We start from the raw sequence: 57,671 nt of genomic DNA on the forward strand, positions 1-57,671 counted from the left end.
TTTGATCGGCTTAATGATGACATAGTTTGCACCAGCGGATAAGAAAGCTTGTTGGGTATCTTGCATACCATCCGCTGTACAAGCATAGATAGGAACATCGAGCTTAAGTTCTTGCCGAATCGTTTGAGTTGCCTCTACACCACCTAAGTTAGGCAGCTGGTTATCCATTAATACCAAATCGACCTTGTTTGAGTGTTCTAAAAACTCTATTGCTGCAACACCATCTTTGACCCATTCCACATCCATACCATATTTTTTACAAAACGCTTGAGCTATAAAGGCATTGGTGTGATTGTCCTCTACCAAAAGCACCAATAGTTTTCGATTAAATAGTTCTGACGGGGGAACTTTTAGCGAAGTCGCCCGTTTACTTCCTTGCTGTTGGCGAACCTCGATTGGCAAAGAAACGTGAAAGCTTGAGCCTTGGTCAACTTCACTTTTTACTTCAATGTTACCACTTAACAAATCAACCAAGCTCTTGACTATGGCCAACCCTAGACCACTGCCCCCATACTCTCGCGTGGTCGTCGACTCGGCTTGGACAAAAGGATCAAAGATATGGGGCAAACGATCTTTCTCGATGCCGATACCGGTATCTTGTGATGTAATGGTAAGTATGAACTTTTGCTGTACATCTTGAATAAGATTAACTGAGACCTTAACCTCTCCTCGATGGGTAAATTTCACCGCGTTACTCACCAGATTAAACAAAATCTGATTCAGGCGCACTTGGTCACTAAACACGATACAATTCTCGTCCACATTCGATTCAACGACCAATCGTATGCCTTTATCTTCACATAAAGGGTGAAAGATTTTGCTTACTGCATTTAGCAGCTCTTGTAAGCGAAACTCTGAAGCCTGGATATGAAACTTACCCTGCTCTATTTTTGAAAAGTCTAAGATATCATCGAGCACTGCGAGCAAATGTTCACCACTACTACACAGCACTTCGACGTGTTCAATATTTGATTGGTCTTTTAGCACACCTTTAAGCAATTGAGACACACCTAAAATACCATTTAGTGGAGTCCTAAGTTCATGGCTCATTCTCGCGAGAAAGTCAGCCCTCACCTGCGCAGATTCTTCTGCCGCCTCTTTTGCCGCTTGGCTTTGTTTCTCTGCCTCAATAAAGCTAGTGATGTCTTGCGCCTGAGCGATCACACTCTGCACCTTATCATTCACCAAAATCGGGGATATGTTCCAACGATATATCTTGTCTCCAACAAGCACGTTGACGCCTGTTAGCGTAGCCCCCTGCGCCGACATATGAATTTGCGGTAAAATACTCCTCAATAACAGATGGCACCCTTTGGCATTAATGTCGGTGATATTAAAATGTTTCTGAGCCGAAGGGTTCATATTCAATAACGTGCCATCTTTTCCCCACAACATGATAGGTGATAGGGAAAAGTTAAACAGATCTTGAAATTGCCTTTCTTGTTCGTTCAATCTCTTAAAGGTCAACTCTAGGTTCCTTCCAATCTGATCAAACTCAGCAATCGATGAACCTTTATATTCGGTAATTCGCTTGCTCTCGACTACCTCACTGGTGTAATTCATCAAATTGTTTAAGTCGCTAGACACACGTCGTTTTAGCCAAATGCGGCTGATAATAGCGACTAAGAATACGGCCAGCAGTACAACACCTAGCCAGATATAGTGACTCCGTGCTAGCTGTGCAACCCGTTCGTTATTTTGCACGGTATAGACAGAAAGAAAGGTCTTTTTTCCGTCAATATTCAAGTTTGTTTTAGCGATAACAAATGGGCTGCGTTCATGATTGTCCCGGTAGTTTTCAAGCAACGATTGGCCTGAATATGCCCTAGTGTTATCAACAGTGGAAGCGATAATCGTAGGGCCTGCAGCAAGCACAACATCATCAACGTTACTGCCACTTTTTAACGCATTAACCAAAGTGAAATTGTGGTTGATTACGATGCCTACATACATCATTCCAACGATTCTTCCTGTTTGCATATCGACGACTGGCGTATGTCTCATTAATACATACTGCATACCTAAAAGGCTGTCGACTTTTACCATTCGCCAGGTATTCACCAGCGAAGAATCGTTGGCTAGATTGGAAATATCCGCCAATGTAATCCCATAAAATTTGGAGTGGCGATCATGCCAAATGATTTTGTGCACTTGAGTAATAAATCGAAAATCCGGGGCAAGGCTGGGATCCATCTTATCAATACCAGAAAACAGCGTATCTAACTTTTCCAAATGTTTTTGAGTTATAGCAGACACTAATAATCCGCTTCTGGTATCGCTATCTTGCTGAATTTCTAGTGACGTCAATTTGAAGTTAAAAATCGACTGTAAAAGGCTGGCGGTTTGTTTTGTCGAACGCGCAACTTCTAATGAAACAATCTGTTTGCTGACCTGATAATTTTGAAACAGCAACATCAAAGTTAAGACAAATACAATAATAAAGACTGATCTTGTAATCAGCGTCGCGAGGTTTTTTCTCTGGGTATTACCTGCTAGTTTCAACTCCTCATCCATAACTAATTCACATACCTAAGGGGCAGTTGAATAAATAACTCTATCGATAAACTGGAAAGCGTTTGTTTGTGTACCCTAGCTGCCGGACAGGCGCTCACTGTGTTGACGTTTGACATCATACCTCTATAGAAAGGCCGATTGACTATGAATGGGATTAGTATGGCAAGCGCGTAAAACAGATAAAAGCGAAAGTTTCACTTTTATCAATAGCACTAGATAAAGAGCACGAAAATCAGTGCTATTTGCTCAATCCCTACCCAACCTTATCTTGCTTTAAAAAGTAAACTCTAAGTTTGCTGACAGCCCAAACTCATGCTCACCTGCGTAACTACCGGCAATATCGATGCTGACAAGATCACCCGGGCTCAACCCAACACCTGCTGTTACAGAGTTATCCAAGGTGTCTTCCATATCAATCTGATAACCAGCGCGAAGCTGAACCCAGTCCCACGCATTTCCTTCTACACCAAATCTTAAAAATTTTGTGTCGTCGTTGACATCAGTAAATCGAGATTGTTTAGTCAAATCGAGATCCACAGTGGCAGTAAGCAGCCTAGCCGCAAACGCTCCGGAAACCGTGACTTGTGTATCCAACTTGTAGGTGCTGACGCCGCTTACATCTTGAGTATCGATTTTCTGAGAAAACAAATCTTTCACGGCCACACCCGCTCTAAATTGTTCATGCATCCATACTGCACCTAAATCAAGGTTGGCCGAGTTTTTCGTCGTTTCCGTTTTGTCGTAGTCGCTGACATCAAAATCGTTCACATTGATATTTTGCTTATAAGTCCGCAAACGCTGTATTTTAGGTGTGATACCAAAAGACATATCTTGGCCATAAACTGTCATTCTTTTCGCCAACGCTACACCAAACTCCAAATACCCAAACGCGACAAGGTCAATATCTGAATTTTGATACCGGGTTGTAACCGCTACCTGAGAGTTACCAGTGTTAGCCGCAATATTTGGGGTACCAATAATTTCGGCATATCCGCGAGCAAACACATTGGAAGAGACAGCTTCATGGGGAATAGCGAAAGCAGCGCTCACTCCCGCGGACACATTTAGAGGTTTATTACCCGACAAATCATCAAGGTAACCGTTTAGTTTATCAAGATTGCTTTGGCTATTGTCACCATTTTCGAGCGCTTTAATACTGTCTTGTAAATCATCAATCGTATTCAATGAATTATCATTGTCTCTAAGCTCTGCGCCAATCGCAGGCAGTAACAATCCAAAATTATCTTTGTCTCGATATATCGCAACGAGCGCCGGATTATAAAAGGGCGCCATAATGTAGTTGGCTGTCGTAACCCCGGTGTTTCCCATCCCATTACCGCGTCCATCAGCAACTGTTGTTGCTGCCTCCGCAGTAAAAGACATTAAGCTCGCCGCTCCAATAGCCGACATGATTCTTACGCTGTTCATATCCCTATAAGCCTATTTATTATCATTCCCATAGTAAATAGTAATACATAATCAATCATTCACAATGATGATTGTATTGTATAGAGTGAACAGGTGCCAAGGTTTGAGTGTATAGAGCGAGTAAGTAGGGATAAAGAAGAAAAGTACAGACGAAACAAGGTGGCAAGTGTTTACTTAAGGAAGCTAACCAACTCGTTAATCAGATGTGGCTCGTTGATTAAGTGTTCCTTTTGCTTTTTGGTTAGCTTTTTAATGGCGTACTCTATTTTTTGCGCATGACTTCGGCTTGAACCAGACCGATAGCTCCAAACAAGAGCTAACGGCCCCTTACCACGTAATGCCTTGGCTCCCTTACCTTCTTTATGCTGGCTAACTCGGCGCGTTAAGTCTGTGGTAATTCCACAATAAAGCGCGTCATTTTTAGTTCGGATAAGATAAATGATCCAGCAATTCGTGTCTGTCATGGACAAAACGTACAACGTTTAATTAGAGCAAAGTGTTAACTAATGCCCGTAGTTCAGCTAACTCTTGCTTAAGTTCACTGACTTCTGACTCTAGAGTCGCTACCCTGTCACCTTCTGCGCTTGTTGTGACATGATGTGTTGCAGGAGCGGCCAGTTGTTCCACATCAACCTCACCACTAAATAAATGCTGATAACGTGATTCTCTTTTTCCAGCCTCGCGTGGAAGCTTAACAACGAGGGCTCCCTCTTCACGTGACGCCATTTTATCAAGCACGGCTTCTACTTCTTTAACATCGCTAAAACTCGCGAGACGATTCGTTCTAGTGCGAAGCTCGCCTGGTGTTTGTGCACCTCGAAGCAGCAAACAACAAACAATCCCTTTTTCTTGAGCGGTGAGCTGAAGATCACCAAACTCAGTATTACAAAAGCGATGCACAAATTTGCTTGTACGGCTGTTAAAGCTACTTTCATCACTAACAAGATGTTTGGCGGTCAAACTATCAACGGCTTGCTGGACATCAGTTTCGGAAAGTGACAACACTGGCTCTCGATTACTTTTCTGGTTACATGCCGCTGTTAAGCTATTCAAGGTCAAAGGATAGTAGTCCGGCGTCGCGACTTCTTTTTCAATAAGGCACCCAATGACTCTTGCTTCATTTAGTGTCAGTTCCACATTCATGTTCGTTCCTTTTGCACACAGAGATCTATACCCAAGTAACCTAAAGGTAATCTTAAAAGGTAACTTGGGTATGAGAGCTAATGATCTAAAAAAATGGGAAGACGGCTCACATTGCCCTCTTCATCTAATACAATCACTTTCGCACGAGAGAGTTCAACTTCAGTATATTCCAACTGATTTCTCTCATGAAGGTATGCGGTGGCGACTTTTGATGTTTCATCCTGCTTTGGTTCATCGGCTTCATTTTTCGCCACAATAATCTGTGAAGTCTTCATCACATTTGCTCCACGTATATAATGAGTAAGCGCATAATACAGTGTATCTTGACAGTAATACAAATGTTCCAAAGCATTTACCCATATATGGGTATAAGTGGTTACTATTACATCAAAGTACCGTCAGTATTGATCTAAAGTCTGTTATCTAAACAGTCATTATGATTTAATCGTGACCAGTAGTCATTTGTATTAAGGATCAATCGATATGAGCAGTGTATTTGAAATCGTGAATCAAGCACGCCGTAAAAACAAACTTAAACGAGAGCTTATTGATAACGAAAAGAAAGTTCGTGATAACCGTAAGCGCGTAGATTTACTTGATAACCTTCTGGACTATATCAAGCCCGAGATGTCTACCGATGAAATCTTCATAATTATCAAAAATATGAAAGCAGACTACGAAGATCGCGTTGATGATCACATCATCAAAAGCGCTGAAATATCTAAAGCTCGAAGAGATATTAGCCGTCGAATTCGTGAATTAACTGAAGAAGATAAACAAACGGTGAAAGGTAAAAAGTAATTCGCCGCATTGGAAAGTCACCATCTTGCGGTGGCTTTTTCTCACCTATCAATCCCATTTCCGCCACAAGCGACCAAAAATCACACTAAGCTGCATGCCCCATAGCCGCTAGTGCTATATTTGTTATTAGTAATTTTGAGCAGATGTTGGACTTAACTGCCTAGCAGATATTGCTCGCTTCTCTCTAAAAATCAATTCACGCTAGTAACAAGTGACGACATATTATGGAAACAATTGAAGCAATCGGTTATGCCGCGTCTATTATGGTCGCGATATCTCTCACGATGAAAGACATTATTAAACTACGAATACTCAACTTTATTGGCTGCGGTTTATTTGTCACCTATGGCATTGCGATTGAAGCCTGGCCTGTTGTTCTGACGAATGGGTTTATCGCTGTGGTTAACGTGTATTACCTCATAAAACTCCAGCAATCTAAACAGGCCTCGTGAGTGGTGGTATAGCAAAAATAAAAAAAGACAGCCAACAAAGGAGCACAAAGTTAGCCATCTTCAAAAATTCACGGTTATCGTGAAGCGTATTTTAACTAGTCAGTCGGCAGAAGATCATTCCTCTTCTTCATGCATCGACGACCAGACTTGGGCACATTTTACAGCTCGCTTCCAGCCTTTATAACGGCGTTGGCGTTTCTCTTCATCTGTATGTGGAATAAACGATTTTTCCACTTCGTCTTTGCCAGATAACTCATCCAAGCTCCCCCAGAAGCCGACAGCAATACCGGCAAGGTAAGCTGCACCCAATGCCGTCACCTCGGTGACTTTTGGACGATGCACTTCCGTATCAAGTACATCAGACTGGAATTGCATTAAGAAGTTGTTTGCCACAGCCCCGCCATCCACTCGCAAAGCAGATAAATTGATCCCCGAGTCTGCCTGCATAGCATCAAGCACGTCTCTCGTTTGATAGGCAATACTTTCAAGCGTTGCTCTAACTATGTGATTTGAGCTAGTACCGCGCGTTAAACCTACGATGGTTCCCCTCGCGTATGGGTCCCAGTAAGGTGCGCCTAAGCCCGTAAATGCAGGGACTACATAAACGCCATTCGAGCTATCAACTTTGGTTGCGAAGTATTCTGAGTCTTTGGCATCTGCGATTAACTTTAACTCATCCCTCAACCATTGAATCGAAGCGCCTCCCATAAACACCGCGCCTTCTAACGCATAGACGGGTTCGCCCTTAGCACCACAGGCTAAGGTGGTGAGAAGCCCATGAGTAGAGTTTACTTTTTCCGTACCCGTATTCATGAGTAAGAAACAACCTGTCCCGTAAGTATTCTTCGCTTGCCCTGCATCCACACACATGTGGCCATATAGCGCAGCTTGCTGGTCTCCGGCGATACCAGCGATTGGGATACGTGTGCCTCCCTTACCGCCTAAGTTGGCTTGACCGTAAACTTCAGAAGAGTTACGTACGTCTGGCATCATAGAAAGAGGGATATCGAATTCCTTGAGCAGTTTCTCATCCCATTGCTTGGTATTAATGTTAAACAACATCGTACGTGACGCATTGGTATAGTCAGTTACGTGAACACGCCCCTGTGTCATTTTCCACACTAACCAAGTATCAACCGTACCAAACAGTAGTTTACCTTTTTGCGCATCTTCTCTAGCGCCTTCTACATTATCTAAAATCCATTTAAGCTTGGTTCCCGAGAAATATGGATCCAGAACTAGGCCAGTATTTTCACGAATATAGCTTTCTAAACCTTGTTGTTTTAGCTCATCGCAAATGTCAGCAGTACGACGACATTGCCAAACAATAGCGTTATAGACAGGTTTACCTGTTTCTTTGTTCCAAACAATAGTGGTTTCGCGTTGGTTGGTGATACCGATACCAGCGATTTCATCGGTACGAATACCTTTTTTGGTTAACGCCTCGACTAGAGTTGAACTTTGAGTTGCGTAGATTTCTAACGGATCATGTTCTACCCAGCCTGCTTGAGGGTAGATTTGGGTAAATTCACGCTGAGATACACTAACAATATTGGCATCATGATCTAAGACGACAGTCCTAGAGCTTGTGGTACCTTGGTCAAGCGCGACCATATATTTTTTCTCAGTCATAGGAATAATCCTTCCTTTTGTATGCGTTACTTAAATTTTAGAATATTTGTTGTTATTACTTAGTGAAGAGCATTGTACTAAACGTTGGAGCTTTCTAACTCACGTTGAGTGGTAGGTTCTTGGGGCTCTTGCTCTGCATTTGGTAGATATTGAGCAATAAATTTAGGGTATGCCCAAGCTCCGAAACAGGCTCCAAGTATTGGCGCAACAATTGGCACGATAAAGTATGGAATCTCGCGTCCACCTGATAGAGCGTAACTCCACCCAGCAAAGTATGAGAACAATTTAGGGCCGAAATCACGTGCAGGGTTCATTGCAAAACCGGTCAACGGACCTAAGGATGAACCAATAACGGCGATCAATATACCAATTAATAGGGGGTTTAGCGCGCCTCGAACCGCACCATTGTTTTCATCCCCTAGCGCTAAAATTGCAAACATAAGAATTGCTGTGATAGTAAATTCTACGCCCATTGCGCCAGCAAAAGTAATATGAGGGTTAGGGAAAGTTGAGAATATACCTGCTGTTGCAAGCGCGGCCTCACTGTTTCTCGCAATATGGTGAACCGTTTCCCAGTTAGTAAATAGGTTACTATACAAGCTATAAACTAGCGCTGCTGAACAAAATGCACCTAGAAACTGCGCGACTATGTAAGGTAAAACTTTTCTCTTATCAAACCCATGAAAAAGGGATAAAGCAATAGTCACTGCTGGGTTGATATGAGCGCCAGAAACACCAGCGGTACAATAAATCGCAATAGAAACACCAAACCCCCAAACGATACTGATTTCCCATTGCCCGTAGCTGGCACCTGTTAACACGAGTGCTGCAACGCAGCCCACCCCGAAAAATATCAGTATACCCGTACCAATAAATTCAGCGATACATTCGCCTAACAATGTAGGTTTACGATGACTCCCCATTTACGCTCTCCTCATTTACTCTTTATTTTTGTATGTATTTATTTATTCATCTTATGAGAAGCGCTATTTTGCACGATTTGTTACATAGTCAAACCTATACGAACACTAAATGAGCGTTCGAACACAATTTAGCAAAGTTAGTGCAACTCAAGTGTTAGCTAGATCATCATTTTGCGATTTCATTTTCTAACGAAACATCGTGCTATTAACGTCACCAATTCGTTATAACAAACATTGTTCTCTACATGCTGCCAAGCATAGAGCCACATATCGTTTATTAATGCGCTGTTGGAGAAAAGTTAACCTATACATATTGATGCAAAGGATCGATAAGAAGTGAATTTCTACAGCCAAACAAAAAATGTTCGTACGAACATTCAAAAAATGGAAGCCTTTAAAGCTTTGTTGTAAATCATGCTGATGGTCATTTTGGGGAGATCGTAGACAGATAACGTGATTGAAACTCTTGAAATGAAAGAGGGTTTTCAAATAGTTTGCCTTGTAGAACCTGACAACCAAGTTTCACAAGCATGCTTTTTTGCATAATATTTTCAACGCCTTCCGCAGACACCCGAATGTTATTCGACACTCCTATCATAGCGATGGTTTTCACCAAGCTATCATTTTGTGGGTTGATATGCAGATCGGCGACAAATTCTCGATCAATTTTGATCTCGTTGATGGGTAGGATATTCAGATAGCGGAGCGAAGAATAGCCTTTGCCTAAATCTCGAAGCGAAATTTCAAATCCTAACTGATGAAGGCTATCTAGAACTGGCTTGAGCTTATTCATTCCTTCAGCAAACACTTCCTCACTTATTTCCAGAATCACCCTATTCGCGTCTATGCCTATCTCAACAACCAGCTCATGTAGCGTCAGAGCAAATTTGGCTGACATTAGCTGCTTTGCAGATACATTAAATGTGATGGACAACGATTCTTGGTGGTTAGGAGAAAACTGCAAAATCTCGCTACAAGCTTTTTTAATCGAGAAGTAGCCGATACTTGTTATCATGCCCGTCGTTTCAGCTACGGGAATAAATTCTTCCTGTGGTACATGCCCAAGCGTCGCTGAGCACCAACGCGTCACTATCTCTACACCAACAACTTTGCCACACTTAGCATCTACCCTGGGCTCATACCAAACTTCAAACTCCTTAACTTGTACGGCATTTCTTATCGCATCCTCCAGAGCAAAGTTGTGCTGCACTTGTTCATTTATTTGTTTATCGTAAAACATCACGGCACCTTTGGACTGCTCTTTTGAGCGGTACAACACAATATCAGCCTTAGAAAGTAACTCTCTGGGGGTCGTGCCATCCCCAGGGAACATTGCCACCCCAATACTACAAGAGGTGTTGATCACCGTACCAAGCAATATAAACTCATCTGACATGACATCACATAAAGCCTGGGCTTTTTGTCGTGCTTGTTCAATACTCTCCAGCAGTGGAAAGCACAGAATAAATTCGTCACCTCCAAACCGTATTAAAATATCTTTGTCACCGAGTATTTTTTCAAATTTTCGACTAATGGCTTTAAGAAGTTCATCGCCTATATGATGCCCGTGTTGATCATTGACCTTTTTGAAATCATCTAAATCAACGAATAGCACGGCTAACTGCTTATCTCTGGCTTGGCTATCCTCAATGCCAGACAAAATTTTATCTTCAAGCATAAGCCTATTCGGCAGTTTGGTAAGAGAGTCTAACGTGGCGATTTCTTCTAGTTGTTGTCTGCTGTTTTGAAGTTCAAAAAAGTCCTCATCTATCTTATCTTGGTATTTCACAAATCTATATTGTACATAACGACTGACATAAACAGACACAGCGGCAAGTACAAGGGCTAGCAACACACATATCAAGAGTATCTGCGTAACTTGCTCTAAGTTTTGACTTTTTATTTCATCAATTTGTAGATTAACCAATTTATCGATATCAGATAAATACAAATCAGACGCGATGATCCACCCCCAAGCGGGAATGCTCTTCACGAAGGTAATTTTATCCATTGTCCGAAGTTCGGCTGGGAGTCGTATATCATCATACTTAACAAATGCACCTCCCTTGCCCTTATTTAGCATCAAGCCTTGGGAAAAAAGCGCATACAGCTTAATGCTTGTTTCGCCAATCTTCATCTTATCGCGATGTGCTAACAGTTTGCCTGTGGGCCCTATGACATAAACGAAACTACTTTGCCCAACACCGTACTCAGAAATCCTAGACAACATTCGCCGGACAATCGTTGGATCAACAGGTGTAATGTATTCTTCGGTACCGATAAACCAATCGAGCGGCTCAAAATACTTACCATAACGTATTTTTTCTACGCCATAATCTGAGGCTTGTGGTTTACGGTGCCACCAACGAAAGTACGCACCTCCGTTGGGAGAGTTTTGTATCAACTCAATATGCTCTCGAATATCATATCGCCCAGTCTCAGTTCTAGAGTTCCAAAGTGAGGTACCTTGAAGTTCAGGTAACATAGGGTGTAAAACGTTTACTCCATCCATTTTAAAAATATAAAAGTAGCCACTCCCTTGATTAAAATACAAACCATCCAGTGCATTGACGATTAAGGCACCTATTTCTTCCTTAGAAAGGTTCTGATTATCTTCATATATATCCGTTGCAATAGAATGAGCAATCTGAACATGCTCTTTGACATCATCTTTTAAAATGTCGACCGTTAAGCTTTTATCAAATTCCAAATTTTGAGCGATATTCTCAATTTGCCTTTTCAATGATTTCTTTTGAGAGTCCAATAGATCTTGGCGTAGGCTGGAAGATAGGTGCTCGGTATTGGTGTGATTCTCACTTACAATAACAATGAGAATGACCAACATAAAAACAAGCGTGACAGCAACAGGCAAAAATCTTATCGTCCTTAGCAATTTCTTGTCTGTAATCGAAGGCACACCGTTTTCTCTTTATTTTGAGCTTAATGAATTGAATTCATAAAACTTTTGGCTCTATAAGCATTAATCTAAGTTTTTGAGAATTCACTCAATAATAGTGTAGAGCAAAAAAAGAGAAGGCGCCGTTGCTTTAAGTAGCAATGAGAAGCGCCCAAATAAGGGAAGAAAAACAAAAAAGGAGATGGGGCTGGTCACTATCATTGTGACCAGAGAAATAATATAAAGAGTCTAGGAACTGCTATCTAAGCTTTAGCTCGAGTAAGACCGAATTTTTCTGCCAGTTTGCTAAACGGTAGTTTGGTCAACAAAATCCCAGCCAATAGTGGAATCAGCATCAACATAGATTGCTGTGACATAACTTGATGAGTCACCACATCTGACAAAAGCAGAGCAATTAACGGGAAAATCAAGAAACAGATAGATGCGGTGAAAGGCGTCGATACCTGACCAAGTTTAAAGTAAGCCACGATTCCTCCCACACTTGCGACAACACCTAAATAAGCAACCGCCAAGACAGAAGGCAATGTGAAGCTTGCAAAGTGAATTTGCTCGGTGAAGAATGCCGTGACGAACAATAACATTGAAGCGATATAACAAGGCAACGCATTGTACGTAATCACCTTAATATCTTTACAATGCTTTTGCACGAACACGTACATAACCGAGTGTATTACGACTGCTAGAATCAGTGCGCCAGCACCTAGAAGCAAATTATCGCCACTTATACCAAGCTCGTTCGATAAAATAATGAACAAACTAAACACGGCCATCAATATGCCTACATACTGATGAAAAGCGAGCCTTAATCCTAAGAAAAGCATCGACATGATCATCACAGCAATCGGCATATTGGCGAATATAACGGAAGCCAAGCCAGACGAGATGTATTTTTCACCAGCTATCATCAGCGTAAATGGGATGGCAAAATAAAACACCGCGATGATGAACATCCACTTTTGCTTGCCTTTGGGAAACATCAAAGGTTGTTTAAAGACTTTAGACAAAATAATCAGGATCGGTGATGCGATAAAAAATCGAAGAGCGGTAGCAAATATAGGTGGAATACTCGTTACTGCCACTTCCATAGCTAGCCAGGTTGTGCCCCATATAACACATACGGAGACGAACAGGAGAAGCATCATTTTGTTGTTATTCATTGAATTACCTGCACAATATTGATTCAACGCACCACCATTGAGCGTTGTTTATAGTGGAGTAATATACGTGCTAGTCTTTAGAATTGCTTTGCCAAATTATGCCTTTTTAAAGCATGAAATAGAATTTATTTCTCCACAAAAAGCCACACCAACCATAATAATTCCTTATAGTGACAGATTTGTAGGCAAAACCATGCACCAGGGCAACTAGTGGAAATAGCCACACTACTTTCCACACTTCCATACAGCTATCCACCACAAGCACGCCTACTACGCACTCACAGGTATTGAAAAGATAAAAAACAAAGCTAATATATGACCCTTCTTTGACAACAGTTACACCTGGTCAACCGAGCTCGCTAGGGCTGAGGTTGCTCAAGTATAGAAAAGCAGATTAAATTATCATGAAAAAATTACTCACGGCAGCTTTACTCTTTAGCGCGATGTCGGCTCCTGCTATAGCAGGCTGGCATGACTACTGGTATACCAATTCGAATAATTTGTCTTTTTCTTATGATATTAGTAACTTAGGTGGAGCAGCAATGTATACACCTAGTGACGATAGCGTGACTTTCACCACGGGTAATATCGCGACTTGTCAATCAGCCGATGTGAAGAACAAGGTCGACGGACGCACTATTGCATTTAAACGGTTTGTCTCAGGAAGATTATGTGTCTACAAACCACAAAGCAAAAGTGACGAAGATTACATCGTTAATCAATTTAAATCGAAGCAAGTAGTTACCTGGCAAAGCTATAATATTCCAGCTAAAGGTTTTGACTATATTCTCAAAAAAAACAACAGTAAAAAAATCTAAGCATTCTGTTATATACCCAAGTAACTTGGGTATATAACATACCTCCTATCCATTATTACCCCCTTCTCTGCTAGCTATTCCTATCTACAAACATTGCGATAAAGCTCAGTTGTCCTATCTTTATTTAGTATTCTATCAGTGAATAATTGAGGGCAGGATGAGCAAATGTATCAACCCCGGTAGACGAACATTCATTAAACAGTGTGTAATCGGTGGTGTGACGGTCTACAGTGCACCTATGCTGTTCAATGTTAGTGAAGCCGCCCAATTAAACATTAACGACGCTATAAAAAGTAATTGGAAACTGGATGGTGAGCCTCAATACCGTACTGATGCCATTGAAAAAGTCACCGGGCAAAAAATATATGGCCGCGACTATCGCGCAAAAGATATTGACGGATGGCCCGATGAACAGCACTACGGCTATATTCTTCGTACACCTCAAGCGGATCACGTATATGAAGGGTTTGACCTCAGTGTTTTACCGCAAGACATTCAGCCATATAAAGTCGTTACACAGAAAGACTTGGTCGATAATGGCCTAAAGCTACCTGATTTTTACGGCGATCATATGTTGTTAAAAGAGGGTACTCCACCCGATTACCTTGGGCATGAGCTAGCCATATTGTTATTCGACAATTTTGCAAAATTCAAAAAAGCCAAAAACCGCCTTCAGTTTAACAACTCCGTTATTAAATTTGGCAATAAAGTCCCGCTTGTCATGGCCAACAAAGACCCCTATGCCACATGGCGAATTGTAAGAGAGCAAAATACTCTGGGCAGCCAAGACAAAGATCAGTTCTCCGTGCTACAAGATGGGCTTATTTTTCCCAATATCGTCGATCATAAACCAGTTTGGCCATCAGCCAATAAAAGTAGCTCGAATAACGTAAAGCGGGCCATGTATTACGCTGATAAAATCGATTCAGATTTAAAGGCTGATAATAGCGACTGGTTTGTTTTAGACCGTCATTTTCAAACCCAGTCCATTGAGCCCATGATGTTTGAAGCAGAAGCATTTAATGGCTACTTAAACACTAAGACCAACACGCTGCACGTTGTTATTACCACCCAATCTCCTCAAGACTTCCATGAGATGTCAGCCAAGATTTTATCTGAAAGTCCCTTAACCAAACACGTTAAAAAGCTCGTCGTACACTCACCATATATTGGTGGTGGGTTTGGTGCTAAAGATCATACGATTTTCCCTTATTACGGCATCATTGCTAGTGCTTTCGCTAACGCCCCCGTTCGCATTGCTAATGATAGATTCGAACAGTTTCAATCAGGCATTAAGCGTCACCCATTTTCCATGGCGAACAAAGTCGCATTTAACAAGAAGACAAAAAAAATCGAAGCTGTTCAATCAGATATGCTCATTGATGGTGGCGGCCGGTTGAACTTTTCTTCTTCCGTCACCATGGTTGGCGCAAGTGCATTACAAGGCATTTACTATTTTCCTCGCAATGATATTTCAGCCGTCTGCTATCCCTCACAAACCCCTCATTGCGGATCAATGCGTGGTTATGGAACATTGCAAGCCATGCCAACTATCGAGCTGATGTTAAACGAAGCGGCAGAAAGCTTAGATGTAGATCCGATTGAAATTCGCAAAATCAACGCTATTCAATCCGGGCAGAAAAATACACAGGGCGCAATCCCAATCGGTGCGTTACGTTACGAAGAAATTCTTGACTCCGCCAAGCAGCACCCCATCTGGGTTAATCGGGTTTCCAAAAAGGAAAAGTTTGAAAAAGACAACCCCGCTCAACTCTATGGCGTGGGTTTTAGCATAGTGACAAAAGATTACGGAACAGGCGCAGCAGCCCCTTCTGGCTGTATTGAAATTACCCCCGAAGGTAAAGTCATTGTTAAATCGTGCTTTGTCGAAATGGGAACGGGTACCGACACCGCTCAAGGTGTGATACCCAAAAAATATCTTGGCGTTCTCGCAGATGAAGTGATCGGTGGTGTCATCGAAGACTTTGAAGCCATGGAGCTGTTTGACACTCAAAGTCCATATACCATGTCTCAGCAACATCAAGACAAAATGCAAAAAAATCCTAAATGGACGCCAGTTGTCCCTATGGCCTCCTCTGCCAGTATGTCAGCCTTCTATCAATCGCATGTGACTGAGCAAGCCGCTCGCATCCTATTTGAGCAGTCTCTTTTCCCTGTGGCGATTGAGATATGGAAAAACAACTACTTTAACAGCGAATATGCTTCAATAGACTTCAACAATATCCTTGATGCTCGTTGGGTTGATGGAAAATTAACCTTACAAGGTTATCCGGATATTCCGTTTAAGACTTTAGCAATGAAAGCTCACGCTAAAGGATTAATCACGACCGTCATGGTACATGGTTTTAATCGCTGGGCATGGGCGACATCAGACTTTACCTTAAATGGTCAAACTCACAATTACCCCATCGACGCGTTAGCCGTCCAATATGGTATCGGTGCGAAACCATATAAGAAAAACAAACAGGGTTATCAGGTGATCAAACGCCAATCCGTTAGCTACCCCGCAACCCAACTTAACAATGCGATGGTCACTTACTATGCGCCTGCCGCTACCTTGGTAGAAATTGCCGTTGAGAAAGCGACAGGACACGTCAATATTCTTGAAAGCCATACATGGCTAGAAACAGGAAAGGTCATCGTCCCGGAGTTAGTTGAGGGGCAAATCGAAGGGGGGCTAGCAATGGGCGTCGGACACGCTTTATACGAGTACCTTCCTTCAGATGAAACGGGGGCAGGAAACGGCACTTGGAACCTCAACCGATACCAAGTTCCACTCGCCAAGCATGTCCCTGTATGGAATATGAAACATACCATCTTACCGCCACTGTCAGAGGCAGATAACCCGAAAGGTATCGCCGAAGTCGTGATGATTCCCGTGGTCTCAGCACTAGTAGAAGCCATCTATCAAGCAACAAACAAGCGCTTCTACCACCTTCCTGTCACCTCACAAGATATTATGAAGGCGCTCGAACTATGACAATGATTACTGTAACTATCAATAATGAGGTGCATGGACCGCTGGATATTGACCCAGAAGTGACCATGTTAGAGTTTCTTCACGAATATCTGAATTTAACGGGCACTAAGTTTGGTTGTGGGCAAGGAATTTGCTCAGCATGTGTCATCATTCAGGACAATGAAGATGGGACATCTGAAGTTCACAAAACCTGTATTACCAATGCCGTTGGTTTTAATGGTAAAAAACTGCGCACGATTGAAGGTCACGCGGAGCTGGATAAAAAGGGAGAGATCATCGCTCTACACCCTGTCCAAGAGTCTTTCATCAAACATTTTTCATTTCAATGTGGTTGGTGTACGTCAGGTTTTACTAACCACACAATTGCGCTAATTGAAGAGTTAAAAAGAAACCCTATCCCAGTTGACCAAGTCGAAGCAAAAATCGAGGCCACACTTGGTGAGCATGTATGCCGATGTACAGGATACGTAAAATATTATGCGGCCGTTAAAGATGCCATCTTGAAAACGGAAGGGGCAACGTTATGAAAAGGATCAGTGTAGCGATGCTCACGATCGCCAGTTTTTTTTCTTATGCCGCAGACTCCAACCAAAGCTTAATCGAAAAAGGCAAATATCTTGCTGAAATGGGAGACTGCTACGCGTGCCATACCATTGATGGTGGAGAACCATATGCTGGTGGTGCCCCGTTTGCGACGCCATTCGGCACTGTCTACTCCACCAATATTACTCCGGACAAAAAAGAAGGCATTGGCCGTTATAGCTATCAAGACTTTTATGATGCACTGCACAACGGCGACGCGCCTGGAGGTCAACTGTATCCCGCCATGCCCTATACCTCCTACGCGGGAATAACCAGTGACGATACCAAAGCTTTGTTCGCTTACTTTCAAAGCATCAAACCGTCTGCACAGAAAAACAAAGACAACGACATGATATTCCCTACCAATATTCGATTTGGGATGAAATTTTGGAATATGTTGAATCTGAAAAAAGGAGAATTCACCCCGACTCCGGGTAAAAGCGCACAATGGAATCGAGGCAATTATATCGTCAACACTTTCGGCCACTGTGGTGAGTGTCATACACCACGTAACTCGACAATGGGTATGGATCTTGAGCGTCATTTCCGTGGTGCAATGATAGGCGAGGTTTATGCGCCCAATATCACCCCGCAATTACTGAAAGATCGCGGATGGGGAACAACCGATGTCGAAGCAATGCTTGCCCATGGCTATTCGCGCAAAGGCACTGTGGTTGGCGAAATGTACACCGCTATTTTCCATAGTTTAAGCAAGTTCAACACCGACGACTTACGGGCCGCCACCATTTACCTGCTCGATAGCGACAACACTATCCAGGGTAAAACACTTACCTATCACACCAAGGGCCTCGGCAGCAAAGGCCATGAGTTGTATCAAGCCTACTGCGCAAACTGTCATGGCTATGAAGGCGAAGGGAAACCAAATTATGCGCCAGGCATGCAAGGAAATGGCACCCTAGCTCAGCGAAACCATTACAACACCGCTCACGCCATCATGTATGGGATTAAGCCCCAATATTATTCACAGACCAATGCCTTCTTTACAATGCCTGCATTTAACGCCCGTCTAAGCGACGAAGATCTGATGCACTTACTAAATTATCTCACTCAAGCCTACACCAACAACCCGAAACAGCTCAGCCTTTCGGAAGTACAAAGTTTGAGAAAGAAAGTTGAGGAAAGCCAGAGTAATGCAACTCACTGATCTGCAAATGCTCAATGAAGTGCAAGCTTGGGTCGCAAAGGGAGAGTCGTTTTGGTTATGTACCATACTGGGCACTTATGGCTCTGCTCCCAGACCTGTCGGTTCGCTATTTGCTTGGAACGGAAAACAACGATTGGGTTCAATATCTGGCGGTTGTTTAGAAGATGCCTTTATTCAAAGGCTCGATAACCAAGAGCTGGATGTATTTCCCCAAGTCATAAGCTATGGCAAAGATCTCGTCGATGAGCACGTTAGCATTGAGCTCCCATGTGGAGGCAGTATCAGGCTGTTGGTCGAATATTATACTCCAGAATCTTACCCGTACTTTAACAATTTCCTCGCAAAGGCAAACAAAAAGCAGCCATTTATTAAAGTATTAGACATGTGTTCGAACACTGTAAGCTTTCAATCTGATCGGTTAACACAAGATGAAAATACGCTAACCCCAAGTGAAGATTTTATCTTTATTCGCTATCAACAGGTTACTCAACTTTTGATACTGGGTATTAGCCAAGTCAGTGAATGGGTCGCGAAATTGGGTTTAATGGCCGGATTTAAAGTAAAAGTATGCGATATGCGTGAGGAACTTGCACAAAGTTGGCCATTATCAGGCGCTGATACACGGTATAACGTTAACATAATATGGCGCAGTCCCGACCTGTTTATTGATGAGAATATGACTCAGAAAACGGCTGTATTAGCGCTCGCTCATGACCCTAGGATAGACGACTTAGGCCTGATGGCCGCACTAGAGTCTGATGCGTTTTATATTGGCGCTATGGGTTCAAAAATCACGTCTGATAATCGCTTAGAGCGGCTAGAACGTATAGGTGGCTTTAGCCAAAAAGAAATAAACAGGCTAAAAGCACCAATAGGCCTTCCAATTGGTAGCAAAACACCGTTTGAAATTGCCGTTTCCATCATCGCTGATGTCATTGCGAGCCAAAATGGAAAGTCACAGTGACCAAGTTTTGCGCATTATTACTCGCCGCTGGAGATTCCACACGATTTGGTAAAGACAAACGCTTTATTGGCTCCCCTCCTCTTCTAGAAAGGACACTGAACACTCTTTACACATCGTATCAGCGTATCTTCCTTGTGCACAAAGACACGGATAATCTATCCAACCTAAACATTGACCCTGAGAAAGTCACACTACTCGCTCACAATAAAGACACCGACAAAAGTTTAGGAGCCAGTATCGCGTGTGGCGCGTCCCACCTTTTGCACTCAAATTTAAGTCCGACCTTTTGTGCTATCTACCTTGCTGATATGCCATTTATATCGGTGTCCACCATAAACCGATTACATCAGCATTGCCTCGATAGCAATACGTTAACTGGAAGCAGCAAGTGCATCATACGGCCCGCATACCAAGGTGTTCAAGGCCATCCTGTTATATTCTCACATCACTTTTTATCAGAACTAAGCCAGTTAAAAGCCTGTGAAGGCGCAAAGCAAGTCATCAAAAATTTCCACAATCAATCCCAAGAATTAGCCGTGTCAGATGAAGGGATTGCTATCGATATCGATACGCCCGACATCGCTGCCAAGCTCGGTTTGATGCAGAGTGACTCTGCATAACCAACAAGCACACCACTATATTGAAAAAACATATGAGTGTACTAATATTTTTATCAATTACAGTATGGATACATCAATAATGAAAATAACAACAGAATGGAATTTTAAAATTGGACTCTTCCTACTTTTCATATTAACGCTACCGTTTAAAGCACTAGCGATGGAAAAAATCAATGTTTTAACTTGGGAAGGTTATGTCGAACCACATGAGGTTCAAGCCGTTAACAAGATTCTAAAAGGACAAGGTTACAACTACGAAATTAATGTCATCTCGCCTTGGGCTGAGGGCCCAGAACAGATGTTTAAAATCTTAAGGGGAGGCAAGGCTGATATTAGCTTTCTCACATTAAACTACATTCAAATGCAACGAGGAAAAACCGCCGAGCTGCTCCAGCCAATCAATTTCAACTCACCGAGATTTACCAACTATAAAAACCTAGATCCATCTATGCTCGATGTGCCAATGGGTACCGCCAATGGAAAATCGCTCTATTTACCTTTTGGAGGCGGAGCTTACGGCCTGTGGGCAAATATGAAAAAGTTATCAGAGTCTGATCTGCCAACAAGCTTAAACGACTTACTCGATTCAAAATGGACGGGAAAGATATCTCTAACCAAGGGGCAAGTTCAGCCTAATGTCGCGATTGCCTCTTTGATGGCCGGTAAGTCTGCGTTTTACCTTAATGACGTCACACGTGAGCAAATGCAAGCTGAGCGCCAAAAAGGCGATATAGAAAACAAACTCAAAGCGCTCTATAAACAGGTGCCCTACTTTTGGGGAAATGGCCCAGAATTTAAGGACAACCTATTAATCGTCGCTTCTTATGGTATCGGCGCTGCTGCAGAGAACAGAGCGGGTGGAGATTGGAAGCTGATAAAGTTCAAAGAAGGCAATACCGTTTGGATGGACACCATCAATTTCCATAAACGATTAAAAGGGAAAAAGCTGGAAGCCGCTGAAATTTTTGCCAATTATTTTATTGGTGATGCGGTGCAAACTCGTGTCGCTAACGAACTAGGTATGGTGAGCGCGTCGCTCAAGCATCAAACTGAAAATGATAAAGGTTTTTTCGTGAAAGACATGTTCTGGCCACCCTACAAAAGAGAAGTCGATAACTTGATGCTGTTAATGTCGAAAAATGCCATGTGACCATGGCAGATAATACAATCACCGTATATAAAGTTACCCGTTTGCAACGGGTAACTATGTTAACTTCGAGTATTCACCGTAACTTCAGCCGATAAGCCATTGTCCAACACTATCGGTTTATCAAATACGATCTTTACTGGCACAAGCTGTACTACCTTCGTAAAGTTTCCGGTTGAATCAGTCGGAGGCAAAATGGCGAAGGTTTCGCTTGTTGCATGAGATAGGCTCTGGATTTTCCCTTTAAATGCTTTACCTGGGTAGGCATCTAAGGTGATATCTACGGCCTGGCCTGCGTGCATGTTCGCAGTTTGTGTCTCTTTGAAATTTGCTTCAATCCAAGGAGGTTGGCTGGAAACAATACTCAAAACCGATTGACCTGCTTGTACCATCATTCCTACATGAAGATCACGATTACTCACGTAACCGCTGATAGGTGCGATTATTTGAGTATAACTAAGCTGTAACTCCGCTTGAGCAAGATCCGCCTTGGATTGCTTCACTAGTGCATCGGCTTGCTGGATAGAACTTTTTAACACCGCAAGTTTGTCCTGTTGAGTTTTTAAACTCGCTTGAGTTTGTATGTAGGTGGCTTTGGCAACCTTAAGTGTCGACTCACTGTTGTCTTTGTCTACAGTTGAAACATATTGCTCTTTTTCCAGGGCCTGAATGCGCTTATATTGCTTTAAGGCATTGTTGTACTTGACCTTTGCTGCATACACATCACTCTCATACTCCTTAATGGAGCTTAACTGCATTTGATAAGCCGCTTGTGCATTAGAAACTTGCGCCTCACTTTGAGCTAATGTCGCTTTCTCAGTATTGACCTGAATAACATATTCACGATCATCAAGAACCGCCAACAACTGCCCTTTCTTCACCTTTTGGTTATCTTGTACATCCACTTGCGTTATCTCTGCACTGATTTTTGCGCTGACATTAGTGATATCGGTGTTCACGTACGCATTATCGGTACTTTGGATATAACGACCATAATCGAACCAATAAGCGCCACCAGCCATGGCCAACACAAGCACTGGTGCAGCAATTTTTATTATTTTTTTCATAGTACACTCTGAAGATCGCTAAAGTTTACGGAGTTAGTGCAACTCAACGTATTCCGTTGAGTTGCCTAGTACAGGAGTTAAACTCGAACCAATTGTTTGCCAAAGTGCCTGCCACAGAGCATGTCAATGAAGGCTTGAGGCGCATTTTCTAGCCCTTCTGTTATCGACTCTTTGTACTTGAGCTGCCCACTTTCTACAGCCTCTAATAACCAACTTATCGAGCTGGGGTATTCGTTGACCCACTCCGTTACCAAAAAGAAACGATGCTCAGGAGTATTGGGCAATGCGGCATAAAATCGTGGTAGCTTGAATGCATCGACATTTTTCCCTTTGTTATATAGTGCCGCGCCACCACAAATTGGCACTCGAGCACCGTCATTTAGATGTCGCGCGACAATGGAAGACACTCGGCCTCCAACATTTTCAAAATAAACATCAACGCCGCGTGGGCACGATTCAGCAAATGCATCAGCAAAGAACGCTTCTTTATAATTTACGCATGCATCGAAGCCTAATTCCTCGACAACATATCGGCATTTCTCTTTACTCCCTGCGATTCCAACTACATGGCAGCCAGCCAGTTTACCCAGTTGCCCAGCAATGGAGCCAACTGCGCCTGAAGCCGCCGACACTACCAGGGTTTCTCCAGCAACTGGCCTACCAATTTTATTCAGCCCAAAATACGCCGCTCGACCCGGCGTACCGACTGCACTTAAAAACACGGATTCAGGAAGGTGGGTATCGGGTAAACGATAGGTAAGAAAATGGCGGTCACTGCAAACACAATATTTCTGCCAACCTGAAAAAGTAAACACAATATCATCAACTTGATAGAGTGAACTTTTTGACTCAATAACTCGACCCACCGTCTCTCCTTGAATCACACCACCGAGAGGAATTGGCTCGACGTGCTCGATGTTTTTATTTAGTCTGGGGCGAGTGTATGGGTCCAAAGATAGCCAAATATTCTCGATTAAAAACTCCCCCTCTTTAAGTGGCTCAAGAGTTCGATTTTCCAAGCGAAAGTTTTCTACTTGGGCTTCACCGTCGGGATGAGAATGTAATATCACTGATGGATTAACTCGTTGATTCATAACGGACCTCACTTAGTGTTGAGTTTTATGGAGCGTGCTGCTTATTCACATCAGACCACCGATAGCTGGGCCAATATATGCTAAAAGCAATCATGACAAGCGTCAGCGGCCATGCACCAATGAAAACAAAGTAGTCAACAAAATTTGGCATGTCTTTAGCGAATAGAATCACCGCAAGTCCCTTCACCGCATAAGCCAAAATCCAGCCTAACGACACTTCCTGCCAAACTTTTATATATTTTTTCGTACCATACACAGGGAGCTGGAATAACTTAGGCCGCGCATTCTCCGCCAGTGTTCGCACAACAGGCTTACCAATGAGTGAGTAAAAACCAAACACCACAATGACAGACAGGGAGCCTGCCAGAGATAAAAAGACACTTTCTGAATGAATGCCAAACAAGGTATAACCGTGGAGGTACAGATAGTGAATGCCTCCGGAAACTAATATCAATGCGATAATCGACAGTGAGCCCGACTTTTTACTAAACAGTTCAACAATGGCTGAATAAAAAGCCGTAACCAATAAGGCCGCGCCCACCCCTGACATCCAAAACATGATGTTATAAAGAAGGATCGGAATAATGATGGTCAACCTTGCTTCGGGTGACATCAGATAACTCCAGACACCGATTGATTTCTTGTCATTCATCTTGCGACTCCTTTTTTGAATAAGGCCAAAAATCTTTGTTTATGCACAGAACCACCACCGCGGTGATTAGCATCATGACTCCCATGACTAAAAACAGATCGTTAAAGGCCATGATCTCTGCCTGGGTAGTAATTCGAGCCCCTAGAACAGACATCGCCATCGTGTTGACATCCGTACTACTGGCTGGTTGACCTTGATTAATAAGTAAGTTCTTAACTTGATCTAAGTAGTGATAAAACTCCTGGCTACCAGAGACCAAGGTTGTTTTGAGCATATCAACGTGAAAATAAATCCTAGTAGTAAAGTAAGTGGTGAGAATGGCAGTGCCCATCGAGCCACCGATACTACGAAACACGTTAATCAGTACAGCAGAAGAAGCAGCGTCCTCTGACTTCACTCGCTGCGTGGCAAGCACAGATAAGGGCACCATGATAAAAGGTTGCCCTAAAGCGCGAACCACCATAGACGCAATCATTTGTGGTCCAGCGTAGTTCAAGCTCATATGGCTATCCATAAAAGCGCTGATGGCCAAACCGATAAAGCCAAAGATAATCAGATATTTTGTATTAAACCTCCGAATAAGTGCTGGAATGAATGGAAGCACAAGAAGCTGAGGCAACCCTAGCCAAAGCAGCACGCTACCAATTTGTATCGCCGTGTAGTCATGCACCATGGTGAGGTAATACGGCACCATAAATAAAGTGCCATAAATGGATGCGCCCAACACGGCGTAAATCACCAAACCAAACGAGTATTGGTAATCCTTAAACAACTTCATATTGATAAGCGGATTTTTGCATGTCAGTTGATCATAGAGAAAAACCACAAAGCTAATCACTGAAATCACGGTTAAAACACAAATCAAGGTCGACTGAAACCAGTATTTGTCTTGCCCTTTTTCCAAAATGACTTCTAAACACCCTAGAAATAAAGTGACTGATGCCACTCCCAGGAAGTCACCTTTACGCAGTATTTTCCAGTCAATCGAAGGATGCTTTATCGATCGATAAATCAGTATCCATGCAATAACTGAAGGAAGAACGTTGATATAAAATATCGCATGCCAAGAAAAATGTTCCGTCAGCCACCCGCCTAGAGCAGGCCCAATTGCGGGGGCAAACGTTGCAATAATACTAAATAGCGACATCCCCATTGGACGTTTTTCATCTGGTAGTATTTCGATGATTAACCGAAACGAGATCGGTATCAACGCGCCACCACTAAACCCCTGTAGCGCACGAAATACAATCATAGAATTGAGATTCCATGCGAGTGAGCAAAGTAGTGATGCGCCGACAAAGCCGCTAATACACCATAGCGCGTAGCGGCCTGTTCCTAAGCCTTTTGACAACCAGCCACACAGTGGAATGGCAACAATTTCTGCAGTGAAGTACGAGGTTAATAACCAAGAGCTTTGATCCAATGACGCCGATAATGCGCCTTGAATCACTTTCATCGATGACACCGTGATTTGGATATCAAGGATAGCCATAAAGCCACCAATCAACCCGCCAATGATGGCGCACCACTCTTTTTTTGAGACAGTATTGGTCTCTTGGCTATTGGCAATCGCTACCTCACTCACAATAACGCCTCCTTAATCTTCAAAGCAACATGAGCGATATTTGGAGGGTTCATCATAGAGATATGATCGCCTTGCGCTGGAATCACGGTAACGGGTTTTTCAGTGTAACTCTGCCACCCTAGCCCTGGCGTAATCAACTTCACACGTCCTGGTAGAGTGTCTTTCGCCTCGGCAACAATTATTGCTCCTTTGTATGACCGGCCTTGATACTCATCCGTGGCTTTCATATGAGCTTGTAATTGCGCCAAGAAGGACTGAAAGTCGTGTAGTGTGATATTGTCAGGGACAAGTTGAGCAGCTTGGAAGCTAGTTAAAAAGAGCTTTGAGCGATCATGTTCAGATAGCTCCGCTAACGCAGTGCTTGTAATGCCGAAAGACACCCCAGTAAACAGCTCTACTTTGTGTGCAAAATACGCCAATCGCTCATATTCTGACATCTCGGCACTACCATCGATATCCACATTGGGTGCAGGTTGATCAAACACCACGACCGTCGGTGTGAATCCACTTAGCTGGCTGATTTGGTAGGCCATTTCATACGCCAGCGTACCGCCCAATGACCAACCTGCGAGGATCAAACCAGGCCGACGAGCAATATCGCCTATCTGGTCGACATAATGCCGTGCCAACGTAGGAATGGAGTGGTGATAGTCATCAATATGTTGGTAATCAGCTACCTGCACACCAAAAATTGGCCAATGATCACCAAGCTCCTTAACTAGATTTTGGTAACACAAAACGTTGCCGCCTGCGGGATGAATCAACACGATGGTGTTGTCTTGCGACTGTCCTTCATTTAGCGTTACTAACGAAGAATTATTGAACTGTTCAGGTGTATGATTTTGCTGTTCTATCGCGTTTGCTAATTGCCTAACACTGCTGTTTTCCAACAAAGTCCCTAGCGTTAAGTTTGAATTCAACGCCTTATTAAGCTTTATGATTAACTTTAGAGCGCTGATAGAGCTTCCCCCTAGCGCTAAGAAACCTTTATCAAGATCTAAAGTATCTACTCTCAAGATTTGCTTATACAGCGTACTGATTTGATCAATAAGCTCAGAGTCCGTCGATAAGCTAGCAAAATACACATCATCATGCTCTGCATCTTCAACATTGTTCATTTTTTTGGCTACTGGAAGGGCACGATAATTTACTTTGCCACTTGCATTCATTGGCAACGCATCTAGCCACACCCAAGCTTCGGGTTGCATGTAACTAGGTAGATTACGAATAAGATCCGCTTTTAGCTGTTCTTTTACTTCCGATCCTGTGTGATGGTCACGGTTTAACACAACATAAGCAACCAACCTCGCCTCTTCTTCACCAGGTGACTGTTGCACCACAGCGACCTGTCTTACATAGTTAAGTTGCTGTATGCCATGTTCAACCCCTGCAAGCTCGACGCGATAACCTCGGATTTTGCATTGACGGTCAAGCCTGCCCAAATATTCCAAATTACCATCGGCCAACAACCTACCTTTATCCCCTGTCCTGTACAACCGCTCCCCCTTGATATATGGATGGGCGATAAAGCGTTTTTGCGTCTCCTCGGTTAACCCCAAATAACCTATTGCAAGCTGGTCACCACCTACACATATCTCCCCTGCCATATTTGGAGCGACCAGTGCTCCTTGCTCATCCAAGATCAATACATGGCTGCTGCTTAACGGTTTACCTATAGGCGCATATTTAAGATTTATCTTTGCCCAGTCACTCGGCAGCGAATAGGTCGTCACGCCAACCGTGCATTCGGTTGGTCCGTAGTGATTGATGATATCGCATCTAGGATTGAGGGCTCGTACCCGCTTAACCAAAGATATCGGTAACCGCTCACCACCAAGCACCAGCAATTTCTTCGGCAAATACGAACTCGCGCAATCCGATGTGAGTAAAGCGCTTAGATGTGTTGGGGTAATTTTCATGCAATCAAGTGGGTACTCCTCAAGGAATTCGGCCAGTTTCTCGGGGCTTTCTAACTGAGTACGTGTCAGGATGACCAATTCACCTTGGCCGATCAGGCTAGGAAACACCATGGTATGGGCGAGATCGGTGGTCAGTGAAGAAAAGGCACCATAGCGGGCAAAAGGGGCTTGCTGCAAAATCGGAGAAATGGAGCGGCAATAGTGACTTATCTGCGCATGACTAACACATACACCCTTGGGTGCCCCACTGCTGCCTGAGGTATAAATAATATAGGCGGGTGTTTCTTCCCAGCGGTCATCCAGCTCTAAATTAGTACTCACTGAAAGCATTTCATCAGTGTGAGTCTCAATCACATCAATGCAGTCGTAGGTAAACTGCAAAGATAAAGACTCTGTCAGCTGGTTAGATTTACCTGCTATCAAAATACATGACGTTTTCGAGTCTTGTAGAATAAAACGTATTTTTTGCTCAGGTAAGGTCACATCTATCGGTACATAACACGCTCCAGCCTTCATGACAGCAAAAATTGACACAATGGTATGCTCGGTTTTCTCCATCAATATAGCGACCGATTGCCTTTTTGATACACCTGAAGACTTGATCCGACGCGCAAGACGATTCGCTTTCTCATTAAGGTCCCTGTACGTCATGCTGCGCTCTTCACAACGAATGGCTATCGCATCAGGGTTATTTAACGCTTGACGTTCGAATTGATGGTGAATCGGAGTGATAGGCTGCGCTGAAGTTGGCCGACAAGTCTGCAGCAATTTCTGTCTTTCACTGCTAGATAAAAAAGAAATCTCGTTAACCGCCATATTCGGCTGAGAAACAAAGTGTGCAAGTAGGGTTTGCAAGTCTTTGAGCATTCGCTCTGCCGTCTGGCGTTCAAACAGATCAGTACAATAGTTGAGCGTAAATAAAACACTATCGCCGTCTTCTTCTACCCATAAGTTTAGGTCGAGCTTTGAAACGCCGTAGTCGACTTTAATCGGCGAGTAACTAAACAGCGTATTACGGTGCGAGTGTGGGTAAATTTGATACGAAAGGACTGCTTGATACAAGGGATTGGCTCTAGTATCACGAGAGTAATCAATCGAGTCTAAAATAAGATTAAAGGGAATATCTTGGTGTGCGGCCGCACTTTCACTTTCTCTTCTTGATTCATCTAAAACATCATGAAGCGAATGCTCTCCTTGAACACAGAAGCGAAGTGGTAGCATGTTCATAAACAACCCCATAACTTCTTGGGTGTTGTAATCCATTCGGTTAGCAAATGGGACACCAATTATCACGTCCTTTTGGTTGCTGTATTTATGTAGCAATAACTGATAAGCGGCTAAGATGAGATGGAAAGTGGTTGCTCCTTGCTGTACCGCGAACGTTTGCAGTTTTTGCCAAAAATGGGAATCCATCAATTGGCTGACGTAGCTTCCAGAAAAGCTTTGGTACTCCGGCCTAGGGCGATCAGTCGGTATGTCTAGCACTCCAGCCGCCCCAGTTAATTTTTCTTTCCAATAGTTTAACCCGGTATCAAATCGGCCCTGTTTGAAAAATTGGCTCTCTTCAAGTGCATAGCTAGTGAATTGACTCACGTTACTATCAAGCTTAGAAAAATACGCCGTCATAAAATGTTTAAAGCACAAACTCATGGTCCAGCCATCGGAAATGATGTGATGGAAAGTAAACATAATGGCGTAATCGCCAGAGTCTATTTTAACCATCCGACAATGTGCTAAGGGACCTTTGGTCAAATCGAAATGCCTTGTGCCCTCTTCTTTAGCAGCGAGCTTAACCCATGCTTCTTTTTCTTGTTCAGGATAATTTGATATATCATCGAACGTTAACGGGAAGGCGGCATGTTCACCTAAGCATTGGCATGGTTCATCGTCTTTTATCTGGATAGTGGTGCGAAAAATGTCGTGTTGATTGGCTACCGCGGTAAGTGCAGCTTGAACACGGACAAGTTCAAAATCATGCTTGATACGACATCGCACCGCCAAAGGGTTGGTGTAAGCCACGTTTTGATCAAGTATTTGCTCTATCGTCCAGACACTTCTCTGAGCGTTGGTCAAAGGGAATACCGTTCGCGCCTTTTTACGGGAGTTTGTGTTCGTCAGATCTGCATGCTGAGCCTTTTTTTGCTTTTGCTCTCTAACACGCCTTTTAAGTGCTTCAAGCCCCTGAGACTTAAGTATTTCTTTTGTTTTAGCATTCACAACAATGACCCTTATCAAAGGTGAGAGATCTGGCTGCCCGCTACGACAGCCAATGAATATCGGTTCCCCGAACCAGTAGCTCGGGGCAGCGTGCTATTCGCCTTGCAACACAGACTCAAATGCTTCTAATACTAAGCCTGACAAGCCTCTTGTCGTTTGATCTTGGTAGAAAAGGTCAACACGAATATCGACTTCAAACTTGGCAGAAACCTTAGAAACAATTTGAACGGCGAGTAGAGAATTCCCACCCAACTCAACAAAGTTGTCATCAATACCAATGCCTGAAATACCAAGCACAGATTGCCATATCGAGACAATTTCTTGTTCAACCTCATTTTCTGGCGCGATATATTCAACAGAAAGCTCTGGCCGACTATGGCCTTGGTCGACATCTTCTTGAATTAATTCTTGTTGCTCCTCCTCGCGCTCAGGAATGGATTCATAAATAAGCTGTCCAAGATCACTCGTAACCACAACCAGCTGCTCAAACTCCAAGTGAGCAAGCTGACGTTTGAGCGCATCTAACCCTTCGTAAAAAAGAATATCTTTATCCGACATATCCACCGACACGGATTCACGACTGCGTTGGTCGGTGGCAGACTCTACTTGATTGTCTTCACCTATCTTTAGGAAACTATAATTTTCAATCACCAGTAAAGGTTCACTTTGTGGAGAAAGGAAAGTTAAATCCAAGACAATGGTATTGTCCCCAGCGTGGTAGGGTTGGCGCAATTTGACGTGAACAAAACAATCAGCACAAAGCGGTGAGTAGTACGTGACTTTCCCATAGTTAATTGGAAGGAAGTTATCTAAAGATATCAGCGCAATACAACGTATGGACATAGAATCTATCACTGCTGGGTGGTACGGATAGTCAATCGCATCACGTAAAAATTTAGGATCGAGATCTTTTTGTATCAACCACTCTCCATCACCCTGCCAGACATGTTTTGGACTGCTCCACCTCTCGCTCAACGATAAGAAAACCTCTCCAGTAATCGTATTGGGGTAGTCTTGGCCAACGTGAAATATTGGCAGTTTTTCTCTACAACGTGTGCGTATCTCATTTAAGGTGTTCTCTGGCGCAATCGGGTCAGCATTTTCAGCCACAGAAGAAGGCTGCTCAAGATTGCCTACTGCATGCTCTTGCCAATCTATTTCAGCAACGCCGCGGCTACGCACACTGAAGCGATATCCCATTCCTTCTTTTTTCACCACTAGTTGAAGTTCTCTAGACCAACCATTTTGATAGATCACTGGGCTTATCATCAGCAGGTTGCGAATTTCTACCCCTTGATAGACGTTCACGTTGCTGATTAACGTGTCTATCATCGACAATATGGTTGTACCGACCATAGTGGGCTGATCGGCCAAGCGATGCTCATTCAATACCCAGTCAGTTCGTACATCAAGATTGACCCGATACACCTCCTCTGTTCCATGTTGGCTAAGTAACGTGAGTAAGCCATATTCTTCAGAGGCGTCCTCTTTGGCCTTTTTCTTTTCATCTTGCTCTTTATCCCATTGAACGGCCATGCCGACATCACCCCATTTCCCCCAGTTAATGGAGACAGTGCGACCGGCTCTATTCTGGTTTCGGTAACATGCAAACGCATCGAGGAACGCATTGGCAGAGACGTAGTCAATTCGCGCTTCATCACCGACGATCGCGCTAATAGAAGAAAACAGCACCATAAACTCTGGTGGATTAGTTTTGGTGATCGCATCAAGATTCATGCAACCCAATACCTTAGGTTCAAGAACCTTGGCGCAATCTTGCTCTGTTTTAAATGGAATAATCCCTCCACCAGCCACCCCAGCAGTATGGAAAATGCCATCAATCACAGGAAACGGCTGCAATGCGTCAGACATTGCTTCGAAATCACACACATCAACTTGAACTAACTCGATGGTGTTCCCTTTTTGCTCAAGATTAAGGAGGCTGACCAACTTGACACTCATTGGATCGTCGACCGTATGACTTGCAATCCACTCCTGCCATTCTTCTCGGGGCGGCAGTGCTGAGCGGTAGGTCAATATCAGCGTCGCATTACACATATCAGAGATATGCCCTGCGACTAGCATTCCTAAGCCGCCAAGCCCACCAGTAATCAGATAGGTTGCTTCATCTTTGAAATCGACTGGTAAGCCTGGGTCTTGTTGGGAAATACCAACGGCTTGATAGTCTTCTTCCCAACGACTACCCCCTCGATAGGCAATAAGTTGACTGTCAGTGGCAATTCGGCACTCTTCAATGAGATGACCAGCGGCTTTGGCTACTGTCCACTGTTCTCGGTTTCCAGCAGAAGAAAATGGCCAATCGATGTCCACTAGGTGGCATTGGATATCAGGATACTCATGGTAAAACACGCGTGCTGGGCCGATAAGTAATGCGCGCTCAGGAGAGTGGACCGCTTCACCAGCGACACTGAATATATTGCTGGTCACCAAAACTTGGTGCAGATCATCGAGCAAATTCTGGCTGATCAATGCTTGCTGCATATACAAAGCGCTATAAAACGAATCTAGCGCACTGTCGCAATTCTCGACCTCTTCAGCATCACGGACAGGTGCGAGATACCACAAGTCAATCATTCTTGTCGGTGATAAGCGCTGGCTTTTTAACGCATTCAGCATGCTCACATAATCATCGGGGCAAAGTGGATCAATAACGAACCCTTTAGCTTCGTACTCGCTAATGACTTTCTCTTGGTAGTGATTACCTTTAAACACAATCACAACTTGATCGCCATATGCCGTAAGCTGACGTTGTAACTCATCGGCGATACCATATTCGTCGGCAAGCAATACCCAACAGTGCTTATCCTGATCTTGCCCTCTTTTATCCATGAAGGTAGCCGGTATTGTTTTTTTCCAAGTCGGCATATAGAACCAATCAAGAATATCGCCCTTTTTACGCTTAAGCGCGGCCTCCACATTTTGCGTTGAACGGCTATTGTTGGTCGAAGATTTTACTGCGGGTAACTTGAATTCACTGCGCTCAAACGGATAGCCTGGCAGCGGTAAGCGTAAACGCCGTTCTCCAGAGTAGAACGATGACCAATCAAGCTCTATACCATGTGTCCACAGCCCACCCAAGGTAGCAACAAAATATTCAGTGGTACTGTCCACTTCTCTCGACGTCGGTAAGGAAGAAAGAATTGGGAAGGTATGAGATTCATCTTCTTTAAAATGCTGTTTCGCGGCAGACTCTAGAGATCGCCCGGGCCCAACTTCAAGCGCGATAAATCCGTCTGGATAGTCTGCCATCAGTGTTTTAAATGCGTGAGAAAATAACACTGGGTTTCTAACATGACCTACCCAATATTTGCTGTCTATGGCCAACTCATCACTTAACCACTCACCAGTGACGGTAGACGCGATTGGAATTTGAGGGACACCTAATTCGATACCGTCTATCACCTCTTTAAACGCCGGCAATATTGGCTCCATCATGCTTGAGTGGAAACCGTGAGAGGTATCTAAGTGTTTACAAAACACCCCTTCCTCTTCAAGCTCATATTGGAATGCTTGAATGGACTCTTCACTTCCCGCCACGACGCAAAGTTCTGGGTAATTAACCGCAGCAATGTCTAACTCACTGTTAGACAGTCGCTCAGACAGCGTCTCTTCATCCATCAACACCGCTAACATTGACCCAGCTGGCAGCTCTTGCACTAACTTGCCACGACTTGCAACCGCACATAGCGCCTCTTGCAACGTAAATACACCCGACAAACAAGCGGCAACGTATTCACCCACGCTGTGGCCGATCATGAGTTCAGGCTGAATTCCCCATGACATCCACAACTTCGCGAGGCTGTACTCAATCACAAACAAGGCTGGTTGAGTATATTGGGTTTGGTGAATTTTAGACTCAAGCTCAGCACTCTGAGCAAAAATAATCTCTTTTAGATCAAGGTGTAGTATCGATTTAAGCTGGTCACAACAAGTATCCACTTGTTGCTTAAAGACTTTATACGTGTGATACAAATCGGCCGCCATTCTAGAATATTGATTGCCTTGGCCGGGAAACATAAACACAACAGGTCTATTTTCACTGCCATGGTTAGCTATCGTGGCAGACGGTTTTTCCAGCGCTTCAAGTAGTGATTCTCGATCGTTTCCAACTACTACCGTCCCAAATTCAAATGGCTTTCTGCCCACTTGTAGTGTATACGCTACATCGGCTAAATCGAGTTTTTCGTGAGTGTTGATATACGCGCTAAGTCTTTGTTTAGCCTCACCAAGTGCTGATCGGCTACGGGCTGAAAGAGGAAAAAGAATGGGCCCACTATGATCGTCTCCAATCGCTCGTTCGGGCGGGGTTTCTAAAATGACACAGGCATTGGTACCACCCACACCAAACGAATTCACTAACGCATTAGCGATTTCACCTTTTTCAGCAATCTGCGCTGGCTCAGTTGCCATGACAAATGGGCTATTTTCAAAGCTAATATTTGGGTTTGGCTGTGCAAAATGAAGCGACGCTGGTAGCTCGCCCGTTTTAAGTGCCATCGCCGCTTTGATCAAACTAGCAGCACCAGATGCGGCATCCGTATGGCCAATATTGGTTTTTACTGAGCCGAGGCGACAAAATTGCTCTTTATCGGTGAAGTGACGAAATGATTTGCTTAAAGATGAAAATTCGATCGGGTCGCCGAGCGCAGTAGCCGTACCATGTGCCTCAACAAATCGAATGTTTTCAACCTCAATGTCCGCGTTAACAATGGCTTGTTTCGCAACCGCGACTTGCCCTTCAATACCTGGAGCGGTAAAGCCCGCTTTCAGGTGACCATCATTGTTGATAGCGCCACCCTTAATAACCGCATAAATGTGGTCACCGTCTTTAACAGCATCATTGAGTCGTTTGAGCAATACCGTACCAACACCACGACTAAACACTGTCCCATTCGCTCTAGAATCGAAGGCATAGCAACGCCCATCTGCAGACTCCATTCCTCCTTGCATATAGGTATAACCACGGCGTTCAGGCGTATCAATGGAAACCCCGCCAGCCACAACCAAATCGCTTTCACCACTCAGTAGACTATTAATGCCCATCACCACAGAGACCATAGCGGTAGAACAGGCAGTTTGAACATTAACGCTAGGCCCTTTCAAATCTAACTTATACGAAACGCGCGTGGTGACGTAATCTTTGTCGTTGCTCGTGACCACTGATGCATCACTGGCAAATTGACTAACTTCAGGATGAGAGCTCACTTTATTCAGGTGCCAAGCGGTGCCCGTCCCACCAAAAATACCGACTTTTCCCGGGTAGTTAGATGGAATATATCCAGCGTCTTCGAATGCGTGCCAACTACTTTCTAAAAAGGCTCTGTGTTGAGGGTCCATGATTTCTGCGTCGCGAGGGGTAATATCGAAAAAATGCGCATCAAAATGTCTTGCGTTACCAAGAATTCCGCGGCGAGGTACATAATTTGGTGACGTAATAAGCGCTTCATCAACACCAGACTCGCGCAGCTCTTCTTCTGTGAACGTCGTGATGGTTTCTAAACCTTCAGTGAGGTTTTGCCAATAAGCGGTGATGTCTTCTGCACCTGGGAATCGCCCAGACATGCCAATGATTGCGATATCGTTTTTACGCAGCGTTGTTTGATCGTTCATGATACTACCTCACATTTAACTGATATTTTTTACATGCTTTAGATGTCCATAGTGAATTTGAAAAAATACTGGCCCTCTCTCGTCCAAGTGAGAGCGCGCTTTATACTTGTGGTTTGCGTTTAAATAAAACTAGATAATTAGTTATTGATATGGTTATTGACGATATTTTTGATCCGGATAACCTCTGCATATTTTCTGGAAATATTTTTACTTAAGGATTCAACCGTTGGGCATTGAAAGAGCTCGATGATATTTATCGGTATACCTAGTTGTCGCTTAATTTCACGGTGCACTCGACTCATCAGTAAAGAGTTTCCTCCTGCTTCAAAAAAGTTTTCATCGTTAGCAATGCGTTTTTCATCGAGCACGGATTGCCAAATCGTGGAGATTTTGTTTTCGATTTCTAATGCCATATTTAAATTGTTAGCAGCCATAATAATTCACCTTATATTGAATGTTCAGTTAACTTTGCTCGACTTACTTTTCCATTTGGGAGTGTTGGTAAGCGATCAACGCAGTAAAAGCGTGACGGCAACATATAATAAGGAAGCACTTTTGCGAGTAATTCCCTGATTGTTTCAATATTCACATCACACTGAGGGGGAGACACATAAAATGCGGTTATGTAGGGTGCTGCGCTATCATCACTAGAATTGACAACCACCGCCGCTTGAGATATTCCCGGTAGTGCTAATAACTGAGCTTCGATTTCTGCCAGCTCTATTCTGTGACCCCGTAACTTAACTTGTGAATCCGTTCTACCGTGAAACTGCAGTGCACCGTCAGATCGGACACTCGCGATATCACCAGTACGATACATTTTATGACCATTGCCCCGACTAAATGGATCATCGACAAATCGCTGTGCGGTGAGATAGCTTTGCTTGAGATAGCCCTTTGCAAGAATGTCTCCTGCAAGGTAGAGCTCTCCTCTTTCGCCGACCGGAACTCGATCTAGATTGTCGTCTAACACATAAGCTTTGGCATGCGGTATAGGCCGACCTATCGGAACCACTTTCTCACTAGCTTTTGGTTGGCAATACCAGTGACAAGCAAAGATGGTTGCTTCAGTCGGGCCATATAAATTATGTAGGTGACCAGTATATTGAACCGACACGTCGTCCACCAAGCTTTGAGGCAATGCTTCACCGCCTGAAAAAATGTGCTTGAGGCTTGAGCAAGAGCCTAACTCGCCTGCATCAACAAACGTTCTCAGCGCAGTAGGGACAAACTGAGCAACCGTAACATAGTGGATGCGTATAAACTCAGCCAAGAGTCCTGGGTCGTACTTTTCATCCTCCGAAATTAGTGCGCAACTCGCACCAACAAAAATCGGCCAAAACATTTCCCACACCGAAATATCAAAGCTAAATGTGGTCTGATTGAGAACACAATCTTCACGGGTAAGATGAAATTCATTTTTCATCCACTGTATATAATTCACCACCGTTCTGTGGCAAACCATCACACCTTTGGGTTGGCCCGTGGAGCCAGATGTGTACATCACATAACACAAGGCATCATCACTGATCTCGATTTCAATAGGCCCAGTAGCCGCCAAAAAATCTATCTGACCAATATCCAGATAGCGGCAACTTATCGGTAACCAATTAACCTCACTCGGGTTATCTGTAATCACTAACTCGGCCTGCGAGTGTTTGACCATGTAGCATAGGCGCTCTTGTGGGTAGTAAGGATCGAGGGGCAAGTAGCAAGCGCCCGCCTTTAAAGTTCCAAGCAACGCCGCGACCAAATTCACACCTCGGGTCATAAAAACACCGACGACATCACCCGGTTTTACCCCCGACTCAATCAGTTTAGACGCAAAAACGTTGGCTCGCTGTTCAAGCTGGGCATAGGTCATTTCACTGTCCAACCCTCTGAGCGCAATATAGTTAGGTGTTTTCCTTGCTTGTTGATCAAATTGGTGATGGAGCAATTTAGCCATACTTTTCATCTCCTAAACATATAATGAACAGGTTGTTCTGGCGCTTCTTTAACCTAGTTAGAGAGCGTATGTGAGATAAGATCGAGATACTGTTTGGCAAATGTATCGATTTGCTCCCGGCTAAAGGCAGTATCGTCGTAATCGAAGTTGAGGTTGAAACATTCGCTGTCATAGACCGTCAACGTTAAATCACAGCGGGTTACATTCTCAATCACGTGCTTGACACTAAACTGGCACTCAGCAAAATTTGTCTCAGGCGGCATTGATGTTAAATAGTTGAAGATCACCGGAAAGCGTAGTTTATCGTACCAGCCTCTTTGCCTCATCTCCTTGACCAACTGTTGGTATGGCACGGACTGATTTTCGATCAACGAATAGACTTTTTTCCGGCTGGTCTTAATCAGATTGTGTACATCATGAATACTCGCAACAGATTGGTAATAAGGCACCGTGTTAACAAAACACCCTAACAATGTACTGGGATTACATCGTGCTCTATCGGAGACAGGAAGCCCAATCGTTACGTTTTTATAACTCGTGTGATGATTTAGCGCTAAGTTAAACAGTGTCAACAACACGACATAAGCGGTGGTGTGTTGTTGATGAGCAAAATCTCTGATGGATTGACTAAATTCCTGAGATAGCTCGATAGTATGACCTGTCCCGGAGAAGTTCATTTTTGCGGGAATGTGTGAAGCATCAGCGCCTTTATTAATATAACGATTGAGCTGCGCTATCCAAAAGTCGAGTCGCTTTGGTTGGTTTTTAACCAAATGATTTTGCTGTTGGCTATAAGGGTTGTAATGATGATGTACATGGCTGGAATAATTACGATCACCGACCAAATAGGCTTGATAAGCTTGTACAAACTGCGCATAAAACAAACTGATAGACTCGTGATCAAACACGGTATGATGCACTCTTACCAACAAAGCGTATTCTTCTTTACCCGTTGAAATAAGCGCAATACTGATTGGCGGCGTATAGTCAAGATCGATGTCCGCTAACTCTACCTGTTCCAATAACCACTCTACGTTAAGGGGCGACTGGCCTGCTTGAGCATCATTTCTTCCCAACCCATCTAGCGTTTGACATTGAGCCTGAATTTCTTCGATTGAAAAGCCCCCTTCTGTCACCGTCAGGTTATCCAAATCAAACTGACTAAGTAATACAGGGTTGTTCTCTAATACCCGTTTCACACTCCAAACCATACCATCGGGATTCACCTGCCCGTGGGCAAATATGCAAAATGCTATTTGATAGCTTTTAGGGTTGACACTGGTCTGATCGAGCGTCAGAAAATAGGATTGCTGCGGAGAAAGTGTTGACCATTTACTCTCAGAGGTAAAACTCGAATTCTCTATTACTCGATCGTCCTCAGTTTCGTCAGCGATATAGTAAGGCACGACCATCGCCAATTGTTTGGGTGTGGGATTGTTAAAAAACAGATAAAAATCAATGTCGCTGTACAGGCGTTTTCGGATCAGCGTTCTTGCTTGAATAGCTTTGATCGAATCGCCACCTAAATCAAAGAAATCATCATTGACGCCAATGCCATAAACACCCAGAACCTCTTGCCAAATTTCTATCAGATCTTGCTCTACATCGTTACTTGCTAGTTGGTATTCACTATTCAAAGGCGGTCTTTCCGACATAGGGTCAGGCAGGCGCGCACTATCTAATTTGCCATTAGGCAGCTTGGGAAAAGACTCTAGGCAAATAAATTGGCTAGGAATAAAGGCCGCCGGGCATTTTTCCAACAACTCTTTTCTCAACTCCCATGTCGGCAGTTCTTTTTCCGTCAGCAAGTAGGCTATCAGTCTATCATGGCTTAGTTTAACGACAGCATCGAGAATGTTGGGGTTTCCGCGTAATGTGCTTTCTATTTCACCCAGCTCCACTCTCATACCATTTAGCTTAACTTGACGATCTTTTCGACCTAGAAAGATAACGTTTCCGTTGCAATCGTATTGACCGAGATCACCTGTACGATGGGCTTTTTGAAAATTGTGGCTAAAAAATCGTCCCTGATTCAATGAGCTCGCATTGCTGTACCCTCTTGCCACTCCAGGGCCAGCAATACAGACTTCACCCACCCCATCTTCGATAAGCTTGCCATCTGCGTCCAACAAGAACAGTTCACTGCCCCGTAGTGCTTTACCAATGGTCACGGGTTTATCAGCTTTGAGTTCGGTAAACGCGCAATTTGCCACGGTTTCTGTCGGCCCATACAAATTGAACAGTCGCACATTCGGAATTTTGCTAAATGTCCTTGCTTTTAGGTCTTCGGCAACCGCTTCACCAGATAAGAACACAGTACGTGGAAATACCAAATCTGCGTTAGTGGCGTCGCTGTAATTTAGCAGTTCATTCCAAATCGTTGGCACGCAATAGATAGCAGTATTGGATTCACTTTTAAACCAGTCAAATAACTGGCTAGGCTGGTTAAGAATACCTTCTGGAAGAATGTGTAACGTGTCACCACGTAGCAATGGTGCGAATAACTGGGTCACCGCTGCCGCAAAATTTAACGAAGATGTCAGTGGTAAGGTGGCATGTGTTTCCGGCCAAAGGTCGTGATTAAACCAGCCTAGATAATAAGACAAGTTGCCGTGCTCAATTTCCACCCCTTTCGGTTTTCCTGTTGAGCCCGACGTGTACAGAGTGTAAGCCAATGAATGGTTGGTGACAGTTGGCAAGGTATAGCCTTCCATTGACTGTGAAAAGTCAAACTCAGCAATATTTAATAAAGGAACGCCATCTAATTCAAAGCCTAATGTCTGCGGTAAGTCTTCAAAAGCGATCGTTAAAAAGGAGTCTGAATCCGAGACAATTTGATTCACTCTGGTCGGCACCAGATAAGAGGCCAGAGGTATATAGCTATAGCCTGCTTTCAGTATTCCCAGTATTACCACTGGCAACATCAGATTAGGCTTAACGAATACCGATATATTCTGCTTATTCAGGTGTTGATGATTTGATATTAGAAAAAATGCTAAACGATCAGAGAAGGCATCCAGCTCTTCGTATGTGATTTCTTGATGGCCGTATTTAACGGCAATTGAGTTAGGGCTCAACCTAGACTGTATTGAAATATTTTCATGAACGAATGTGCTATTACTCATAGTATTGCCTCTCTTATAAGACAACCTGAGACTAATTAAACCTCTGTTTAAAACAGCAAGTAAAGCGACTGCTAAATCTTGAGATATTAGCCTCTCCAAGCACTACAGTAAGTCAGAGAATGAATAAAGTAGTCATTATCAACCGACTTAAATATGTAGGACACCATCCACTGCTGATTTTATAATGTCTTTTAGAAATCCCAACTCATTATTAATTAAATTACACTACCAACAGAAAATATATTAATTAATCTTTATATTCTCAATTGTAATAACGAATTAATTCAAGACATGCATTTATTAGTGAAGCTTTGTTTATCATGCTAGCCCCAAATTTAATAATAAATGTCACAGTATTGTCAGAACAAAAATAATCATATAAATAGATTGCTTTTTAAGTAATTGTTAATTTTGTAGTTTACTAGATTTCAAATTCACCCTGAACACCAAAATTATACTCAACTATTCATAACAAAATAATGACTACATTATGATTTAAACAGATGTTTCATTTAACGCATAATTATATTTAATTTTTCAAGGAGTTAGTCCAAGCTCATACAGTCAAGTATAATTCTATGTATGTACAATGAGCGATTTTACCGGCAATTACGACTCAATCGCTTCAATATGTCGTACTTTCACCCCAAAAAGTCAGAATAAATATTACTTATACTAAGTGAATTATCTAGAATAAAAACCACACTATTCGGAAAAATACATTTAGAAATTACTTTCTATACGGCAATAAATCATAAAACTATAGTATAGTTGACTTTAAAAATTTATTATATTTAATGATAAATTGAACGCTTATTATCGATATAAATAGAGGTTTTTAAATTAATCCTTGATTAATATTTCAATGTTAGAAAGTCAATATTTTAAAATTATAAAAATCCACGTATTTGTTTAATAAAAATGTTTATTTTATGTTAATGTTTTTATTAAACACAAAGGGCTAACATTCATCATGTTAGCCCTTCTCATGGTTTTTGGCGTTTGCTATCAAAGAAAGAATTTAGTTTTGCGCACCGACTTGGTTTTGCGTTGGACGGGCTTGCGGTTTAAGAGTAATCGAAATAAACGTCACAAATGCAACTGCCACTACGTAGCCTGCTGGCATAAGTGCATAACCTTTGTCAATTAACGTCGCAGCAAGAAGCGGAGCCGTTCCACCGAATATCGCCGCTGAAACACTATAGGCCAAGCTACTTCCCGTACAACGCACCTCGACAGGCAGACTATCGAACATGTACTTAAATATGCAGGCAGACACACCAGAATTTGCCAGCGCATAGATAATGAACCCTACCACGATCAATTCATGAGATTGTACGCTTGCCCCATAAAATTGGATAACCGACATCAAGCCGATAGCAGGAACACTCCATTTCAATACTTTTAGATAACCCAATCTTTCCGCTAATAAGGCAAAAAGCGGAATCAAAACAGTCACGACACCTTGCAAAACAGACATATTGAAAGAAGCAGAACTTGCACTGTATCCAAGCTTAGTGATCATGTAACTCATAAAATAGATGTTACAGGTGTAGATGTAGACACATAGAAAAGCAGCAATGGTCGCAATCTTAAACACGCCTAGCTTATGCTTAGATAGAGTGTGGAAAATTTTTGTGTTGGAGCTTGCTCGCGTTTTTTTAAACTCTACAAACTCAGGAGACTCCGACAACTGCTTTCTAAAACTCGCCAATACGATAGACAATAGCCCGATAGAAACAAAAGCAATTTGCCAAGAGTTAGGATGACTGCTCAAACTGACCAAATACGCCACCACACCACCGAAGAACATGCCTGCTGATCCGGCAGTGCCAATCCACGCTCCCGCGAGAACACGGTTTTTCTGCGCGTGCTCTATTAAGAAAATAGAAGAGTTGTTCCATTCCCCAGACACCGCAAAGCTTTGAGCTAAGCGGCACACCAGCAATAATGCAGGGGCTAGCATACCAATATGACCATAACTTGGGATCAAACCAATACCTGCCGTCGCGACACCCGCCAACAACGAACTGAAAATCAGCGGCTTTCTTCTCCCTTTCTTATCGGCATACAAACCAAAAACCAGCCCGCCTAGCGGCCGACCAATATAGGAGATAGCAAATATTGCATAGGTGAGAATAAGCGGCAAATCTCCATTTGATGTAGGAAAAAACCAATGGCTAATCGCTAAGCCAAGATACATATAAAGTGCGTACTCTAGCCACTCCATAAACACGACGGAGGAAGCAAGCAGCGTAATTTTCTTGTTATTCATAATGGTTCAAATGTTTAATACAAAGTAATAGAAGACACTTTACCCGTTAGTCTGAGCGTCCCCGCCCTTCGATGACCCATTGATCGACCACTTTGCCATCAGAGACGGCGTAAAGAACATCGAAGTTATTCAATGTGGTATCGCAATGACTTGGGGTTAAAACAAGCTGTTGGCCAATTTCAAGATCGAGTACACCTTCCGATGAGCTGAGGATACCGTGTTCGTCTCCGCCGGATTTGTAACCGATCACACCTTCACCGTCAACCTTTGGCATGCCAAGGTCGATAGATAAACACTTCATCCCGGCATCAATCACAGCGCGATTCGAATTAGGTTTACTGATCACCGTACTGAGCACTTTCAGCGCCGAATCAAATTGGCTGTTTTGGGTTTCACTATTCTCATCACCGATGGCTTGATAAGCCGCATCCATAAATAAGTATGAGCCCGCTTGGATTTCAGTAAATCCTAGCCCCTGATAGGCCGCATAAGTCCCGGTGCCGCCACCGCTCACGATTGCTGGCTCTAGTCCTTGTGGCGCTAATACTGTGTGAATAAAGTCAAATATAGCGACAACGGCTTCTCTGGCTTTCTCATTTCGTGACTCTAACCCTTTCACATGCTGCAAGTGTCCACTATACGCTTGGATTCCCGCAAACTCGACGCCTTTGGTTTCTTGGATATTGCGAATCAAGCCGACTAGCTCATCACCAAGCTCTAAACCACATCTTTGCTGGCCACTTTCGACTTCAATCATTAGCGAAATGCTCACACCAGCTTTTTTGGCAGCCTTGGAAATTTCCTCTACGTGATAAGAGTGGTCAATCACTTGAATGACATTACACGCTGGGTATTGCTGGCATAACTGAACAAGGCGACCAATTTTTTCAGCACCCGCAATTGGTGTGGTAATTAGGATATCCTCAATACCTCCACGTGCCATGACTTCGGCTTCCCCCAATTTAGCCGTGCATATCCCTTTTGCCCCCGCCTCTATCTGCATCTGAGCAATCGCCGGAATTTTGTGTGCTTTAGTATGAGGGCGTAACGAAAGACCCAGTACGTCGATCCGACGTTGCATCTCTTTTATATTCGTTTTCATTTTGTCGAGATCAACAAGTAGCGCCGGCGTTTTTAGTGAAGAAATATCCATATCTGACCTTGAATAGTTGTTTAGCGATGGTAAGAAAGAGCACAGTGTACAGAATCTGTCGCTGAAAGACAGGGGAAAATTAAGCAAAGGTATGAATATTAAAGCTTCTCTTTCTTGCCCCCCAAAAAAAGTAAATACAGCAAGAAATATCAAGTAGTCTTTCTCGCAAAAACCTAGACTAATTACATCAAATGAAATGTATGTGATTCGACAAATAGGAGATAGAGCCATGACGAATAAACTTTTTGATAAGTACGGACCTTGGGCACTTGTCGTTGGAGGAACATCCGGTATTGGGCTTGCTATCGCCGAGCAACTCGCCAAATCTGGCATCAATTTAATACTTGCTGCTCGTAACCAAGACACGCTCGCTCAGCAAGCTACCCATTTCCAGAGTCGTTATCAGATCAAGGTTGACACCATATCAGTGGACCTAAGTAAGCCCAATGGCTATCAAGACATCATTGATAAAACCAACGACTATGATATTGGATTGTTTATTCCATCTACCGCACTAGAAAACAATGGTCGATTCACTGAAATTCCTGTCGAAAAAGAACTCAATTTGCTGCAAGTGAACGTAGTTTCTGTTTATGCTTTAACCCATCATTTTGCTACGAAAATGGCGCAGAAGAAAAAAGGGGGAATTCTGCTCGTGACCAGCTTATCGGGCATTATGCCAAGCCCGTACTTTTCAAATTACGCGGGGTCAAAGTCCTATGTACAAAACTTAGGGTTATCTCTCAGCTGGGAAATGAAACGCTATAATGTAGACGTGTCAATTTTGGTGCCTGGACCCACTTCCACCCCTATGTTAGATGGTACTGGGGTCGATTTTAGTAAAACGCCAATGTCAATCATGAGTCCCAAAGCCGTCGCCAGCATTGCACTGAAAAAGCTTGGCCGTAAGGTCGTCATCATCCCAGGCATGAAAAATCGTATGATGGCGTTTATGCTCAAATACGTGATGAGTACCAATCAAGCTATAAAGATGAATGGTAAGCTGATGGAAAAAGTGGCAAACTTCCTAAATTAACCAAGTGGTTGCGATTGCATTGGGAAACTAAAGGAACAATATGGAGCGCATATTTCATAGCATCGATTACATCGAAAAGAACATGTATCGTCCCATAGACGTTCACTCAATCGCAAGAGCTTCACACTATTCAACCTACCATTTTAGCCGTATCTTTCGAGCATTAGTCGGTGATTCGCCCAAAGAATACCTACGCAAGCGTCGTTTGACGCTTGCGGCAGATCGCTTATTAAAAACAACCGATCCAATACTCGACATAGCTCTCGACTGCCAATTTGAATCTCACGAAGCCTTCACCCGTGCATTTAAAAAGCTGTTTGGTTTAGTACCTGATAAGTATCGCTCTAATGGTGATTCAACCAAATTGATTTATCGCGATCAATTTAACGTCGATATGCTAAATCACTTAAAACACAGTTTAACGATGGATCCACAAATTGTTGTTCGCCCTGAAACCAAAGTGGTTGGTGTGGTTAGCCGCTACACAGAAGATGACCTTGATCTCAATACACTGTGGTCTGCATTTCGTCCTTATTTGGGAAAAGTGCAAGGAAGAATTGGCGACGAAGCCTTTGGCATATACGAAGAGTATACCGAATCTGAAGAGTCGGTTGGGTTTACTTATATATGTTCAGTCGCGGTAAACGATAGTGCACCTGTGCCCAAAGGTATGGTCAGCCGAACCATACCAGCCAATAAATACGCGGTGTTTACCCATCAAGCCAACGCTTCTCTACTACCTGAAACACTAAAATATATCTGGGGTAGCTGGCTACCTAAATCCCGCTACGAGTATGCAGAATCACCCGACTTTGAACTATACATCCCTAAACTCGTTGATGGCGATGTTCAGAGAAGCTTGTCGATACATATTCCGATTAAGGATAAATAGTTAAGTCTTTACTGTGTGGGAACGTGGTCAGGTTTCGGGGCCGATGTAAATCACTTAGTTCAAAGAGCTCTTAATTAAACACGCCCCCTACAATATTTCTGTTGCCAGTCGTGAAACTACTGTTAAGATCAAAACGTTGTCGCACTTACCCCAAAAAGTCATGAATAGTAAATATTACAATCATAATGCGTCAGAGTTTTTTAGCGCTACTGTCCATGTTGATGTCACGCCACTATATGAACAATTTACACCACATCTTCCAATCAATGGGAAACTCATTGATGCGGGCTGCGGATCAGGGCGTGATACCGCCTATTTTCTCGCTAAGGGTTACAGCGTCACTGCATTCGATGCCAGTCAGGAACTTGCCAAGTTAGCCAGTGAGTATACTCAGCACACCATTGGCTGTTACACATTCCAAGATTTTGTCGCCCAAAAAGACCACTACGATGGCATCTGGGCCTGCGCCTCATTACTTCACGTCCCCAAACATGAATTACATGACACTCTGGCTCATTTAACTCAGTTTCTAAAGGTTGATGGTATTTTCTACTGCTCTTTTAAATACGGGGAAGATGAAGTGGAACGCAGCGGACGACGCTTTACCAACCTCAATGAGTCTCTAATGGAAGCGCTGCTCGAGTCACTTCCACTGCGCATACAAAAATCTTGGATTACTGAAGACTTGCGTCCCGGAAGAGAAAATGAGCAGTGGCTCAATGCACTGCTAGTAAAAACAGCGCAGCCCTAGTTAAGAGAAACCAAACATGCCAAACCTGTCTTTAGTCCTTGACCATGATGTGCTCACAATTGGAAATGACGATCCGCTACTGGATCAACTACTCCATGCCATAAACCACGCGACTGAGATTGAAATAGCCGTCTCTTTTATTCAGCCGTCTGGTCTGGATCTAATTCTACCAGCCATCATCGAAGCATTGGAGCGTCAAGAGTTAGTAGGTTACCCCCTCAAGTTACGGATCTTGACATCAGACTACCTTCATATCACCAACCCTATTGCACTGCGCTCTCTAGTTGAGCTCAATGGCCCCCATGTCGAAGTAAAAATATTTGAAGCCAAAAATCAGAGCTTTCACATGAAATCGTATATTTTTGTGCGAACAGATAAGGACGGGACTTTCTATCAAGGTTCGGTATTCATTGGCTCAAATAACATCAGTAAATCCGCACTCACCGATGCCCATGAGTGGTGTTTAAGATATGACTACCAAGAGCCCGATACTTCAAAAGAAGCGAAGCAATTTCATATTATAAGAGAAAAGTTTAACGAGATTTTTAACCACTCTTCTGCTGCTCAACTCACCGACAGTTGGATTGCTCAATACATCAAAATACGCCAACCACCTAAGCTGGTCGCTGTTGGCGATAACAGTATTGTCGACGGCGAGCCATTCACACCCAACTCCGTACAAGACGAAGCACTGAGCTTACTCAATCAAACTCGTAGCAAAGGATACCAAAGAGGCTTGGTCGTCCTAGGCACAGGAATGGGCAAAACTTGGCTTTCCGCATTTGATGCAAAACAAATGAATGCTAATAGGGTTTTATTTGTCGCTCATCGAGAAGAGATTCTTACTCAAGCTTTCAATACCTACGCCAAACTATGGCCTGAAAAAACCTCTGGTTATTATCATGGTAAAGCCAAAGAACAACAAAAAGACATGCTGTTTGCATCAGTACAAACACTGGGGCGCGAAACACACTTTAATCGATTTGATCAAGCACATTTCGACTATATCGTAGTGGATGAATTTCACCATGCAAGCGCAAAGACCTACCGAAATGTGATTGACTATTTTACGCCTAAGTTCTTACTAGGATTAACCGCGACACCAGAGCGTACCGATCAGGCGAATATTTTGTCACTTTGCCACGACAATTTAGTTTTCGAACGAAATTTGGTTCATGGTATCGACAGTAAAATTTTAGTGCCATTCCACTATTTTGGAGTCTGGGATGAGTACGTTAATTATGAAGAAATCCCTTGGCGCAACGGTAAGTTCGATCCGACGGCATTGGATGCACAGTTTGCGACACAAAAACGGGCAGAACATATTTTCAAACATTGGCAAAAGCACCAGCAGAGCCGAACACTTGCGTTTTGCATATCTCAAAACCATGCAGACTATATGGCAGAGGCTTTTAATAGAACATATAAAGAACAAGGACTTAAGGCAGTTTCCGTACACAGCAATTCACAGATAAGACGTAATGAAGCCCTTAACCAATTAGATAAAGGCGAAATACAAGTCATTTTCTCTATCGATCTTTTCAATGAGGGTACGGACTTACCATCGATAGATACCGTATTAATGATCCGTCCAACTGAATCAAATATTATTTTCCTACAACAGCTAGGTCGTGGACTTCGCTTGCATAAAAACAAAACACACCTTGTTGTATTAGACTTTATCGGTAACCACAAAAGCTTTCTAAATAAACAAGAAGTGGTAGGTGTCCAGTTGGAATCGATTTCTGAAGCAGACTCGACACAACAAGTATCGCCCCCTAAACTCGGAGACGGTTGTTACGTTAATATTGATCCAAAAGTCACCGATTTTTGGCAGCGTTTGGTAAAGGAATACCGAAGTACAGCACTCGAAGATTTTCTGAATTTAGAGGCTCATCTAGGCCATAGGCCTAGTGCAACAGAGTTCTACCGTTCAAACTCTCAAGACATCTCTAAAACCGGGCACAAAGTAAACAAACAAAATGATAGTTGGTTTCAGCTGGTTGCAAGCCAAGTCGACAACCCATTACTAAAAGAGACCATTTTCGCCTATAAAGAGTTTTTATTTAAAGGCATACAAACCACTAGCATGGTTAAATCTTTCAAAGCGATTCTATTAGAAGCTTTCCTGGAGCTTGATGGATTTAGGCGTCCACCTACCATCGAAGAACTTGCGGAAAAAAGTTGGCATGTTCTTTCAGCTTACCCTTACTTAAAATCTACAGAGCTACCAACTAAAGAACAATCACTTACTGCGACAGACAGGAAGTGGGCTACCTACTGGCGCGGCAACCCAATTAAAGCCTTCACTACAACCAATAAAAACAGTACATCAACTTGGTTTGTGCTAGAAGATGGTAGATTCAAAACTAATTTTGAGTTAGACGATGACCATATAGAAGTACTTCATGATCTAGTGAAAGAACTGGTCGATTTTCGTTTGGCACAATACACCGACAGAAAACAAAACGCCCAGTCGCCCAATCGACCAGAGAATCCACCAATTGATTCCACACAGAGCACTGGTGATAACGTCGTACAGCTTCCTTATTATCCAGACCTAAAAATCGCTTGTGGGCACTTTAAGACTGGCCATCACGACAACTGTGAAATGATGGATGTCGGTCTGCGCAATGTTGATCCAAACAAACATTTCCTCGCCAGTGCGTCTGGTAACTCAATGAATGGTGGTAAGAACCCGATACACGACGGGGACATACTGCTTCTCGAAGCCGTCACTCCAACCAGTGCTGGCTCTATCACTGGCAATACAATGGCTATAGAAATGCAAGATGAAAGTGGAGACAATCAATACCTGCTACGTGTTGTAGAAAAAAGAGATGGTCAATATTGGTTAAAGGCTCGCAATCCGGATTATGAAACGATTCCAGCCAATGATTCGATGAGGACGTTTGCTAGATTGAAACAGGTGTTAAAAACGCAATGAGCATATCATAACCAAACAAAACTCTAAATTTTCTCACCAAATCATGACCTTAGTATTAAGTGAAAATTAAGCATATGTCATTATTCTTTGTGGCAAATTAACACACGAAAGAAGTTGAGGGACACTATGTTTAAAAGCCTACTTGGTACTCTTATTTACTCAGCATTGACGGTGACTGCCATCACAAACACAGCGATGGCAGGCCCTGTCAGTCATAAAAGCGAAGTAAAAAAAGCCATACCGCAAAAAAATGTCATTATTCACCATGTCACATTCCCATACCAAAGCACCCAAAAAGCGGATCTATTCAGCCTAGGGACCCCGTACGCCAACACTGTTATTGAGTCCAATTTAATCGCAGGTGTGATGTATGGGCACCTTCTAAAAGAGAAATACCCCGATATTCAGTTCGATAAAGACTACCTTTACGGAACACTCCTCGGCCAACTGCTCCAAGAATCTGGATTATCAAGCAATCAAATCAATACAAAATTTGATGCGGAAAAGCCCACTCAAGCTATCCACAATGAGCAAACTGTTAAGATATTGCTCTCCGGGGGACAAGGTGGCCCATATCAAATCAATGATTATGCTAAACGCCTTGGTGACACGAATGGCTCAGCACTTGGGTTGATCAATTACGATGCAGTGCGGACAACATTGGGCTATACGATTGCAGACCAAGATAGCGGCGTTCAAACTAGCCGCACAGGCCCTTCAGCGTTGGAAGATATTTACTTCGGCCCAATGGCAACGGCCTTCTATCACTTTAACGATGTAAACCGCATCACAAGCCTTGCCGATTCAGGCTGGTATAGCAGAAGTCAGTTGTGGAAAAACTGTTTCAATAATATCACCAGCGGTGACCTCTCCAGCATCACCAATGGATTGCGCCTCACAGACATCGTAATGAATGTCATCTACAACGCTGGTACGTATAGCGAACCACTCACCACTTACTTGAAAATCTGTGAATCAGAAGATCCTAATGAGTTGAAATACATTAATGACTACAGCCTTAACCCGACTCAATATAGACAAAAAATAGGCTCTAAAGGCTCCAGTGGTGCGACGTATTACCGATACACCCGCCAAGTGTCATTTTATTTGGACCAACTCTACGGTAAGGACATGAGTCAGTATGGGGTAGATGTCACTAACGATGTGCACTTTACCGCTGGAAACCTTGAGCAGGTATTTGTAAGAGCAATTGACCAACTGTCTTACATGAATAAATCCGACGCCAAACTTACTCTAATCACTAAGCAGCAGGCTACCAGCGCCTTTGAAAATGCACAAAGCTCATTGGGATACTCCGCTAATAGTGTATTTAAGCTGAACGATGCCAATAGTCGATCAAACATGTTTGCTTTAATTAATGCTGCGCTGAGCAACGTCGAGTCTTCGACTAAAACGAGGTTTAGTGCCTTTACTAATTCGCAACCTACCCCACCACCTTCAAACGTCCCAAAATACTCTAACGGGACTCACTACAATAAGGGCGACTATGTTTGGGTCGGCAGTAAGAGTCATGTTTATCAATGCAAACAACCAGCTTGGTGTTCATTCAAAGGCAGTGCCTATTCCCTACCTAATGGAAATGGGTGGCAAGGGGCTTGGGTGAAACTCTCTTAGAGCTATTGTTGATCATGGCTTGGTCCTAAAGTTTTAGGCCTAGCCATGATCTGACTTTCCAACAATGATGACGCTCACCTGAACTCATTAAATAAGCCTTTATAGGAAGTCTCATTGACCAGTGTTGCTATGGTATTTAGGCGTGCGTTATATGCTTCACTAAACAAACGGATATGTAGCGAAAGTAGGCTGTGTAAAACAATTCGAACTAAAAATATTGGATTTTGAGAAACTTGGAGCGTGCAGCGGGAATCGAACCCGCATCATCAGCTTGGAAGGCTGAGGTAATAGCCATTATACGATGCACGCATAGAGATGTGGTTATCAAGAGAGAAACTGGAGCGTGCAGCGGGAATCGAACCCGCATCATCAGCTTGGAAGGCTGAGGTAATAGCCATTATACGATGCACGCATCTCGTCCTGATGGGGTTACTATGCCACATCCTTATGAAAAGAAAACCCTTTTCGCGAAAATTTCGTTTGAGTGCTTAGTTTTGAATCAAGTTGCTAAGATTTTGTACAGGATACCGCACATCTCTTGGTTTGCATCTCGCTCAATCACCAAATTGCCTAAAAGCGTGAGTTGAAGTGGGCGTTAACTTGTTTTGAACTGATCCATTTCTTTATTCAAGTCTACCACTTGGTCTCTTACCTGCTCCGTCGTTTGGTTGGAAGATTCACTAATGTGGGAGACGTCATTGACCGACTTGGTGACGCCTTCCATTAGGTGATTAATAGCCTGAATCGTACTTGATTGTTGTTCTGCGGCTGCGGCTAGATCATGCATTTGCGCGTTAAGAGAATCGATTTGATCTGTCGTTGCATGCAATTTCGTCACGGCTTGCTCAGTGTGCTCAGATCCTTCTACGGCCAATATTTTACTGGCATCGATTTCGTGTACCACTGAAGAAGTCGACGTTTGGATAGCGTGCACAATAGCATTGATCTCAGAGGTAGACTCCGTCGTCCTTGTCGCCAACAAGCGAACTTCATCCGCCACCACAGCAAAGCCACGTCCATATTCTCCCGCACGTGCCGCTTCAATGGCAGCATTTAACGCCAGTAAATTGGTTTGCTCAGCCAAACCTTCAATCACTTCAGTAACCCGACCTATGGAGTCGGTTTCTTTACTTAAATGGGTTACTTTCTGGCTTGCTTCTTCAATGGTGGCGTGAAGCTTTTCAACTGTACTTTTGTTGAGGTCGAGCGCTTTAGAGCCTTGAGTAATTTGGTCATTTGATACCGTCAGTGCTTCGAGAGAGCGTTGCGCATGCTGAGATGTCGTTTCAGCAGACGTTGATACATCATGCAGTTCTTGACCAATTTGGTCGATGTTGGTTCTTTGCATGGATATCTGCGCCAGTGTCTTTTCGTTGGCTTGGAGTAAATTGCTCATACTTGCATCCACTTGATGCGCTTTGCTCGTCACTCCCTGAACAATATCCGACAACGACTGGTTCATGCGATTAATCGCGTCGGTTAAACTGGCAAGTTCATCCTTCCCTTCCACTTCAAGTGCTTTTTGTGAAATATCACCAGCCGCAATAATTTGTGCTCGTTTAGAAATGCTTTTAACTCTGCGGCCGATGTTTCGGCCCATAAAAGTAGAAATCGCCAGCGCTGCGACCACCGAAAGAATGCTGGTAAAAATCAATGAGGTGATGAGTTGGCTCACCGAGTTGTAAATCCCTTTGCCGCTGGCGTCGGCTTTTGCTTGTTGCTCCTTAACCAGTTTTTCTAAGCTATCTTCTAGCGCCAACGCAGCAGGTATTAACTCGTTCGCCATTTTCTCGTTGGCGACATTCCAACTGCTCGATTTTCTTAGTTCGACCACTTGCTTAGCTAAAGGCAAGTACAGTTGCTGCATATCTTTAAATAAAGACCATAAGCTTTGCCCAGTGCTGGATAACAGCTCTGACTTTCGCTCAATCTCAGCCACAGACTTGTCGTGTGATTTCATAAAGTCAGTGTATTTATCGATATGTTCGTCGTTACCGTAAATCAGAAAATCTCGCATCGACGCCAACGCGTTGGCCAAAGAGTTATAGCTATCGGCATACAGCTTAAAGAGCCGTTTCCGGTCCCCTCCGTCTCTATTTGAGGATTCGTCATTAATCAAGCTTTGTAGCTGGTCGAGTGCTACCTCAGCTATCGGAGCCGCTTCGTTAATGAAAAGTGCGTGCGCTGGCAGGTTTTCTTCTCCGTGACCCAGTTTTGCAATTTCTTGAACCAAGGCTTTCACTTTCTGCCACTGCTGACTGATGGTATCGAATTCGGCTTGTGGTATAAGATTCTCGAAGGTGGGAATTAACTCATCGGTTCTTGCGACGATCACTTCTAGATCGGCGAGCTGCTTTTCTCCTACGGAGCTATCTCCACCTAACAACATATAAGCGCGCAACGAAGAAATGGTCTCTTGGATAGATTGTTGTAGGGATCGACTCGCATCAACCGTTGGCAGATCGGTGTCGATCAATGAGTGGGTGTGGACTTCAACAACGGTAACGCTTCGGTAGGTGAAAAAGGCAGATATGATAAATAACAAGGCCAAAAATAGAAAACTCATCTGCAATTTGCCTGAAATAGACAGTCTCATCCCTGATGCTCCTTTAGAGTAACTCTTATTTAATATAGTTATAAATAGGTATCTATAAAATTATTGTTAACAATATCTCGGTTAAACTCAACTCATTAGGTTCGTTATATTGAAGCGGCAATATGCAATGACATATACAAAAGTAAAGCCTAACCCTTGAACCAGAGGCCATGCTCATTATTCTTAGTTCTCTAATAACCCAAGAGATCACCCAGCAGATGCCAGACCCAATTGCCCTGCCCCAGCGATACTATCTCGCTAACTTTAAAAAGCTGTGTGAGCATGCTAACACTCAGTACGCGGATTTACTCAACGAACAAGAGGCAGCATGGCTTAAAAGCTTCGCCACACTTGATGTTGAAAGCCAATGTTTGCTTGTCCGGCTTCTGACGCGAAAAGGGGGCTGGTTTCGTTCAGACAAACTGGTTTATTCAGAAATTCCTCATATTGAAGATGCGCTGAACACTTTGCAAAACGTGCAATTTATCCAAATTAATCCCAGCATCTCCAACCAGCATCTGGCTCAACACCTATTAACTAAACCTGAAATAATAAAAGTATTTGATCTCGGTGTCGGTGCTAAAGCAATGCGGAAACAAGAACTTGTCGAGCTACTAGAAGACACGCCTTTTCGCGCTTTTAAGCGCCTTACCTTTCAAGTGATTCAGTTGGTCAACGAAATGATACTGGCAGTGCTACAAGTTCTATTCTTCGCAAATACCTATCAGGATTTGAGTCAGTTTGTCCTGCAAGACTTGGGGTTAAACCGTTTTGAGCATTACTCACTAAGTAAAGTGACACGTTTTTTCCGCACACGAGAAGAAATTAACCATTTAATCTCGATTGATAAGATAAGAAAAAGCTATGTAGAGCTCGATAGAGCAAGCCAAGCTGCACAACTCGATGATCATCTTAACCGCATTCCTGCCAATTGCGGAAACGACTACGTCGATGAGAAAAGGCAAAAGCTCATTAACCATCTCGCTCGAGATTTAGAACGACAGAAAAGCGTCACTCAAGCCATAGAGTGGTTTGCTAAAACAACGCTTCCGCCTAGCCGTGAAAGGCGAGCCCGTATGTATCATACACTTGGTGAGTATACGTTAGAAAAGAAACTGATAAACGATATGTTACTCTCGCCAATTGACATTAACGAAAAAGAAGTGGCACTACGTCTTGAGCACAAGCGGTTACGCCGGGAAGGTCAAAGCATCATTTCCCGCCAACCACTTGATGTTAAAGAATTTACGGTCGACTTAGATTTAACGCAAACCAAGGTTGAAATAGCGGTACAACATCATTTGCAAGACTTGGGCTGGCGCGTGTATTACGCTGAAAACAGCTTTCTCAACGGCCTGTTTGGCCTTGCTTTTTGGCCTGCTATCTTTGCTTCGATTGATGGCGCGTTTATCAACGCTTTTCAGCGTATGCCTAAGGATATGTTTAGCCCCCTCTTTATAGAAAAACGACGTTCAATCATCGAGTCAATATTCGATGAATTAAAAGCGCATGGGCTTAGCTCTTTAATGGCCACATTTAACGAGAAGCAAGGAATCGAAAACCCCTTTGTCTACTGGCCAACAATGACGAAATCACTATTAGAACAAGCGATTAGCATCATTCCCTTAAAGCATGTTATGGTGCTATTTGACATCTTATTGTCTGACTTACGCAATATGAAAACGGGTATGCCTGATTTAATTGCGTTTAAAGAAAATGAATATTGGTGGGTGGAAGTCAAAGGCCCAGGAGACAAGCTGCAAGACAACCAAAAACGATGGTTACATCACTTTAACCGACACCAGATCCCCTACTCTGTCTGCTACGTAAATCACAACAAATAAGGACAATCATCATGCCGTCAATCGATATGAAAGCGCTCTGCCAACGTTATCCTCTTATCCAAGATATGTGTGAATTACGCGAAGTGACTTGGTATAACCCAGAGATGACGAGCATGGAAGAGGGCCTCAAACACGTGGGCTTAGAGCAAGATCACGTCACAGACGCGAGTCAACGATTGAAGAGATTCGCCCCCTTCTTTCAACAGGCATTTCCTGAAACCCAAGCCAGTAAAGGGTTAGTGGAATCAGAGCTTGTTGAGATAGAGAGTATGAAGTCCAGGTTAGAACAACATTACCACGTCACCTTTCCAGGGCGACTACTCCTAAAAAAAGACAGCCACCTACCCATCTCTGGCTCGATTAAAGCACGCGGTGGAATATATGAAGTGCTTGTGTTGGCGGAAAAGCTTGCCATCGAACACGGCTTACTATCTCAAGATGATGACTACCAATTACTGCTGAGTGATGACTTCAAACAGTTTTTTAGTCGATTCACGATTGTTGTAGGCTCGACGGGGAACCTTGGCATGTCGATTGGCTTGATTGGTGCCAAGCTTGGTTTTGCCGTCACTGTTCATATGTCATCTGATGCTCGCAGTTGGAAGAAAAACAAGCTACGAAACTTAGGTGTTAACGTAGTTGAGCATCAGCAAGACTATAGTGTCGCGGTAGATAACGCCCGTGAGCAATCCATGGGCACTGAGAATTGCTATTTTATCGATGATGAAAACTCACAAAATTTATTCTTAGGTTACTCAGTCGCTGGCGAAAGGATTAAAGCACAGCTTGATGACATGCAAATCAAGGTTGATAAAGATCATCCCTTATTTGTCTACTTACCCTGTGGTGTCGGTGGCGCACCCGGTGGCGTTACCTTTGGTTTAAAGCTTGCCTTTGGCGACAATGTTCACTGCATTTTTGCAGAGCCTACCCACTCACCCTGTATGTTGTTAGGTGTAATGACTGGATTACACGACCAAATATCCGTGCAAGATATCGGCTTAGACAATAAAACAGCCGCTGACGGCTTAGCAGTTGGGCGACCTTCAGGGTTTGTCGGAAAAGCCATGGAAAGACTCATTTCTGGCTATTACACCGTCAGTGATGAACGACTCTTCCAGCTACTCAAATTGCTTGCGGAAAGTGAAGGTATATGCCTTGAACCTTCTGCATTGGCAGGCATGTTAGGCCCCATTGAATTAGTTACCAATGATCAATATCTTACTCGTCAAAACTTGTCTTCAACTCAACTCAACAATGCCACTCACATTGTTTGGGCAACCGGTGGTGGATTAGTGCCAGAAAATGAGATGAAACAGTTTTTGGCGCAAGGACATATTTAAGGAGCCTCATATACCTCACAATGTCTCCTTTTTGTCCGTACTTTTTACGCTAGAAGCATTTATAATCATGTAATCAATTATTGAACTTGATTATGGATTAGAGTTTCTTTGCGACTATGAAGGTACGGACACTGTATTTGCTCATTGGATTGAGTATCTTGTCAGGCTGCGCGACGTATGCCTCCTACAATTATGATGAGCTATTTGGGAAACAAGAAGTTAGAGATCGAACTGCTAAACTTGGTAGTGTTGAAGCTGATTTCTATTTAGACGAAGTCAAGCCCATTATTGATAACCGATGTGTGGTTTGCCATGCCTGTTATGATGCGCCGTGCCAACTAAAGCTCTCCTCTGTCGCAGGCACTGATCGTGGTGGCACGAAACAACTCGTCTATGACGGCACACGCTTGACAGCGGCCACCCCAACTCGCCTATTTGAAGATGCGCAAATAACCCAGCAGTGGCGTGAAATGGACTTTCACCCAATATTGAACGAGCGTACGCAAACTCCTGAAGCAAATTGGCAAGCAGGTTTAATGGCGCGCCTTTTAGAGCTCAAAGAAAAACACCCTCAACCACAAGTCAACCAACTAAAAGGCTTTGATTTCTCTATTGACCGCGATCAGGTTTGCCCAAGTATTGAAGAATTTTCCTACTACGAAAAGCGTTTCCCGACTTGGGGAATGCCGTTTGGAAT

The 57,671-nt window shown here is 43.3% G+C and carries 37 protein-coding genes, 2 tRNA genes and 1 pseudogene (2 of these 40 cut by a window edge); 17 read left to right on the forward strand and 23 right to left on the reverse strand.

Annotated features, from left to right (window positions below):
* The 5 genes from luxQ to M9194_RS00285 all read right to left on the reverse strand — a co-directional run.
* Positions 1 to 2,514, reverse strand: the 5' portion of a protein-coding gene (gene luxQ, locus M9194_RS00265; RefSeq protein ID WP_250610162.1) for a quorum-sensing autoinducer 2 sensor kinase/phosphatase LuxQ. The gene continues 66 nt to the left of window position 1, outside the view; 2,514 of the gene's 2,580 nt are visible here — the first part of the coding sequence; the start codon lies at positions 2,512 to 2,514; its stop codon lies off the left edge, out of view.
* 273 nt (positions 2,515 to 2,787) lie between these two features.
* The gene (locus M9194_RS00270) at positions 2,788 to 3,942 is read right to left on the reverse strand and encodes a conjugal transfer protein TraF (protein ID WP_250610164.1); all 1,155 of its coding nucleotides are present in this window, start codon (positions 3,940 to 3,942) and stop codon (positions 2,788 to 2,790) included.
* A gap of 170 nt (positions 3,943 to 4,112) precedes the next feature.
* Positions 4,113 to 4,406, reverse strand: coding sequence for a GIY-YIG nuclease family protein (locus tag M9194_RS00275; protein ID WP_250610166.1), 294 nt, complete (start codon positions 4,404 to 4,406; stop codon positions 4,113 to 4,115).
* Between the two features lie 22 nt (positions 4,407 to 4,428).
* A complete protein-coding gene (locus tag M9194_RS00280; RefSeq protein ID WP_250610168.1) occupies positions 4,429 to 5,085 on the reverse strand; it encodes a YceH family protein in 657 nt (218 codons plus the stop codon).
* A 77-nt stretch (positions 5,086 to 5,162) separates the two neighbouring features.
* Complete coding sequence (locus M9194_RS00285) at positions 5,163 to 5,360, reverse strand: hypothetical protein (protein WP_250610170.1); 198 nt, start codon at positions 5,358 to 5,360, stop codon at positions 5,163 to 5,165.
* 208 nt (positions 5,361 to 5,568) lie between these two features.
* On the opposite strand from M9194_RS00285, the gene M9194_RS00290 reads away from it, so the two are divergent.
* Both M9194_RS00290 and M9194_RS00295 read left to right on the forward strand, forming a co-directional pair.
* Positions 5,569 to 5,886 carry a DUF496 family protein gene (locus M9194_RS00290; RefSeq protein ID WP_250610172.1) on the forward strand — a complete coding sequence of 106 codons (318 nt, stop codon included), beginning with the start codon at positions 5,569 to 5,571 and terminating at the stop codon, positions 5,884 to 5,886.
* 224 nt (positions 5,887 to 6,110) lie between these two features.
* On the forward strand, positions 6,111 to 6,338 hold the full coding sequence (locus M9194_RS00295; RefSeq protein ID WP_250610174.1) for a YgjV family protein: 228 nt from the start codon (positions 6,111 to 6,113) through the stop codon (positions 6,336 to 6,338).
* Between the two features lie 114 nt (positions 6,339 to 6,452).
* Here the strand turns inward: M9194_RS00295 and glpK are convergent, their stop codons facing one another.
* From glpK to M9194_RS00315, 4 genes and pseudogenes are all read right to left on the reverse strand, one after another.
* A complete protein-coding gene (gene glpK / locus M9194_RS00300; RefSeq protein ID WP_250610177.1) occupies positions 6,453 to 7,970 on the reverse strand; it encodes a glycerol kinase GlpK in 1,518 nt (505 codons plus the stop codon).
* Between the two features lie 140 nt (positions 7,971 to 8,110).
* Positions 8,111 to 8,893, reverse strand: a pseudogene (locus M9194_RS00305) (MIP/aquaporin family protein); the annotation flags it as partial.
* Positions 8,894 to 9,317: 424 nt separating this feature from the next.
* Complete coding sequence (locus tag M9194_RS00310; RefSeq protein ID WP_250610181.1) at positions 9,318 to 11,810, reverse strand: bifunctional diguanylate cyclase/phosphodiesterase; 2,493 nt, start codon at positions 11,808 to 11,810, stop codon at positions 9,318 to 9,320.
* A 242-nt stretch (positions 11,811 to 12,052) separates the two neighbouring features.
* Positions 12,053 to 12,967, reverse strand: a complete 915-nt coding sequence (locus M9194_RS00315; RefSeq protein ID WP_250610183.1) for a DMT family transporter — start codon at positions 12,965 to 12,967, stop codon at positions 12,053 to 12,055.
* Between the two features lie 404 nt (positions 12,968 to 13,371).
* Here M9194_RS00315 and M9194_RS00320 point away from each other — a divergent pair, with 404 nt between their 5' ends.
* The 7 genes from M9194_RS00320 to M9194_RS00350 all read left to right on the forward strand — a co-directional run bounded on the left by M9194_RS00320 (position 13,372) and on the right by M9194_RS00350 (position 21,267).
* On the forward strand, positions 13,372 to 13,785 hold the full coding sequence (locus tag M9194_RS00320) for a hypothetical protein (RefSeq protein ID WP_250610185.1): 414 nt from the start codon (positions 13,372 to 13,374) through the stop codon (positions 13,783 to 13,785).
* A gap of 157 nt (positions 13,786 to 13,942) precedes the next feature.
* Positions 13,943 to 16,786: a xanthine dehydrogenase family protein molybdopterin-binding subunit gene (locus M9194_RS00325; protein ID WP_250610187.1), complete on the forward strand. Its 2,844-nt coding sequence runs from the start codon at positions 13,943 to 13,945 to the stop codon at positions 16,784 to 16,786.
* On the forward strand, positions 16,783 to 17,313 hold the full coding sequence (locus tag M9194_RS00330; RefSeq protein WP_250610189.1) for a (2Fe-2S)-binding protein: 531 nt from the start codon (positions 16,783 to 16,785) through the stop codon (positions 17,311 to 17,313). Before M9194_RS00325 ends, M9194_RS00330 begins: the two co-directional genes overlap by 4 nt.
* Positions 17,310 to 18,533: a cytochrome c gene (locus tag M9194_RS00335; RefSeq protein WP_250610191.1), complete on the forward strand. Its 1,224-nt coding sequence runs from the start codon at positions 17,310 to 17,312 to the stop codon at positions 18,531 to 18,533. Before M9194_RS00330 ends, M9194_RS00335 begins: the two co-directional genes overlap by 4 nt.
* Positions 18,520 to 19,497, forward strand: coding sequence for an XdhC family protein (locus M9194_RS00340; RefSeq protein ID WP_250610193.1), 978 nt, complete (start codon positions 18,520 to 18,522; stop codon positions 19,495 to 19,497). The genes M9194_RS00335 and M9194_RS00340 overlap by 14 nt, the downstream gene beginning before the upstream one ends.
* A complete protein-coding gene (locus M9194_RS00345) occupies positions 19,494 to 20,117 on the forward strand; it encodes a nucleotidyltransferase family protein (RefSeq protein WP_250610194.1) in 624 nt (207 codons plus the stop codon). The genes M9194_RS00340 and M9194_RS00345 overlap by 4 nt, the downstream gene beginning before the upstream one ends.
* Positions 20,118 to 20,196: 79 nt before the next feature.
* Positions 20,197 to 21,267: an ABC transporter substrate-binding protein gene (locus tag M9194_RS00350; protein WP_250610195.1), complete on the forward strand. Its 1,071-nt coding sequence runs from the start codon at positions 20,197 to 20,199 to the stop codon at positions 21,265 to 21,267.
* Between the two features lie 59 nt (positions 21,268 to 21,326).
* Here the strand turns inward: M9194_RS00350 and M9194_RS00355 are convergent, their stop codons facing one another.
* The 11 genes from M9194_RS00355 to M9194_RS00405 all read right to left on the reverse strand — a co-directional run bounded on the left by M9194_RS00355 (position 21,327) and on the right by M9194_RS00405 (position 43,930).
* On the reverse strand, positions 21,327 to 22,331 hold the full coding sequence (locus tag M9194_RS00355; RefSeq protein ID WP_250610196.1) for an HlyD family secretion protein: 1,005 nt from the start codon (positions 22,329 to 22,331) through the stop codon (positions 21,327 to 21,329).
* A 77-nt stretch (positions 22,332 to 22,408) separates the two neighbouring features.
* Positions 22,409 to 23,425, reverse strand: a complete 1,017-nt coding sequence (locus M9194_RS00360; protein WP_250610197.1) for an NADP-dependent oxidoreductase — start codon at positions 23,423 to 23,425, stop codon at positions 22,409 to 22,411.
* Between the two features lie 25 nt (positions 23,426 to 23,450).
* The gene (locus tag M9194_RS00365; RefSeq protein ID WP_250610198.1) at positions 23,451 to 24,077 is read right to left on the reverse strand and encodes a hypothetical protein; all 627 of its coding nucleotides are present in this window, start codon (positions 24,075 to 24,077) and stop codon (positions 23,451 to 23,453) included.
* Entirely contained in the window at positions 24,070 to 25,662 is a 1,593-nt protein-coding gene (locus M9194_RS00370) for an MDR family MFS transporter (protein WP_250610199.1), read from the reverse strand. Before M9194_RS00370 ends, M9194_RS00365 begins: the two co-directional genes overlap by 8 nt.
* Positions 25,659 to 29,798 (reverse strand): non-ribosomal peptide synthetase, encoded by a 4,140-nt coding sequence (locus tag M9194_RS00375; RefSeq protein WP_250610200.1) that lies wholly within the window; start codon positions 29,796 to 29,798, stop codon positions 25,659 to 25,661. The genes M9194_RS00370 and M9194_RS00375 overlap by 4 nt, the downstream gene beginning before the upstream one ends.
* A gap of 93 nt (positions 29,799 to 29,891) precedes the next feature.
* Positions 29,892 to 35,429, reverse strand: a complete 5,538-nt coding sequence (locus tag M9194_RS00380; protein WP_250610201.1) for a type I polyketide synthase — start codon at positions 35,427 to 35,429, stop codon at positions 29,892 to 29,894.
* Between the two features lie 137 nt (positions 35,430 to 35,566).
* Positions 35,567 to 35,863, reverse strand: a complete 297-nt coding sequence (locus M9194_RS00385; protein ID WP_250610202.1) for an acyl carrier protein — start codon at positions 35,861 to 35,863, stop codon at positions 35,567 to 35,569.
* A gap of 11 nt (positions 35,864 to 35,874) precedes the next feature.
* Positions 35,875 to 37,377 carry a non-ribosomal peptide synthetase gene (locus tag M9194_RS00390; RefSeq protein WP_250610203.1) on the reverse strand — a complete coding sequence of 501 codons (1,503 nt, stop codon included), beginning with the start codon at positions 37,375 to 37,377 and terminating at the stop codon, positions 35,875 to 35,877.
* 53 nt (positions 37,378 to 37,430) lie between these two features.
* Entirely contained in the window at positions 37,431 to 40,502 is a 3,072-nt protein-coding gene (locus M9194_RS00395) for a non-ribosomal peptide synthetase (RefSeq protein WP_250610204.1), read from the reverse strand.
* Positions 40,503 to 41,523: 1,021 nt separating this feature from the next.
* Entirely contained in the window at positions 41,524 to 42,777 is a 1,254-nt protein-coding gene (locus M9194_RS00400; RefSeq protein WP_250610206.1) for an MFS transporter, read from the reverse strand.
* Positions 42,778 to 42,823: 46 nt separating this feature from the next.
* Complete coding sequence (locus tag M9194_RS00405; RefSeq protein WP_250610208.1) at positions 42,824 to 43,930, reverse strand: DSD1 family PLP-dependent enzyme; 1,107 nt, start codon at positions 43,928 to 43,930, stop codon at positions 42,824 to 42,826.
* A gap of 229 nt (positions 43,931 to 44,159) precedes the next feature.
* Between M9194_RS00405 and M9194_RS00410 the strand changes: the two genes are divergently transcribed.
* The 5 genes from M9194_RS00410 to M9194_RS00430 all read left to right on the forward strand — a co-directional run bounded on the left by M9194_RS00410 (position 44,160) and on the right by M9194_RS00430 (position 51,191).
* Positions 44,160 to 44,966, forward strand: a complete 807-nt coding sequence (locus tag M9194_RS00410) for an SDR family NAD(P)-dependent oxidoreductase (protein ID WP_250610210.1) — start codon at positions 44,160 to 44,162, stop codon at positions 44,964 to 44,966.
* Between the two features lie 40 nt (positions 44,967 to 45,006).
* Entirely contained in the window at positions 45,007 to 45,858 is an 852-nt protein-coding gene (locus M9194_RS00415) for an AraC family transcriptional regulator (RefSeq protein ID WP_250610212.1), read from the forward strand.
* 160 nt (positions 45,859 to 46,018) lie between these two features.
* Positions 46,019 to 46,609, forward strand: coding sequence for a class I SAM-dependent methyltransferase (locus M9194_RS00420; RefSeq protein WP_250610214.1), 591 nt, complete (start codon positions 46,019 to 46,021; stop codon positions 46,607 to 46,609).
* A 16-nt stretch (positions 46,610 to 46,625) separates the two neighbouring features.
* Positions 46,626 to 49,556, forward strand: coding sequence for a DEAD/DEAH box helicase family protein (locus M9194_RS00425; protein ID WP_250610216.1), 2,931 nt, complete (start codon positions 46,626 to 46,628; stop codon positions 49,554 to 49,556).
* Between the two features lie 126 nt (positions 49,557 to 49,682).
* On the forward strand, positions 49,683 to 51,191 hold the full coding sequence (locus M9194_RS00430) for a hypothetical protein (protein WP_250610218.1): 1,509 nt from the start codon (positions 49,683 to 49,685) through the stop codon (positions 51,189 to 51,191).
* A 234-nt stretch (positions 51,192 to 51,425) separates the two neighbouring features.
* On the opposite strand, the gene M9194_RS00435 is transcribed toward M9194_RS00430, so the two are convergent.
* The 3 genes from M9194_RS00435 to M9194_RS00445 form a co-directional block, all read right to left on the reverse strand.
* Positions 51,426 to 51,500: transfer RNA gene (locus M9194_RS00435), tRNA-Gly, on the reverse strand.
* Between the two features lie 28 nt (positions 51,501 to 51,528).
* Positions 51,529 to 51,603, reverse strand: a tRNA-Gly gene (locus M9194_RS00440).
* 183 nt (positions 51,604 to 51,786) lie between these two features.
* Entirely contained in the window at positions 51,787 to 53,787 is a 2,001-nt protein-coding gene (locus M9194_RS00445) for a HAMP domain-containing methyl-accepting chemotaxis protein (protein WP_250610220.1), read from the reverse strand.
* A gap of 218 nt (positions 53,788 to 54,005) precedes the next feature.
* Here M9194_RS00445 and M9194_RS00450 point away from each other — a divergent pair, with 218 nt between their 5' ends.
* The 3 genes from M9194_RS00450 to M9194_RS00460 form a co-directional block, all read left to right on the forward strand.
* The gene (locus M9194_RS00450) at positions 54,006 to 55,631 is read left to right on the forward strand and encodes a VRR-NUC domain-containing protein (RefSeq protein ID WP_250610222.1); all 1,626 of its coding nucleotides are present in this window, start codon (positions 54,006 to 54,008) and stop codon (positions 55,629 to 55,631) included.
* 11 nt (positions 55,632 to 55,642) lie between these two features.
* Entirely contained in the window at positions 55,643 to 56,974 is a 1,332-nt protein-coding gene (gene dsdA / locus M9194_RS00455) for a D-serine ammonia-lyase (protein WP_250610224.1), read from the forward strand.
* A gap of 116 nt (positions 56,975 to 57,090) precedes the next feature.
* Positions 57,091 to 57,671, forward strand: the beginning of a protein-coding gene (locus M9194_RS00460; RefSeq protein ID WP_250610226.1) for a fatty acid cis/trans isomerase. Its footprint extends 1,777 nt past the window's final position; the window shows 581 of its 2,358 coding nt (coding positions 1-581); the start codon lies at positions 57,091 to 57,093; its stop codon lies off the right edge, out of view.

The sequence above is a fragment of the Vibrio sinus genome, assembly GCF_023634645.1.
Classification (GTDB): Bacteria; Pseudomonadota; Gammaproteobacteria; order Enterobacterales; family Vibrionaceae; genus Vibrio; species Vibrio sinus.

What these genes read in the sequence shown, in the direction of transcription:
- M9194_RS00270 (WP_250610164.1), bottom strand. Translation starts at nt 3,942, where the DNA reads ATGAACAGCGTAAGAATCATGTCGGCTATTGGAGCGGCGAGCTTAATG.
- M9194_RS00275 (WP_250610166.1), bottom strand. Translation starts at nt 4,406, where the DNA reads ATGACAGACACGAATTGCTGGATCATTTATCTTATCCGAACTAAAAAT.
- M9194_RS00280 (WP_250610168.1), bottom strand. Translation starts at nt 5,085, where the DNA reads ATGAATGTGGAACTGACACTAAATGAAGCAAGAGTCATTGGGTGCCTT.
- M9194_RS00285 (WP_250610170.1), bottom strand. Translation starts at nt 5,360, where the DNA reads ATGAAGACTTCACAGATTATTGTGGCGAAAAATGAAGCCGATGAACCA.
- M9194_RS00290 (WP_250610172.1), top strand. Translation starts at nt 5,569, where the DNA reads ATGAGCAGTGTATTTGAAATCGTGAATCAAGCACGCCGTAAAAACAAA.
- M9194_RS00295 (WP_250610174.1), top strand. Translation starts at nt 6,111, where the DNA reads ATGGAAACAATTGAAGCAATCGGTTATGCCGCGTCTATTATGGTCGCG.
- glpK (WP_250610177.1), bottom strand. Translation starts at nt 7,970, where the DNA reads ATGACTGAGAAAAAATATATGGTCGCGCTTGACCAAGGTACCACAAGC.
- M9194_RS00315 (WP_250610183.1), bottom strand. Translation starts at nt 12,967, where the DNA reads ATGAATAACAACAAAATGATGCTTCTCCTGTTCGTCTCCGTATGTGTT.
- M9194_RS00320 (WP_250610185.1), top strand. Translation starts at nt 13,372, where the DNA reads ATGAAAAAATTACTCACGGCAGCTTTACTCTTTAGCGCGATGTCGGCT.
- M9194_RS00325 (WP_250610187.1), top strand. Translation starts at nt 13,943, where the DNA reads ATGAGCAAATGTATCAACCCCGGTAGACGAACATTCATTAAACAGTGT.
- M9194_RS00330 (WP_250610189.1), top strand. Translation starts at nt 16,783, where the DNA reads ATGACAATGATTACTGTAACTATCAATAATGAGGTGCATGGACCGCTG.
- M9194_RS00335 (WP_250610191.1), top strand. Translation starts at nt 17,310, where the DNA reads ATGAAAAGGATCAGTGTAGCGATGCTCACGATCGCCAGTTTTTTTTCT.
- M9194_RS00340 (WP_250610193.1), top strand. Translation starts at nt 18,520, where the DNA reads ATGCAACTCACTGATCTGCAAATGCTCAATGAAGTGCAAGCTTGGGTC.
- M9194_RS00350 (WP_250610195.1), top strand. Translation starts at nt 20,197, where the DNA reads ATGAAAATAACAACAGAATGGAATTTTAAAATTGGACTCTTCCTACTT.
- M9194_RS00355 (WP_250610196.1), bottom strand. Translation starts at nt 22,331, where the DNA reads ATGAAAAAAATAATAAAAATTGCTGCACCAGTGCTTGTGTTGGCCATG.
- M9194_RS00360 (WP_250610197.1), bottom strand. Translation starts at nt 23,425, where the DNA reads ATGAATCAACGAGTTAATCCATCAGTGATATTACATTCTCATCCCGAC.
- M9194_RS00365 (WP_250610198.1), bottom strand. Translation starts at nt 24,077, where the DNA reads ATGAATGACAAGAAATCAATCGGTGTCTGGAGTTATCTGATGTCACCC.
- M9194_RS00380 (WP_250610201.1), bottom strand. Translation starts at nt 35,429, where the DNA reads ATGAACGATCAAACAACGCTGCGTAAAAACGATATCGCAATCATTGGC.
- M9194_RS00385 (WP_250610202.1), bottom strand. Translation starts at nt 35,863, where the DNA reads ATGGCTGCTAACAATTTAAATATGGCATTAGAAATCGAAAACAAAATC.
- M9194_RS00390 (WP_250610203.1), bottom strand. Translation starts at nt 37,377, where the DNA reads ATGGCTAAATTGCTCCATCACCAATTTGATCAACAAGCAAGGAAAACA.
- M9194_RS00395 (WP_250610204.1), bottom strand. Translation starts at nt 40,502, where the DNA reads ATGAGTAATAGCACATTCGTTCATGAAAATATTTCAATACAGTCTAGG.
- M9194_RS00400 (WP_250610206.1), bottom strand. Translation starts at nt 42,777, where the DNA reads ATGAATAACAAGAAAATTACGCTGCTTGCTTCCTCCGTCGTGTTTATG.
- M9194_RS00405 (WP_250610208.1), bottom strand. Translation starts at nt 43,930, where the DNA reads ATGGATATTTCTTCACTAAAAACGCCGGCGCTACTTGTTGATCTCGAC.
- M9194_RS00410 (WP_250610210.1), top strand. Translation starts at nt 44,160, where the DNA reads ATGACGAATAAACTTTTTGATAAGTACGGACCTTGGGCACTTGTCGTT.
- M9194_RS00415 (WP_250610212.1), top strand. Translation starts at nt 45,007, where the DNA reads ATGGAGCGCATATTTCATAGCATCGATTACATCGAAAAGAACATGTAT.
- M9194_RS00420 (WP_250610214.1), top strand. Translation starts at nt 46,019, where the DNA reads ATGAATAGTAAATATTACAATCATAATGCGTCAGAGTTTTTTAGCGCT.
- M9194_RS00425 (WP_250610216.1), top strand. Translation starts at nt 46,626, where the DNA reads ATGCCAAACCTGTCTTTAGTCCTTGACCATGATGTGCTCACAATTGGA.
- M9194_RS00430 (WP_250610218.1), top strand. Translation starts at nt 49,683, where the DNA reads ATGTTTAAAAGCCTACTTGGTACTCTTATTTACTCAGCATTGACGGTG.
- M9194_RS00445 (WP_250610220.1), bottom strand. Translation starts at nt 53,787, where the DNA reads ATGAGACTGTCTATTTCAGGCAAATTGCAGATGAGTTTTCTATTTTTG.
- M9194_RS00450 (WP_250610222.1), top strand. Translation starts at nt 54,006, where the DNA reads ATGCCAGACCCAATTGCCCTGCCCCAGCGATACTATCTCGCTAACTTT.
- dsdA (WP_250610224.1), top strand. Translation starts at nt 55,643, where the DNA reads ATGCCGTCAATCGATATGAAAGCGCTCTGCCAACGTTATCCTCTTATC.